This window comes from Streptomyces sp. NPDC044033, from assembly GCF_056434425.1.
Genome location: NZ_JBWKFF010000010.1, coordinates 116450 through 172594, shown reverse-complemented (window position 1 = coordinate 172594; position 56145 = coordinate 116450). Strand labels below are relative to the sequence as shown.

General features: G+C 71.4%; 54 protein-coding genes and 5 tRNA genes (1 of these 59 running past the window's edge). 15 read left to right on the top strand and 44 right to left on the bottom strand.

The genetic code is table 11. From position 1 onward, the window contains the following. A protein-coding gene (locus tag AC07AB_RS19660; protein WP_478568279.1) for a phosphopentomutase crosses the window boundary here: on the top strand, positions 1-301 show its final stretch. Its footprint begins 920 nt before the window's first position; the window shows 301 of its 1221 coding nt (coding positions 921-1221); its start codon lies beyond the left edge, outside the window; its stop codon occupies positions 299-301. Between the two features lie 158 nt (positions 302-459). Here AC07AB_RS19660 and ffh read toward each other — a convergent pair whose 3' ends face one another. The 5 genes from ffh to nsdA form a co-directional block, all read right to left on the bottom strand. After that, positions 460-2043, bottom strand: coding sequence for a signal recognition particle protein (gene ffh, locus AC07AB_RS19655; protein ID WP_478568276.1), 1584 nt, complete (start codon positions 2041-2043; stop codon positions 460-462). A gap of 133 nt (positions 2044-2176) precedes the next feature. Next, a complete protein-coding gene (locus AC07AB_RS19650; RefSeq protein ID WP_478568273.1) occupies positions 2177-4639 on the bottom strand; it encodes a [protein-PII] uridylyltransferase in 2463 nt (820 codons plus the stop codon). Between the two features lie 87 nt (positions 4640-4726). Continuing rightward, positions 4727-5065, bottom strand: a complete 339-nt coding sequence (locus AC07AB_RS19645; RefSeq protein ID WP_478568270.1) for a P-II family nitrogen regulator — start codon at positions 5063-5065, stop codon at positions 4727-4729. Continuing rightward, complete coding sequence (locus AC07AB_RS19640; RefSeq protein ID WP_478568267.1) at positions 5062-6366, bottom strand: ammonium transporter; 1305 nt, start codon at positions 6364-6366, stop codon at positions 5062-5064. The genes AC07AB_RS19645 and AC07AB_RS19640 overlap by 4 nt, the downstream gene beginning before the upstream one ends. A 506-nt stretch (positions 6367-6872) precedes the next feature. Further along, positions 6873-8366, bottom strand: coding sequence for a transcriptional repressor NsdA (gene nsdA / locus AC07AB_RS19635; protein WP_478568264.1), 1494 nt, complete (start codon positions 8364-8366; stop codon positions 6873-6875). 442 nt (positions 8367-8808) lie between these two features. On the opposite strand from nsdA, the gene AC07AB_RS19630 reads away from it, so the two are divergent. Continuing rightward, positions 8809-9504, top strand: coding sequence for a bifunctional DNA primase/polymerase (locus AC07AB_RS19630; protein WP_478568261.1), 696 nt, complete (start codon positions 8809-8811; stop codon positions 9502-9504). A 138-nt stretch (positions 9505-9642) separates the two neighbouring features. On the opposite strand, the gene ftsY is transcribed toward AC07AB_RS19630, so the two are convergent. Next, positions 9643-10869: a signal recognition particle-docking protein FtsY gene (ftsY, locus tag AC07AB_RS19625; protein WP_478568258.1), complete on the bottom strand. Its 1227-nt coding sequence runs from the start codon at positions 10867-10869 to the stop codon at positions 9643-9645. A gap of 599 nt (positions 10870-11468) precedes the next feature. Here ftsY and AC07AB_RS19620 point away from each other — a divergent pair. Next, on the top strand, positions 11469-12959 hold the full coding sequence (locus AC07AB_RS19620) for a purine-cytosine permease family protein (protein WP_478568255.1): 1491 nt from the start codon (positions 11469-11471) through the stop codon (positions 12957-12959). Positions 12960-13057: 98 nt separating this feature from the next. Beyond that, positions 13058-14050 (top strand): LLM class flavin-dependent oxidoreductase, encoded by a 993-nt coding sequence (locus tag AC07AB_RS19615; RefSeq protein ID WP_478568252.1) that lies wholly within the window; start codon positions 13058-13060, stop codon positions 14048-14050. A 188-nt stretch (positions 14051-14238) separates the two neighbouring features. Here AC07AB_RS19615 and AC07AB_RS19610 read toward each other — a convergent pair whose 3' ends face one another. The 4 genes from AC07AB_RS19610 to AC07AB_RS19595 form a co-directional block, all read right to left on the bottom strand. Beyond that, positions 14239-15720, bottom strand: coding sequence for a sugar porter family MFS transporter (locus AC07AB_RS19610; protein WP_478568250.1), 1482 nt, complete (start codon positions 15718-15720; stop codon positions 14239-14241). A 171-nt stretch (positions 15721-15891) separates the two neighbouring features. Continuing rightward, on the bottom strand, positions 15892-19539 hold the full coding sequence (smc, locus tag AC07AB_RS19605; protein ID WP_478568247.1) for a chromosome segregation protein SMC: 3648 nt from the start codon (positions 19537-19539) through the stop codon (positions 15892-15894). Between the two features lie 223 nt (positions 19540-19762). Then, the gene (locus tag AC07AB_RS19600; RefSeq protein ID WP_478568245.1) at positions 19763-19969 is read right to left on the bottom strand and encodes a hypothetical protein; all 207 of its coding nucleotides are present in this window, start codon (positions 19967-19969) and stop codon (positions 19763-19765) included. Between the two features lie 401 nt (positions 19970-20370). Then, on the bottom strand, positions 20371-20652 hold the full coding sequence (locus tag AC07AB_RS19595; RefSeq protein WP_478568242.1) for an acylphosphatase: 282 nt from the start codon (positions 20650-20652) through the stop codon (positions 20371-20373). A 148-nt stretch (positions 20653-20800) separates the two neighbouring features. Between AC07AB_RS19595 and AC07AB_RS19590 the strand changes: the two genes are divergently transcribed. After that, a complete protein-coding gene (locus AC07AB_RS19590) occupies positions 20801-21742 on the top strand; it encodes a CAP domain-containing protein (protein WP_478568240.1) in 942 nt (313 codons plus the stop codon). Positions 21743-21822: 80 nt separating this feature from the next. On the opposite strand, the gene mutM is transcribed toward AC07AB_RS19590, so the two are convergent. From mutM to AC07AB_RS19540, 10 genes are all read right to left on the bottom strand, one after another. Then, on the bottom strand, positions 21823-22704 hold the full coding sequence (gene mutM / locus AC07AB_RS19585) for a bifunctional DNA-formamidopyrimidine glycosylase/DNA-(apurinic or apyrimidinic site) lyase (RefSeq protein ID WP_478568237.1): 882 nt from the start codon (positions 22702-22704) through the stop codon (positions 21823-21825). A 119-nt stretch (positions 22705-22823) separates the two neighbouring features. Next, positions 22824-23672 (bottom strand): ribonuclease III, encoded by an 849-nt coding sequence (gene rnc / locus AC07AB_RS19580; protein WP_478568234.1) that lies wholly within the window; start codon positions 23670-23672, stop codon positions 22824-22826. 19 nt (positions 23673-23691) lie between these two features. Beyond that, a complete protein-coding gene (gene rpmF, locus AC07AB_RS19575) occupies positions 23692-23865 on the bottom strand; it encodes a 50S ribosomal protein L32 (RefSeq protein WP_009714764.1) in 174 nt (57 codons plus the stop codon). Between the two features lie 2 nt (positions 23866-23867). After that, complete coding sequence (locus AC07AB_RS19570; protein WP_478568231.1) at positions 23868-24461, bottom strand: YceD family protein; 594 nt, start codon at positions 24459-24461, stop codon at positions 23868-23870. Positions 24462-24661: 200 nt separating this feature from the next. Then, complete coding sequence (locus tag AC07AB_RS19565; protein ID WP_478568577.1) at positions 24662-25798, bottom strand: DivIVA domain-containing protein; 1137 nt, start codon at positions 25796-25798, stop codon at positions 24662-24664. Between the two features lie 99 nt (positions 25799-25897). After that, the gene (gene coaD / locus AC07AB_RS19560) at positions 25898-26377 is read right to left on the bottom strand and encodes a pantetheine-phosphate adenylyltransferase (protein WP_478568228.1); all 480 of its coding nucleotides are present in this window, start codon (positions 26375-26377) and stop codon (positions 25898-25900) included. 26 nt (positions 26378-26403) lie between these two features. Further along, on the bottom strand, positions 26404-26991 hold the full coding sequence (rsmD, locus tag AC07AB_RS19555; RefSeq protein WP_478568225.1) for a 16S rRNA (guanine(966)-N(2))-methyltransferase RsmD: 588 nt from the start codon (positions 26989-26991) through the stop codon (positions 26404-26406). A 97-nt stretch (positions 26992-27088) separates the two neighbouring features. Further along, positions 27089-27619, bottom strand: a complete 531-nt coding sequence (locus AC07AB_RS19550; protein WP_478568222.1) for a hypothetical protein — start codon at positions 27617-27619, stop codon at positions 27089-27091. A gap of 161 nt (positions 27620-27780) precedes the next feature. Beyond that, a complete protein-coding gene (gene recG / locus AC07AB_RS19545; protein WP_478568219.1) occupies positions 27781-30009 on the bottom strand; it encodes an ATP-dependent DNA helicase RecG in 2229 nt (742 codons plus the stop codon). A gap of 58 nt (positions 30010-30067) precedes the next feature. Further along, positions 30068-31786, bottom strand: coding sequence for a DAK2 domain-containing protein (locus AC07AB_RS19540; protein ID WP_478568217.1), 1719 nt, complete (start codon positions 31784-31786; stop codon positions 30068-30070). 308 nt (positions 31787-32094) lie between these two features. Here AC07AB_RS19540 and rpmB point away from each other — a divergent pair, with 308 nt between their 5' ends. Further along, positions 32095-32280, top strand: a complete 186-nt coding sequence (gene rpmB / locus AC07AB_RS19535; RefSeq protein WP_078645170.1) for a 50S ribosomal protein L28 — start codon at positions 32095-32097, stop codon at positions 32278-32280. A gap of 172 nt (positions 32281-32452) precedes the next feature. Here rpmB and thiD read toward each other — a convergent pair whose 3' ends face one another. Further along, on the bottom strand, positions 32453-33253 hold the full coding sequence (thiD, locus tag AC07AB_RS19530; protein ID WP_478568214.1) for a bifunctional hydroxymethylpyrimidine kinase/phosphomethylpyrimidine kinase: 801 nt from the start codon (positions 33251-33253) through the stop codon (positions 32453-32455). A gap of 23 nt (positions 33254-33276) precedes the next feature. Continuing rightward, a complete protein-coding gene (locus AC07AB_RS19525; protein WP_478568211.1) occupies positions 33277-34248 on the bottom strand; it encodes a thiamine-phosphate kinase in 972 nt (323 codons plus the stop codon). Between the two features lie 137 nt (positions 34249-34385). Here AC07AB_RS19525 and AC07AB_RS19520 point away from each other — a divergent pair, with 137 nt between their 5' ends. Further along, complete coding sequence (locus AC07AB_RS19520; RefSeq protein WP_030884850.1) at positions 34386-34619, top strand: Lrp/AsnC family transcriptional regulator; 234 nt, start codon at positions 34386-34388, stop codon at positions 34617-34619. A 20-nt stretch (positions 34620-34639) separates the two neighbouring features. Beyond that, positions 34640-35137, top strand: coding sequence for a DUF3515 domain-containing protein (locus AC07AB_RS19515; RefSeq protein ID WP_478568208.1), 498 nt, complete (start codon positions 34640-34642; stop codon positions 35135-35137). Positions 35138-35167: 30 nt separating this feature from the next. On the opposite strand, the gene AC07AB_RS19510 is transcribed toward AC07AB_RS19515, so the two are convergent. From AC07AB_RS19510 to AC07AB_RS19500, 3 genes are read right to left on the bottom strand one after another with little or no spacing between them, the layout of a single operon-like run. After that, the gene (locus AC07AB_RS19510; protein WP_478568205.1) at positions 35168-36322 is read right to left on the bottom strand and encodes a D-alanine--D-alanine ligase family protein; all 1155 of its coding nucleotides are present in this window, start codon (positions 36320-36322) and stop codon (positions 35168-35170) included. Positions 36323-36356: 34 nt separating this feature from the next. Next, positions 36357-37358, bottom strand: a complete 1002-nt coding sequence (locus AC07AB_RS19505; protein ID WP_478568202.1) for an NAD(P)H-dependent glycerol-3-phosphate dehydrogenase — start codon at positions 37356-37358, stop codon at positions 36357-36359. After that, positions 37355-38113: a lysophospholipid acyltransferase family protein gene (locus AC07AB_RS19500; RefSeq protein ID WP_478568199.1), complete on the bottom strand. Its 759-nt coding sequence runs from the start codon at positions 38111-38113 to the stop codon at positions 37355-37357. Before AC07AB_RS19500 ends, AC07AB_RS19505 begins: the two co-directional genes overlap by 4 nt. 170 nt (positions 38114-38283) lie before the next feature. Between AC07AB_RS19500 and cofC the strand changes: the two genes are divergently transcribed. Both cofC and AC07AB_RS19490 read left to right on the top strand, forming a co-directional pair. Next, positions 38284-38928 (top strand): 2-phospho-L-lactate guanylyltransferase, encoded by a 645-nt coding sequence (gene cofC, locus AC07AB_RS19495; RefSeq protein WP_478568574.1) that lies wholly within the window; start codon positions 38284-38286, stop codon positions 38926-38928. A 46-nt stretch (positions 38929-38974) separates the two neighbouring features. Next, positions 38975-39232, top strand: a complete 258-nt coding sequence (locus tag AC07AB_RS19490; RefSeq protein ID WP_478568196.1) for a hypothetical protein — start codon at positions 38975-38977, stop codon at positions 39230-39232. Positions 39233-39354: 122 nt separating this feature from the next. Here the strand turns inward: AC07AB_RS19490 and AC07AB_RS19485 are convergent, their stop codons facing one another. From AC07AB_RS19485 to leuC, 4 genes are all read right to left on the bottom strand, one after another. After that, complete coding sequence (locus AC07AB_RS19485) at positions 39355-40047, bottom strand: HU family DNA-binding protein (RefSeq protein ID WP_478568193.1); 693 nt, start codon at positions 40045-40047, stop codon at positions 39355-39357. A 125-nt stretch (positions 40048-40172) separates the two neighbouring features. Beyond that, positions 40173-40418: an SCO5555 family protein gene (locus tag AC07AB_RS19480; protein ID WP_478568191.1), complete on the bottom strand. Its 246-nt coding sequence runs from the start codon at positions 40416-40418 to the stop codon at positions 40173-40175. 136 nt (positions 40419-40554) lie between these two features. Further along, positions 40555-41148, bottom strand: coding sequence for a 3-isopropylmalate dehydratase small subunit (gene leuD / locus AC07AB_RS19475; RefSeq protein ID WP_478568188.1), 594 nt, complete (start codon positions 41146-41148; stop codon positions 40555-40557). Positions 41149-41153: 5 nt separating this feature from the next. Further along, positions 41154-42578: a 3-isopropylmalate dehydratase large subunit gene (leuC, locus tag AC07AB_RS19470; RefSeq protein ID WP_478568185.1), complete on the bottom strand. Its 1425-nt coding sequence runs from the start codon at positions 42576-42578 to the stop codon at positions 41154-41156. Between the two features lie 127 nt (positions 42579-42705). Between leuC and ndgR the strand changes: the two genes are divergently transcribed. Beyond that, positions 42706-43422 carry an IclR family transcriptional regulator NdgR gene (ndgR, locus tag AC07AB_RS19465; protein ID WP_478568182.1) on the top strand — a complete coding sequence of 239 codons (717 nt, stop codon included), beginning with the start codon at positions 42706-42708 and terminating at the stop codon, positions 43420-43422. Between the two features lie 144 nt (positions 43423-43566). Here ndgR and AC07AB_RS19460 read toward each other — a convergent pair whose 3' ends face one another. The 12 genes from AC07AB_RS19460 to AC07AB_RS19405 form a co-directional block, all read right to left on the bottom strand. Then, positions 43567-44535, bottom strand: a complete 969-nt coding sequence (locus AC07AB_RS19460) for an anti-sigma factor RsbA family regulatory protein (protein WP_478568179.1) — start codon at positions 44533-44535, stop codon at positions 43567-43569. Beyond that, the gene (locus AC07AB_RS19455) at positions 44525-45418 is read right to left on the bottom strand and encodes an MEDS domain-containing protein (RefSeq protein WP_478568176.1); all 894 of its coding nucleotides are present in this window, start codon (positions 45416-45418) and stop codon (positions 44525-44527) included. Before AC07AB_RS19455 ends, AC07AB_RS19460 begins: the two co-directional genes overlap by 11 nt. An 85-nt stretch (positions 45419-45503) precedes the next feature. Beyond that, positions 45504-45576, bottom strand: a tRNA-Glu gene (locus AC07AB_RS19450). A 56-nt stretch (positions 45577-45632) separates the two neighbouring features. Continuing rightward, positions 45633-45704 (bottom strand) — tRNA-Gln (locus AC07AB_RS19445). Between the two features lie 13 nt (positions 45705-45717). Further along, a tRNA-Glu gene (locus AC07AB_RS19440) sits at positions 45718-45790 on the bottom strand. 63 nt (positions 45791-45853) lie between these two features. Next, positions 45854-45926 (bottom strand) — tRNA-Glu (locus AC07AB_RS19435). 43 nt (positions 45927-45969) lie between these two features. Continuing rightward, positions 45970-46041 (bottom strand) — tRNA-Gln (locus AC07AB_RS19430). A gap of 86 nt (positions 46042-46127) precedes the next feature. After that, positions 46128-46874 (bottom strand): HAD family hydrolase, encoded by a 747-nt coding sequence (locus AC07AB_RS19425; protein ID WP_478568173.1) that lies wholly within the window; start codon positions 46872-46874, stop codon positions 46128-46130. Between the two features lie 112 nt (positions 46875-46986). Continuing rightward, positions 46987-47184 carry a DUF397 domain-containing protein gene (locus AC07AB_RS19420; protein ID WP_478568170.1) on the bottom strand — a complete coding sequence of 66 codons (198 nt, stop codon included), beginning with the start codon at positions 47182-47184 and terminating at the stop codon, positions 46987-46989. A gap of 12 nt (positions 47185-47196) precedes the next feature. Next, a complete protein-coding gene (locus tag AC07AB_RS19415; RefSeq protein WP_478568571.1) occupies positions 47197-47376 on the bottom strand; it encodes a Scr1 family TA system antitoxin-like transcriptional regulator in 180 nt (59 codons plus the stop codon). A 33-nt stretch (positions 47377-47409) separates the two neighbouring features. Next, on the bottom strand, positions 47410-47607 hold the full coding sequence (locus AC07AB_RS19410) for a DUF397 domain-containing protein (protein ID WP_478568167.1): 198 nt from the start codon (positions 47605-47607) through the stop codon (positions 47410-47412). A 10-nt stretch (positions 47608-47617) separates the two neighbouring features. Beyond that, positions 47618-48469 carry a helix-turn-helix domain-containing protein gene (locus AC07AB_RS19405; RefSeq protein WP_478568164.1) on the bottom strand — a complete coding sequence of 284 codons (852 nt, stop codon included), beginning with the start codon at positions 48467-48469 and terminating at the stop codon, positions 47618-47620. Between the two features lie 148 nt (positions 48470-48617). Here AC07AB_RS19405 and AC07AB_RS19400 point away from each other — a divergent pair, with 148 nt between their 5' ends. From AC07AB_RS19400 to AC07AB_RS19390, 3 genes are all read left to right on the top strand, one after another. Beyond that, a complete protein-coding gene (locus AC07AB_RS19400; protein ID WP_478568161.1) occupies positions 48618-48947 on the top strand; it encodes a hypothetical protein in 330 nt (109 codons plus the stop codon). Between the two features lie 142 nt (positions 48948-49089). After that, positions 49090-49416 (top strand): DUF6247 family protein, encoded by a 327-nt coding sequence (locus AC07AB_RS19395; RefSeq protein WP_478568158.1) that lies wholly within the window; start codon positions 49090-49092, stop codon positions 49414-49416. After that, the gene (locus tag AC07AB_RS19390; protein ID WP_478568155.1) at positions 49413-49634 is read left to right on the top strand and encodes a hypothetical protein; all 222 of its coding nucleotides are present in this window, start codon (positions 49413-49415) and stop codon (positions 49632-49634) included. The genes AC07AB_RS19395 and AC07AB_RS19390 overlap by 4 nt, the downstream gene beginning before the upstream one ends. Before the next feature lie 73 nt (positions 49635-49707). Here AC07AB_RS19390 and gltX read toward each other — a convergent pair whose 3' ends face one another. The 3 genes from gltX to AC07AB_RS19375 form a co-directional block, all read right to left on the bottom strand. Continuing rightward, positions 49708-51192 carry a glutamate--tRNA ligase gene (gene gltX / locus AC07AB_RS19385; RefSeq protein WP_478568152.1) on the bottom strand — a complete coding sequence of 495 codons (1485 nt, stop codon included), beginning with the start codon at positions 51190-51192 and terminating at the stop codon, positions 49708-49710. Further along, the gene (locus AC07AB_RS19380) at positions 51185-51985 is read right to left on the bottom strand and encodes a fumarylacetoacetate hydrolase family protein (RefSeq protein WP_478568149.1); all 801 of its coding nucleotides are present in this window, start codon (positions 51983-51985) and stop codon (positions 51185-51187) included. Before AC07AB_RS19380 ends, gltX begins: the two co-directional genes overlap by 8 nt. Before the next feature lie 167 nt (positions 51986-52152). After that, the gene (locus tag AC07AB_RS19375) at positions 52153-52332 is read right to left on the bottom strand and encodes a hypothetical protein (protein WP_478568146.1); all 180 of its coding nucleotides are present in this window, start codon (positions 52330-52332) and stop codon (positions 52153-52155) included. Positions 52333-52879: 547 nt separating this feature from the next. Here AC07AB_RS19375 and AC07AB_RS19370 point away from each other — a divergent pair. Then, the coding region (locus tag AC07AB_RS19370; RefSeq protein WP_478568143.1) for a nitrate- and nitrite sensing domain-containing protein at positions 52880-56145 on the top strand (3266 nt) is incomplete at its 3' end.

Genomic DNA, 56145 nt, shown 5'->3' with positions numbered 1-56145 from the left:
CGTGCTGCGCTACGGCGAGGTCCTCGAACAGCTCGACGTGGGTCTGGCCGAGCTGATCGCACTGCTCGACACCCCCGGTGACCGCCTCGTCGTCACGGGCGACCACGGCAACGACCCCACCATCGGGCACGCCTTCCACACCCGCGAGTACGTGCCGGTCCTCATCCACCGCCCCGAGGCGGCGGGCCTGGAACTCCTTCCGGACGCCCCCTCGCTCGCGGACGTGGGCGCCACCGCGGCGCTCTCCCTGGGGCTGAGCCCGTCGGGCCTGGCGAACGGGGCACCGCTACGCGCCGCGTAGCGCACGGGTGGCCGCCGCGCGGTGCACCGCTGTGCGCCGCATAGCGCACCGGCACACGGCGCACAGCCGACGGGGCCGCCACAGCGCGTCCCCCGTGCCGCTCCGGAAGGCCGGGCCGCACGGGGGACGGAAGCGTTACGGGCGCCGCGCGCCGCCGCTCACTTGTCCGACGGCGGGAGCATGTCCCGGAACTCCTTGGGGAGTTCGAACGAGCTCGCGTCCTGGCCGGCCCCCGGGATACCGAACGCGCCGCCCTGCTGACCGCCCTCGCCGCCCTGACCGCCCGCCTCGCGCCGCGCGGCGGCCGCCTGCTCCTCGGCCTTGCGCTTCATCGGGTTGCCGCTCTTGCGCTTCCCCTTGGCCTGCTTGACCTGCTTCTTCTGCCGGCCCGGGCCACCGCCCGTGCCCGGCATCCCGGGCATCCCCGGCATGCCGCCGCCCTGCGCCATCTTCGACATCATCTTGCGCGCGTCGAAGAAGCGCTCCACGAGGCTCTTGACCGCGCTCACGTCCACGCCCGAGCCGCGGGCGATACGGGCCCGGCGGGAGCCGTTGATGATGTGCGGGTCCTTCCGCTCACCGGGCGTCATCGACTTGATGATCGCGGCGGTGCGGTCCACGTCCTTCTCGTCGAGGTTGTTGATCTGGTCCTTGATCTGCCCCATCCCGGGCAGCATGCCGAGCAGCTTGGAGATGGAGCCCATCTTCCGGACCTGCTCCATCTGGGCCAGGAAGTCGTCGAGCGTGAACTCCTTGGGGCCCTTCGCCAGCTTGGCCGCCATCTGCTCGGCCTCTTGCTGGCTGAAGGTCTGCTCGGCCTTCTCGATCAGGGAGAGCATGTCGCCCATGCCGAGGATGCGGGACGCCATGCGGTCCGGGTGGAACGCGTCGAAGTCGTCCAGCTTCTCGCCGTTGGAGGCGAACATGATCTGGCGGCCGGTGACGTGCGCGATGGAGAGCGCGGCACCGCCTCGGGCGTCGCCGTCCAGCTTGGACAGGACGACGCCGTCGAAGCCGACGCCGTCGCGGAACGCCTCCGCGGTGTTGACCGCGTCCTGGCCGATCATCGCGTCGACGACGAAGAGCACCTCGTCGGGCTTGACCGCGTCACGGATGTCCGCGGCCTGCCGCATCAGCTCCTGGTCGATGCCGAGGCGGCCGGCGGTGTCGACGATGACGATGTCGTGCTGCTTGGACTTGGCGAACTCGATCGAGTCCTGGGCGACCTTGACCGGGTCGCCGACGCCGTTGCCCGGCTCCGGCGCGTAGACGGCGACACCGGCGCGCTCGGCGACGACGGAGAGCTGGTTGACGGCGTTGGGGCGCTGGAGGTCGCAGGCGACGAGCAGCGGGGCGTGGCCCTGGCCCTTGAGCCAGTGGCCGAGCTTTCCGGCGAGGGTCGTCTTGCCGGCGCCCTGGAGGCCCGCGAGCATGATCACGGTCGGCGGGGTCTTGGCGAACCGCAGACGGCGGGTCTCGCCGCCGAGGATGCCGACCAGCTCCTCGTTGACAATCTTGATGACCTGCTGCGCGGGGTTCAGCGCCTGGGAGACCTCGGCCCCGGCGGCCCGCTCCTTGACCTGCTTGATGAACGAGCGGACGACGGGCAGTGCCACGTCCGCTTCGAGCAGGGCGATGCGGATCTCCCGCGCGGTGGCGTCGATGTCCGCCTCGGACAGGCGGCCCTTGCCCCGGAGGCTCTTGAACGTCGCTGCAAGGCGGTCGGAGAGGGTATCGAACACGGTGGTCGCAGATCCTTCGGGTCGGAAGCCGTTCGCCGGTCTCGTCGAGTCGGTTCTCAGGACGAGAGCCTGACTCTTGTCAGCGGGACGAGTACGTCGCGCCCCCAAGGGTATCCGGCCCTCCGGGGTACGGTCAGCCGCCCAGTGCTCCCTGCAAGGTACGCGCCAGTTCCGCCGCCTCCACACCGCCCAGTCGGACACCTCGCGGGCCGGTCACGTAGAAGGCGTCCACCGCGTTCGCCCCCAGCGTCGAGACATGGGCGCTGCGGACCGTGACCCCGGCGTCCTCCAGCGCCCGCCCGATCCGGTGCAGCAGACCGGGAGCGTCCTGGGCGCGTACCTCGATGACCGTCGCGAGCCGCGAGCTGCCGGGCACGAGGGTCGCCGTCGGCGGTGGCGCGTGCACCTGGCGCCGCCGCTTGCCGTAGGCGGCCTCCCGCTCCGCCAGCCGGGCCGCGATGTCCAGCGTGCCCGCCAGCGCGCGCACCAGGTCGGTGCGGAGCCGGACGGCCTGCGGCAGCGAGCCGTACTCGGCGGCGACCCGCCACCTGAGCAACAGGACCTCCGCCCGGGGCGCGGACGCGCCCGCGGCCTCCGCCGGCACCTCGACGGCGCGCAGGTCCGCGGCCCGCACCGTCAGCCGGTGCAGGGCGAGCACGCCCGCCGTCGCGGGCAGTACGCCCGGCTGGTCGGGGACCGCGATGAGCAGCTCGACGCCTACGGGCTCGGCACCGCTGTCCTCGGCCTCCCGCCGCTCCCGCCGGGTGTGCAGCGCCAGGACCGGCCCGCCCGTGCGCCACGCCTCGACGGCCAGGCGCTCGTGCTCAGCCGTCGGCGCCCGCGGTTCGCTCCGCTCCGCGACCGGCTCGCCCGCCAGGACCGCCGCGACGCGCTTGACCAGGTCCGCCACGAGCGAGCCGCGCCACGCGCTCCACGCGGCGGGCCCGGTGGCCAGCGCGTCCGCCTCGGTCAGGGCGTGCAGCAGTTCCAGGGTGCTGCCGCCGCCGACCGTCTCCGCCACGGCCCGCACCGTCGCCGGGTCGTCGAGGTCGCGGCGCGTGGCCGTCTCGATCAGCAGCAGATGGTGGCGTACGAGCATGGCCAGGACGGCCGTGTCCGCCCCGTCGAAGCCCAGGCGTACGGCCACATCCCGGGCGATCGCCTCGCCCGACACCGAGTGGTCGCCGGGCCGGCCCTTTCCGATGTCGTGCAGCAGCGCGGCGACCAGCAGCAGGTCGGGGCGGCCGACGCGGCGGGTCAGCGCGGCGGCCCGTACGGCCGTCTCGACCAGATGGCGATCGACGGTCCAGCGGTGCACCGGATTGCGCTGCGGGCGGCAGCGGACCCGCTCCCAGTCCGGCAGCAGCCGGGAGATCACGCCCTCCACTTCGAGCGCCTCCCAGACCGGCACCGTCGGCTCGCCCGCGCCGAGCAGCGTGACGAGTTCCTCACGGGCCTCGGCCGGCCACGGCACGGGCATCGGGGCGGCGGTGGGCGCGCCGAACCGGCGGACCGCGTGCGGCGAGAGCGGCAGCCCGGCCTGCGCGGCAGCGGCGGCGGCCCGCAGCGGCAGCACCGGGTCCCGGTCGGGCCGCGCGGTACGGGCGAGTACGGCCTCGCCGTCCTGCTCGACGACGCCCTCGGCGAGCGGGCTGCGCTCACCCTCCACGGCGCCCCGTCCGCCCAGCAGCCCCCGCAGCCGGGGCCGCGCGGAGCGGGCGCGCAGCACCCGTTCCACCTCGCGCCAGGTCACGTCGCTCGCGTACGAGACGGCGCGCGCCGCCTCGTAGACCCGGCGCAGCAGCGTGTCCGCGTCCGGCACGCCGAGGTCCGCGGCCACCTGCCCCTGCTCCTGCAGCGCGAGCCGGTCCGTGGCCCTGCCCGTGGCGAGGTGCAGCGCGTCGCGTGTGTCCAGCAGCCGGATACGGGCCTCCTCCAGCCCCTCGCGCGGCGCGTCCGCGATCCAGGACGCGGCGACGGCCCGTAGCGCGGTCGCGTCCCGCAGCCCGCCGCGCGCCTCCTTGAGGTCGGGCTCCAGCAGGAACCGCAACTCGCCGTGGCGGCGGGCCCGTTCCGCGCACAGTTCGGAGAGTTCGGGCAGCCGTTTGGGGGCCTGGGCGCGCCAGTCGGCGTAGGCGGTGGCGCGCAGGGCGGCGGTCAGTTCCGCGTCGCCCGCGATGTGCCGGGCGTCGAGCAGCCCGAGGTGCACCTTGAGGTCGTGGGCCGCCGCCCGCCGGGCCTCGGCCGGGGTGCGCACGGAGTGGTCGAGCGCGAGGCCCATGTCCCACACCGGGTACCAGACGCGGTCGGCGAGGGCGGCGATCTCCCTCGCGTCCGCCGAACCGTCGTGCAGCAGCAGGACGTCGAGGTCGCTGCGCGGGGAGAGTTCGCCGCGCCCGTATCCGCCGACGGCGACGAGCGCGGCGGTCGGGGCCGGGCCGAGGAGCGCGCCCAGCCATTCGTCGGTGAGCGCCGCGAGCGCGGTGCGGCGCGGCGGCCCGGCCGTCGAGTCCTCATGGAGGAGTCGCAGCCGGGCCGCCGCGTAGCCGCCGGGCAGCGGGCCGCCGCCGGTGTTCGTCCGTACGCTTTCCGTCAACTCGGGCTCCCTGTCCCCGTACCGCGTTCCTGTACCGTCCTGCACCGCGCTCCGTGCGGCCTCCCCGCGACCGCCGCGGACCGCGCACTACACCGCGTCCGGGCCGCGCTCCCCGGTCCGTACCCGTACGGCCGTGTCCACGGGCACCGACCACACCTTGCCGTCGCCGATCTTGCCCGTACGCGCGGCCTTGACGATCTCTTCGATGACCAGCTCGGCGTCATCGTCCTCGACCAGCACCTCGATACGGACCTTCGGCACGAGATCGATCGTGTACTCCGCTCCTCGGTAGACCTCGGTATGGCCGCGCTGCCGGCCGTAGCCGCTCGCCTCGGTGACCGTCAGGCCCTGCACGCCGGCGGACCGGAGGGCTTCCTTGACCTCGTCGAGCCGGTAGGGCTTGACGACCGCGGTGATGAGCTTCATGCGTCCACCTTCTTGTCCCTCTTGTCCGTCGGCCCGGTGGTCGCGCCGGTACCGCCCGGCGTGGCGCCCGGTGCGCTGCCGCGGGACTGCGCGACGCCGCCCACCGCGCTGAAGTCGTAGGCGGCCTCGGCGTGGAACGCCTGGTCGACCCCGCTGGTCTCGTCGTCCTCGGCCGCCCGGAAGCCGATCACTCGGTCGACGAACTTGGCGAGGAGCCACGAGACGGCGAAGGAGTACGCCATCACCGAGAGCGCCCCGACCGCCTGCCGGCCGAGCTGGGTCGCGCCGCCGACGCCGTCGATGGCGAGGACGCCGACGAGGAGGGTGCCGATGAGGCCGCCGACCAGATGGACGCCGACCACGTCGAGCGAATCGTCGAAGCCCAGCCGGTACTTGAGGCTGACGGCCCAGGAGCAGGCGGTTCCGGCGACGACGCCGATGACGATCGCGCCCATCGGGTTCACGGCGGCGCCGGACGGAGTGATGGCGACCAGGCCCGCGACGGCCCCGGAGGCGGCGCCCAGCGTGGTGAACGCACCGTGCCGGAAGCGCTCGTAGCCGAGCCAGCCGAGCATCGCGGCGGCGGTGGCGACCTGGGTGTTCAGCGCCATGGTGGCGGCGCTGCCGTCGGCGGCCAGCGCCGAGCCCGCGTTGAAGCCGAACCAGCCGAACCACAGCAGCCCCGCGCCCAGCATCACCAGCGGCAGGCTGTGCGGCCGCATCGGGTCCTTCTTGAAGCCGATGCGCTCTCCGACGACCAGGACCGCGGCGAGGCCGCCCACGCCCGCGTTGATATGGACCGCGGTGCCGCCCGCGAAGTCGATGACCTTGAGCTGGTGGAGCCAGCCGTCCTCCTGCCACACCCAGTGCGCGATCGGGAAGTAGACGACCGTGACCCACAGGGTGATGAACAGCGACCAGGCGCTGAACTTCACCCGGTCCGCGAGCGCTCCGCTCATCAGCGCGGGGGTGATCACCGCGAACATCAGCTGGAAGAGCGCGAAGGCGAAGACGGGGATGCCGGTCTTCCCACCGGTCAGCGTCTCGGCGTCGATGCCCGAGAGGCCGATGTGGTCGAGGTTGCCGAGCAGTCCGGCGCCGCTGTCCGCGCCGAACGCGAGGGAGTAGCCGTAGAGCACCCACAGCACGGAGACGATGCCCAGCGAGATGAACGACATCATGAGCATGTTGAGGGCGCTCTTCACCCGCACCATGCCCCCGTAGAAGAAGGCCAGGCCGGGGGTCATCAGCATCACGAGCGCGGCACTGATCAGTACGAAAGCGGTATCTGCGCCATTCACTGTCGACGTCTCCTCGGGGCGGGCGGCCCGTGCGGGCAGGGGCTCGGTGGGCCGGCTGACGCCACGAGGCTGGCGCAGCGCGGTTTCCGCCGATGCGCCCGTGTGTTTCACCGCGGTGACGAAGGGCGCACGCGCGTTACGGGCGGGTGAATCGCCGAGTGGGGCCCAGGCGCGGCGCTACGGAACCGCTCGCACAGCGGACCGACCGCGGCGATCACCCGGTTGACCTGGCGTGGGGGAGCCGAGTCGGGCTGTACGGGATGGTCGCCGCGGCCGGAATTCGGGGGCCGGGCCGTCAGGCGGGCTCAGGGGCTGGGGGCGGGTCCAGGGCGGGGGTTCTCAGGCGTCAGATCTCCGGATCCGGGTCCAAGACGGGTCTGAGTCATCAGGGTTGGGGCGTCAGGTCTGTGGCATCAGGGTTCGGGCGTCAGGTCTACGGCGTCAGGTCTCAGGCATCGGGGCACCGGCTCCGGCTCCAACATCGGCATCGGCATCGGCCCAGGGCGTCAGATCGCGTGCGCGGCCTCCGTCGTGTCCGGCAGGTCGACGGTGAGTTTCTCGGTGAGGTCGATGACCTCGGCGACCTCACCGAAGTCGCGGGCCGCCGTGTCGATCGTCTTGCGGAGCCGGTTGTTCACCCGCTCCGAGCGCACCCGCTTGGCGACCTTCAGCGCCCTGCCCGCGAGGTCGGCGGACTGCTCGGGCTCGCGCTGCATCAGATGGACCGTCGACATCCCGATGAGGTTGAGCGCATACGATCGCTGATGCTCGGCGTCCTTGCCGAAGAGCTCGACGGCGCGCTGCATCCTCGGGGACGCCAGGTGCGAGTAGGTGGGGCTGCGGCCCGCCACATAGGCGAGGTCGCGGAAGGAGTGGGCGTTCTCCGCGTTCAGTTCGGCCTCGGAGAAGAAGCGGATCCAGTCGGGGTCGTCCTCGCCCGGCGCGCAGTCCTCGAAGGCGTCCTCGGCCATGTTCACGGCGCGCTTGCACTTCGCGGGCTGGCCGGCGTTCGCGTACGCGCGGGCCTCCATCGCGTACAGCATCGCGGTCGTACGGGAGGTGACCTGCTCCCGGGAGCCGTACTGCGCGAGGTGGATCAGCTCCAACGCGTCGTCCGGCCGGCCGAGATGGATCATCTGACGGCTCATGCTGGAGAGCACGTACGAGCCCAGGGGGCGGTCACCGGCCTCCTTCGCGGCGTGCAGCGCGAGGACGAAGTACTTCTGCGCGGTGGGCTGGAGCCCTATGTCGTAGCTCATCCAGCCGGCCAGCTCCGCCAGCTCGGCGGCGACCTTGAACAGCCGCTGGGAGGTGGCCTGCGGCTGCGGCTCCTGCAGCAGGTCGGTGACTTCGTGCAGCTGGCCGACGACGGCCTTGCGCCGCAGTCCGCCGCCGCACTGGGCGTCCCACTGGCGGAACATCACCGTCGTGGACTCCAGCAGCTCCAGCTCCGGCTGGGAGAGCCGGGAGGCGCGCCGGGAGCGGTCCGGAGCGGCCTCCGCGGCCGCGCGCGCGGCGTCGTGACCGGCGGGCCCGGGGACCAGCCAGCGCTGCATCGGCTCGATGAGGGCGGGACCTGCGGCGAGCGCCAGCGACGTGCCGAGGAAGCCCCGCCGCGCCAGCATCAGGTCGCTGCGCGAGAACTCGCTGATCAGGGAGACGGTCTGCGGGCCCGCCCAGGGCAGGTCGACACCGGAGACCGACGGCGACTGATGCGCGGTGCGCAGTCCGAGGTCCTCGATCCCCACGACGCAGCCGAACCGCTCGGAGAACAGCTCGGAGAGGATTTTCGGGATCGGCTCGCGCGGCTGCTCGCCGTCGAGCCAGCGGCGCACCCGGGAGGTGTCCGTACTGATGTGGTGGGCACCCAACTGGCGGGCGCCCCTGTTGACTTGGCGGGCCAGTTCGCCCTTGGACCAACCGCTGCGCAGGAACCACGAACCCAACTGCTCGTTGGGGCGCTTGTCAGCACTGCCGCTCCCACTGCCGTTGTCGCCCACTGGAAGGCCCCCATTCCGACTTTGCTGTGCGCGAACCGCCAACAGAATGCCGCCTACTGCGACTTCCTGTCCGGTGATGCACCGACCCGGCTCCATGTAAACAGCCGTTCCGACGAGGCGTCATGCCTCCGGCATACCCGCCCGGTAGGCACCTCCGGGGTTCATGCACCGAAAGTAATCCTACGATCACGGACATCGCGAGGCCGTTCCGGGAATCGCCACCATTCGCCACCCCACCGAACGGACCCCCGCGCCACTCCGCGCGATTGACTTGGCGCGGGAAGATCAGGAGCTGGCGCAGTGAGGCACGAGGGAGCGAGGCCGCCGCTTCGCACCACCGGCCGCACCACCTCGCGCCCCCCGCGGACGGGTGTCGGCAACCGTGCGTGTTCGTAAGACTCCGGGTCGTAACCATCGGCGAAGACGACCCGTTGGAGGGAGCATGGGCTTCACGATCGGCGGTATCCGGGACATGCGTTCCGGCACTCGGCGGCGCGCACGCGCGACCGGGTGTGCCATGACAGCGATGACAGTGGCGGAGTACACCGGCCTGTGGGGATGGGACGTGGCGCCCGGCGCCCGCGCCACGCGCCACGGATCCGATGGCCGTACGGACTGCTCCTGCGGAGTCGCCGACTGCCCCTCCCCCGGCGCCCATCCGCTGCACTTCGCCCCGCCGGTCGCGGCGGGAGCCACCCTCGACGAAGCGACCGCCGCCTGGGCCGAGGCCCCCGGCGCGGCGGTGCTGCTGCCGGTCGGCCGCGCCTTCGAAGTACTGGAGGTGGCGGAGCCGGCCGGGCTGCACGCGCTGGTCCGGCTGGAGCGGATGGGGCTGCCGCTCGGCCCGGTGGCCGCCACCCCCCACGGGCGCGCGCTGTTCTTCGTCGCGCCCGGCGCGGCGGCCGAACTCCCCGCGCTGCTGTACCGCATGGGCTGGGACGACGCCGGCCTCGACCTGCGCTGCCTGGGCCCCGGCGACTACGTCACCGCACCGCCCTCCGACTTCGCCGGCCTCGGTCCGATGCGCTGGCTGCGCCCGCCGACTCTGGACTCCGCGGGCTGCCCGCCCCAGGCCCGGCTCCTGGTGGGCACGCTGGCCTACGCCTGCCACCGCGCGGGGCCACGCTTCTGCGCCTGAGCCGTCCGCCGGGCCACTGAAGCACTGAAGGGGCATCGGAATCGCGGAAGGGCCCCGTCGCGGCTGTACGCGCGACGGGGCCCTTCCGTATGCGTGGATATGTGTGGCGGCGGCCGGGCGGCCGTCAGCTACCGGTCGTCACTCGCCGATCAAGGCGTCGACGAATGCCTCCGGCTCGAACGGCGCGAGGTCGTCCGCGCCCTCACCCAGGCCCACCAGCTTCACCGGCACGCCCAGTTCGCGCTGGACCGCCACGACGATGCCGCCCTTGGCGGTGCCGTCCAGCTTGGTGAGCGCGATGCCGGTGATGTCCACGACCTCCGCGAACACCCGTGCCTGCACCAGGCCGTTCTGACCGGTGGTGGCGTCGAGCACCAGCAGCACCTCGTCCACGGAGCCGTGCTTCTCCACGACCCGCTTGACCTTCCCCAGCTCGTCCATGAGCCCGGTCTTGGTGTGCAGCCGCCCGGCGGTGTCGATGAGGACGACGTCGGCGCCCTCGGCGATGCCCTCCTTCACCGCGTCGAAGGCGATCGACGCGGGGTCGCCGCCCTCGGGGCCGCGGACCGTACGGGCGCCGACGCGCTCGCCCCAGGTCTGGAGCTGATCGGCGGCGGCGGCGCGGAAGGTGTCGGCCGCGCCCAGCACGACGGACTTGCCGTCGGCGACGAGCACGCGCGCGAGCTTGCCGGTGGTGGTGGTCTTGCCGGTCCCGTTGACGCCGACGACCATGACGACGCCGGGCTTCTCCGCGCCGCTCTCGCCGACGCCGCTCTCGGTGTGGACCATACGGTCGAAGTCGGTGCCGACGAGGGTCAGCAGTTCCTCGCGCAGCAGGTCGCGCAGTTCCTGCGGGGTGCGGGTGCCGAGCACCTTCACGCGCTCGCGCAGCCGGTCGACGAGCTCCTGGGTGGGGGCGACGCCGACGTCGGCGACCAGCAGGGTCTCCTCGATCTCCTCCCAGGTGTCCTCGTCGAGGTGTTCCCGGGAGAGCAGCGTGAGCAGGCCCTTGCCCAGGGAGTTCTGGGAGCGGGAGAGCCGGGAGCGGAGCCGCACCAGGCGGCCCGCGGTGGGCTCGGGCACCTCGATCGCGGGAGCCGCGGGCTCCTCGGCGACGGGCTCCTCGGCAGCGGGGGCCGGGGCCTCGGCCGCCGGCAGGTCCACCTCCTCAATGGTCCGGCGCGGTTCCTCCCGCGCGGTATCGGCTTCCTCGCCGACCTGCGGCTCGGCGGGCGGCGTGGTGACGGACGGGCTGCTCGGCGGGGCCGGCGGCAGCTGCTTCTTCTTGCGGCTGCTGACCACGAGCCCGCTGATCGCGGCGAGCGCGACCACAGCGATGACTACAGCAAGGATGACGATTTCCATAACGGACCCAGTATCGGCCACTAAAGGTGGGGAATCACAGAAGGTGCGAACCTGTGACGGTGCGCGTACGCGCCATCACGCCCCACCTGATTCCGTCCGGCATGACGCCGCTGAGCTGTGCGTCTGGCGCGGCCGAGAGTGTTCGTGCACGTCAGCGGGGGCTACAGCCGTCCCTTCGGTCTCCCGAGTTACTCGACGAACACTCCGGATCACCAGGCACCGACGCAAGGCAGGCGGATGGTACGACCGCACGCCACCTGTTTCCTTCGAGCCTCTGATGCCTCGCCCCTGGCCGGCGGCTGGATCGGGGGCCCGGCGGGGATACCAGGACTCGACGGCCGAATACGGGCCCCACTTGTGGGAATCTCCAATTCCGCTTACGGGTGGCAGCTCACCCATGGGCGCACGGCGACCCTCGCCACCCGAGGCATCCATACCGGTCTGCCCCGGCCCGCGCCTGGGTAGAGGACCAAAGCGGCCAACCGGACGAAGTTGGAGCAAACTACGATGGTGTGGCACGATGCAACGCGCGTAGAGTCCCATCGTCCCCCCGCTGACCAGGCATCCCGCCACTGCATGAATTGCACGGAGCCCTACCTATGGACACAGCGTCCGACGCGGCCTCAGCGGCCAACGCGTCCGCCGCCGATTTCGAAGGCGCCATCGAAGTCCGCGGCATCGAGCCCGTGCCGGACCATGAGCGCCATGGAAGGGTCCGCGAGCTCTTCCCCACGTGGGTCGCCGCCAATATCAGCGTGCTGCTGCTCACCATGGGCGCGTCCCTGGTGGTCTTCAACGGGCTGAACTTCTGGCAGGTGCTGATCGTCGCCGTGTGCGCCGCCGTCGTGTCGTTCGGCATGGTGGGCGTGTTGTCGGTGTCCGGCAAGTGGGGCGGTGCGCCGGGCGCGCTGCTCTCCCGCGCCGCCTTCGGCGTCCGCGGCAACTACTTCCCGGGCGCGATCCTGTGGGTGGCCCGCTTCGGCTGGGAGACCATCAACGCGGTCACCGGCGCGTACGCCGTGCTGACCGTGCTGAACCTGCTCTTCGGCGTCAAGAGCAACACCGCGCTGATCGTCATCACCCTCTTCGTCTTCGTCGCCTGCACCTTCCTGGTGAGCGGCATGGGCCGGAAGGCGCTGAACGTCTGCAACAAGTGGTCGACGTACCTCTTCGGCGTCTTCAGCGTGCTGGTGCTGGTCTATCTGATCGCCAACATGGACTGGGGCAACGTCTTCGGCAAGCCCGCGGGCACCACGGCCATGATGATCGCGGGCGTCGGCACCATCGCCGCGGGCGGCATCAGCTGGGTGCCCACCGGCCCCGACTTCGCCCGCTACCTGCCGCACGCCGCCTCGGGCAAGAAGATCGTCGGCATCACGGTCTCGGGCGCCGGCCTGGTGATGGCGCCGATGGTGCTGATGGGCGCCGTCATGGCGGTCGCCACCCCCGATCTGGCCTCGGCCCCGGACCCCGTCTCCTTCCTCGGCGACATCCTGCCGACCTGGATCGCGGTGCCGTACCTGATCACCGCGCTGGTGGGCATGCTGCTGATCAACAGCCTGTCGATGTACTCGGCCGGGTTCACGGCGCAGACCATGGGCGTCAAGCTGCCGCGCGCCATGGCCGTGTCGATCAACGCCGTCATCTCCCTGGTCGGCGGGCTGCTACTGATGCTGGTGGCGAAGAGCTTCCTGGGCTCCTTCATCGCCTTCCTGACCCTGCTCGCGGTCTCCTTCTCCGCGTGGATCGGCGTCTACGCCGTCGACATGGCGCGCCGCCGGGGCCGCTCGCTGCGGTACGACCCGGACGCGCTCATGGACACCGGCCGCACCAGCCGCTACTGGTACCTGGGCGGCTTCTGCTGGCAGGCGATGACGGCATGGTTCGTCGCGCTGGTCGCGGGCCTGTGCTTCACCAAGGTCGACTGGTTCACCGGCCCGCTGGCCACCACCTGGATCGGGCAGCACGGGCTCGGCTGGGCGACGACGATCGTGATCGCCGCGGTGCTCTCGCTGGCCCTGCCGAAGCCCCGGGAGGGCGCGGCGGAGTCCGGCCAGGAGCCCGCGGCCCGCACTGAGGTCCCGGCCTGAGCCGATCCGACGAACGGGCGCCCACAGGCGCTCTGTTCAATTGATCAGCTCTCGACTAGCGTCCCCTTCTGCCACCCACGGCGAAGGGGACGTCTGCCATGCCCACCACGGTCGTTCGGTTCAACCTCGTCGATCCCGCGGCCACCCCGCAGAGCCTGTCCGACCGCTACCGCGCCGCCGTCGACATGGCCGTGTACGCCGATGAGCACGGCATCACCACCGTGCAGACCGAGGAGCACCACGGCACGGACAACGGCTGGATGCCCTCGCCGCTCACCTTCGCGGGCGCGGTGCTCGGCGCCACCCGCCGGATCTCCGTGACGCTCTGCGCGATCATCACCCCGCTGTACGACCCGCTGCGGCTCGCCGAGGACATAGCCGTTCTGGACCTGTTGAGCGGGGGCCGGCTGGTGACGGTCGCCGGGATCGGCTACCGCCCCGAGGAGTACGCGGCGCACGGCCGCGCCTGGGACCACCGGGGCAGGCTCCAGGACGACGCGCTGGAGACGCTGCTCGCGGCGTGGACCGGCGAGCCCTTCGCGTACCGGGGCCGCACCGTCCGGGTGACCCCGCGTCCGTACACGCAGCCGCATCCGCTGCTGCTGGTCGGCGGCAGTTCGCGGCCTGCGGCGCGGCGGGCGGCCCGGCTCGGGCTGCCGCTGTTCCCGAGCGCGCACCTGCCGGAGCTGGAGGCGTACTACAAGGACCGGTGCACGGAGTACGGGACCGAGGGCTGGGTGCTGATGCCGGCCGCCGAGACTCCGCTGCTGCACATCGCCGAGGACGTGGACCGGGCGTGGGCGGAGCACGGCGCGCATCTGCTGCACGAGGCCCGTACGTACGCGTCCTGGCGGTCGCCGGACATCCGCTCGGCCGTGCGGTCCGCCGCGGAGGACGTCGAGGGGCTGCGCCGCGAGGGCGTCTACCGGATCGTCACACCCGAGGAGTGCGTGGCTCTGGCACGGGAGCGCGGCGGCGCCGACGGGACGGGGCTGGTGCTGCACCCGCTGTGCGGCGGCATGCCGGTCGAGGAGGGCTGGCGGAGCCTGCGGCTGTTCGCGGAACAGGTACTGCCCCAGCTCAAGGACTGAGCCACGGAACGGGTACCGCTCCAGGTCAGAGGCTGAGCCACGGGACAGGTACCGCCCCACGTCAGAGGCTGAGCCACAGGACAGGCATCGCTCCACGTCCGGGACCGAGCCCTGGAACGGGCACTGTCCCGGCTCAAGAGTGAGCCGGGACAGCCACCAGGTGTGAGGAGACGGGCAGGGCGGGGTGGTCAGCCCATCTCCTCCAACGCCTTGCCCTTGGTCTCCTTCACGAACTTGAGCACGAAGGGGATCGAGAGCAGGGCGAAGATCATGTAGATGATGTAGGTCGCCGAGAGGTTCCAGTCCGACAGGCTCGGGAAGCTCGCGGTGATAGCCCAGTTGGCGATCCACTGGGCGGAGGCGGCCACGCCCAGCGCGGCGGCGCGGATGCGGTTCGGGAACATCTCGCCGAGGAAGACCCAGACGACCACGCCCCAGGAGAGGGCGAAGAAGAGCACGAAGCAGTGGGCCGCGATGAGGGCGACGACGCCCTCCGTGTTGGGCAGGGTGCCGCCCGAGGTCTTGGCCGAGAAGGCCCATGCCTCCAGGGCGAGGGCGACCGCCATGCCCGCCGAGCCGATCAGCGCGAGCGGGCGGCGGCCGATCCGGTCGACGAAGATCATCGCGATCACGGTGCCGATGATGTTGATGATCGACGTGGTGAAGGAGTAGAAGAACGAGGCGCTCGGGTCGATGCCCACCGACTGCCACAGCGTCGCCGAGTAGTAGAACGCGACGTTGATGCCGACGAGTTGCTGGAAGACGGAGAGACCGATGCCGATCCAGACGATCGGCAGGAAGCCGGCCCGGCTGCCCAGCAGGTCCTTGAAGGTCGACTTGTGCTCGCTGCGCATGGCGTGCTTGATCTCGGCGACGCGCGTGTCGAGGTCGATGTCGCCGCCCTCGACGTCGGCGAGCACGGCCTTGGCCTTGTCGGTCTTGCCCACGGAGATCAGGAAGCGCGGCGACTCGGGGATGGCGAAGGACAGCAGCCCGTACAGGATGGCCGGTACGACCATCACGCCCAGCATGACCTGCCATGCCTCCAGGCCGATGACCTTGCCGCGCTGATCGCCGTCGGCGAGGTTGAGGATGCCCCAGTTGACCAGCTGTGAGATCGCGATGCCGATGACGATCGCGGCCTGCTGGAAGGAGCCGAGGCGGCCGCGGTAGGCGGGCGGCGAGACCTCGGCGATGTAGGCCGGGCCGATGACCGATGCCATGCCGATCGCGATGCCGCCGAGTACCCGCCAGAAGGCCAGGTCCAGCAGGGCGAAGGGGAGCGCCGAGCCGACCGCGCTGATGGTGAAGAGCGCAGCGGAGATCTGCATCACGCGGATCCGGCCGATGCGGTCCGCGATCCGGCCCGCGGTGGCCGCGCCGATCGCGCAGCCGATCAGCGCGATGGCGATGACCTGGGCCAGCGCGCCGGAGCCGATGTCGTACTTGCCGCGAATGCCCTCGACGGCGCCGTTGATCACGGAACTGTCGTAGCCGAAGAGGAAGCCGCCCATCGCCGCTGCCGCGGTGATGAAGATGACATGGCCGAGATGGTCCGGCTGGGCCCCGCGACCCTCCGGAACCTGCGCCTTCGCGGTGCTGGTCAACGTGAACTCCTGTGGCCCGGCCGCGTTGCCGGGCGTAGGGGGCTGGCCCTCCCAGTGGGGCATAACTTCCGAGAAGCCACCACTTGAAGGTATAAGCAACGTTGCAGACCCTATGCCTTCAAGTTTCGAAGTCAATAGGTCGTGACCAAGAAGTTCTCCCAAGCTTTATCCAGTACGAGCTTCAAGACTTGAAGTCTTGTAGGGGTCAGACCCCAGGCAGGGGGTACACAGCGGTCAGTGCAGCCGCTGGCTGATGACCTTGGACACGCCGTCGCCCTGCATGGACACGCCGTACAGCGCGTCCGCGACCTCCATCGTCCGCTTCTGATGCGTGATCACGATGAGCTGCGAGCTCTCCTGGAGCTCCGCCATGATCCCGATCAGCCGCTGGAGGTTGGTGTCGTCCAGGGCCGCCTCGACCTCGTCCATCACATAGAACGGGCTCGGCCGCGCCTTGAAGATCGACACCAGCAGCGCCACCGCCGTCAGCGACCGCTCGCCGCCGGACAGCAGCGACAGCCGCTTGACCTTCTTGCCCGGCGGGCGCGCCTCCACGTCCACACCGGTGCTGAGCATGTCGTCCGGGTCGGTCAGCACCAGCCTCCCCTCCCCGCCCGGGAACAACCGCGCGAAAACGCCCTCGAACTCCCGAGCCGTGTCCCGGTACGCCTCGGTGAAGACCTGCTCCACGCGCACATCGACCTCCTTGATCACTTGAAGGAGGTCGGTCCGGGTCTTCTTCAAGTCTTCAAGCTGCTCGCTCAGGAAGTTGTGCCTCTCCTCCAGAGCCGCAAACTCCTCCAGTGCGAGCGGATTCACCTTGCCCAGTTGCTGATACGCCCGTTCGGCGGCCTTCAGCCGCTTCTCCTGCTCGGCCCGCGCATAGGGCACCGGCTGGTTGCGCGGGTGCTCCGGGTCCTCGGGAAGCTCCTCGCCGTCGGCCGCAGGCGAGGGCGGTACGGGCTGGTCGGGGCCGTACTCGCCGACCAGGGCGGCGGGTTCGACGCCCATCTCCTCCAGAGCCTTCGCCTCCAACTGCTCGATGCGCAGCCGCTTCTCCGCGCCCAGCACCTCGCCGCGGTGCACCGAGTCCGTCAGCTTGTCCAGCTCGGAGCTGAGTTCGCGCCCCCGGTTGCGCTCCACGATCAATTCCTGCTCGTGCCCGGCCTTCGCGTGCTCGGCGGCCCGCCGCTCCTCGTCGGCCCGTACCAGCGACACCTCGACATGCGCCAGCAGCTGACGGGCGCCGGCCGCGACGGCCGCCGCCACCGCCGCCTCGTGCCGCAGCCGCGCCCGGCGCTGCTCCGCGCGCGCCCGCGCCTCACGCTCGGCGCGCGCTCCCCGGTCCAGCGCGTCCGCCCGCCCCGCGAGCCCCTTCACGCGCTCCTCGTGCGTACGGACCTGAAGCCGGGCCTCCATCTCGGTCTGCCGGGCGTTGGCCCCGTCGGCGGCGAGCCGGTCCCGTACGGAGGTGTCCGGCTCCTCGGCGCCCCCGTCCCCGGACGCGACGGCCTCCTCGGCCACGGCCAGCCGCTCGGCCAGCTCCTCGGCCTCGGCCTGCGCCCCGGCCAGCGCCTCCTCGGCCTTCGCCGTGGACGCCGCCAGCCGCTCGGCCTCCCCCGCGGCCGCCCGCGCCTGCCCGCCGAGCCGCCCGAGCGCCTGCGCGACATGCGACTTCTCGCGGTCCGCGGCGCTGCGCCGGGCGCCCAGCTCCTCGGCCCGCGCCCCCCAGCGCGCCCGCCGCTCGCCCGCCGCCCGCTCCGCGGCGGCCGACTCCTCGCACCGTACGGCCAGCTCCGCGAGGCGCCCGGCGGCCTCGTCCACCGACGCCTGCACCTCCAGCAGGCTCGGCGCACCGGCCGACCCGCCCTGCGCGAAGTGCGCCGCGAGCACATCGCCGTCACCGGTCACGGCCGTCAGCCCGGGCCGGGCCGCGATCAGCTTCTCGGCGTCGTCGAGCGAGCCCACCACGACGACGTCCCGCAGCAGCCGCCGCACGGCGGGCAGCAGACCGTCGGGGGCCCCGACGAGCCGGGCGACGGGCACCGGCCCCGCGGCCCCGGGCTCGGCGACGGCACCCGTACCGGCGAACTCCCCGGGCACCGGGTTCGTACTCCCCAGGTCGGCGCCGTCGTACAGAGCCGTCTCCGCAGGCCCCTCCGGCCCGCCGCCCACGACCAGCGCCGCGCGGCCCGCGTCCTGCTCGCGCAACAGGCGCAACGCTTCGGCGGCGGTGTCCGGGCCGTGCACGGCGAGCGCGTCGGCGGCGGCGCCCAGGGCCGCGGCGACGGGGATCTCGAAGCCGGGGGCCACCGTCAGCAGTTCGGCGGCGGGTCCGAGGAGGCCGGTCAGACGGTCGCCGGCGGCGAGGAGCGCGCCCGTGCCGTCCTTGCGGCGCAGGCCCAGCGCCAGCGCCTCGTGCCGGGCGGCGGTCGCGGCGCGGTCCCGCTCCGCCGCCACCGCCGCCCCGCGCGCCTCGGTCAGCGCCGTCTCGGCGTCCGCCAGCTCGCGCTTGGCGCGCTCGTGCTCGTCGGCCAGCTCCGCGTCGCCCGCCTCCAGCCCGCCGACCTCGGCCGCCCGCTGCTCGTACTCCTCCTCGGCCGCGGCGGCGCGTTCCCGCGCCTCGTCCCGGGCCGCCGCCATCCGGTCGATCTCGGCCCGCGCCGAACCGGCCCGGCCGCGGGCCGCGTTGACCTGGCCGTGCAGCCGGGCGAGCCCCTCGCGGCGGTCGGCGATGGCGCGCGCGACGTCCCGCAGCCGCCGTTCCTCCTGCGCCAGCCGGTTCTCCAGCTCGGCGCGGTGCTCCATCGTGTCGTCCAGGGCCCGGCTCGCCGCCTCCAGCGCGGCCTCCAGCTCCGCCTCCGTCTCGCGGATCCGGGCCGCCTCGCGCTCCATGTCCTCGGGGTCGCGTCCGTGCCGCTCCTCACCGGGGGCGGCGGTCGCGCTCTTGACCCGGGCGTCGGCCAGCCCGACCGTCCCGCGGACCCGCTCGGCGAGCTGCGACAGCTCGTGCCAGGTCTGCTGTGCCCGCTGGAGCCGCGGCGTGAGCGTGCGCACCCGCTCCTCCAGCGCCGCCTCACGCCGCAGCGCGGCCCGCAGATCGGCGTCGGCGGCGTCCTTGCGCGCCTTGAGCGCCGCCTCGTCCTCGATCTCGGCGCGCAGCCCCTCGCGCAAGGTCACGAGGTCATCGGCGAGCAGCCTCAGCCGGGTATCGCGCAGATCGGCCTGGATGACGGCCGCCCGGCGTGCGACGGCGGCCTGCCGCCCGAGCGGTTTGAGCTGCCTGCGCAACTCATCGGTCAGATCCTGTACGCGCGAGAGATTGGCCTGCATCGCGTCCAGTTTCCGCAGCGCCTTCTCCTTGCGCTTGCGGTGCTTGAGAACTCCGGACGCCTCCTCGATGAAGGCGCGCCGCCCCATCGGGTCGGCGTGCAGAACGGAGTCCAGCTGCCCCTGGCCGACGATGACATGCATTTCGCGGCCGATACCGGAGTCGAAGAGCAGTTCCTGGATGTCGAGCAGCCGGCACGTATCGCCATTGAGCTGGTATTCGCTGCCGCCATTGCGGAACATGATCCGCGTGATGGTGACTTCCGTGTAGTCGATGGGCAGCGCGCCGTCGGAGTTGTCGATGGTCAGCGACACCTCCGCGCGGCCGAGCGGCGGCCGGCCGGTGGTCCCGGCGAAGATGACGTCTTCCATCTTTCCGCCGCGCAGCGACTTGGCCCCTTGTTCGCCCATGACCCAGGAAAGGGCGTCCACGACATTGGACTTGCCGGAGCCGTTGGGACCTACGACGCACGTGATACCCGGCTCGAAGCGGAGCGTCGTAGCCGAGGCGAAGGATTTGAAACCTCGGAGGGTCAGGGACTTGAGATGCACGCCGTGGGACTCTACCGGCCGCCCAGCGCCGAGCCCGGCCCCGGCGCGGGCCTGGGGTGCCTCGCTTGTTTTTCGGTTTCACCGGTTATGGTGCAGGGCACATCTGACGGTAAGGAGGCGACGGCCGACAGCCGGAAAAAACGAAGGGACGCCGAAGCGTCCCTTGCGGATTCTCAAGCGGCTTACATTGCAGCCCGACCAGCCCTGGGGTAAGGGTTAGAGGTCAGGCCAGCGCAGGCTCCGCCTGCGGTACGTCGATGCTGTCCAGCAGCGAGCTGCCGTGGTTCGCGGCGGCGTACAGCGCGTCGTTTTCGGCCTGAATCCGGATGAGCTCGGATTCGAGGTCCTGGACACGCTGCTGAAGCCGTCGCATCTCGGAGAGAACTCGGGGGTCGGAGCCGCCGACGTAACCGAGAAGCGCCTTTGCCATGATGGATGGTCCTCCACACTGAGTGACCGACCGAAGCGGTGTGGGTCGTGAGGGATTCGCACCCGCGGTGTCTGCCATCACTACTGTGTTCAATGCCAAACAGCTAAGGTGCGCGGGGCTTCCAGCGTCTCACCAAAAAGTTTGACGGTCAACACGATCACGCCCCGTATCAGGGGGCAACCCAGGGGCGCGCGGCGGCTCAATGCGCGGCGCTTACTCTTCCCGGGCCCGCTGGGGGCATGGAGATCATCCGTGGAACGCAGCCTTGCACGGGAGGTCGCGCTTGGCAACCACCAGGTCATTTCCGCCCTTCGCATATGCCCGGGACGCTCTGACCACGCCTGCGGTCGGTATTCGCCGGGCTCTCGGACAGCCCCCCGTCCGTACGCGCTCTCGCACGGTCAGCGGATCTCGAAACCCTCGTATCCACCGCGCGGTGTGTCCCAGATCTCCGTCACACCGTCGACTCGTCCGGGCGTGTCCCCGGTGCACAGCCAGTCGAGCAGTTGATCGCACCCCGTTCGCGGGCCTTCGGCGACGACCTGTACCCGGCCGTCGGAGAGATTCGAGGCGAATCCGGTGAGGTCCCCGATACGGAGTGCGTTGGCGCGAGTGAACCACCGGAAGCCGACCTCTTGCACATGGCCACGGACCCAAGCGGTCAGACGGACATTCTCGTTCATGTGTGCACGCTAACCGGCCAATTGCTCGCGGAGCACTTCGGCCCCGATGACCATGGCGTACAGTCGCCGCTCGATACGACCTACCCACCCGTACGAGTGACGCATGTCGATGCCTGGCAGCGCGCAGCGCACGTAAGGAAGGCAGCACATGGGCCGCCATGGACGCCCCGCCCCGCCATCAGCGGCGACGGCTCCCTCGTCAGCCACCGAGCCGGCCGCCGGACGGCACCGCGAGAGCGGCCGCGGCCGGGCCCGAGCCAAGGCTCCGGTACGGACCGGGCTGCTGGGCGCGTCCGCCGCGATGGCGATCGGCGCGGTCGCCGTGACCTCCGGCCTGCTACCGGGCGGCGACACCTTCGGCTTCGGCGGGCATGACGGTCCGAGCGGCGACGTACGCGCGGACGGCTCGCCTGACATCCGCTCCCAGGGCTCCGAGTCGGCGTCCCCGGCGGGCCGCGGCCCGACGCCCGCGAGCCGTGGCGGAGAGCGCGCGCACGCACCGTCGCTGACGCCGTCGACGCCGCCCGCCTCGCCGTCCGCCCGCCCCTCCCCCTCCCGGACCGCGGAGAGCACCGGAAAGGGAGCCGGGGCCGAACCGCGCCGGGACCACGCCGCCACGGACCGCGCCGCGGCGCCGCCCCGTACCAGCGACGCGGCGCCCGCCCCGGCCACGCCCGGGAAATCCACGAGCGCTCCATCCGACTCCGGCCCCGTGGCCTCGACCCGGAGCCAGGTCCTCGCCCTGGTCAACCAGGAGCGGGCGAAGGCCGGGTGCAGCCCGGTCACCGCGAGCGAGCCGCTCGACGCGCTCGCCGGCGCCTTCAGCGACGACATGGCCGAACGTGGCTTCTTCGCCCACTCCGACCCGGACGGCAAGAGCCCCTGGGACCGGGCCGCGAAGCGCGGCATCAAGAACCTGGGCGGCGAGAACATAGCGCGCGGCCAGACGGACGCGAAGGCCGTCATGGACACCTGGATGCACAGCCCGGGACACAAGGCGAACATCCTCAACTGCGACTACAAGAAGCTGGGCGTCGGCGTGCACTTCGGCCCCGGCGGACCGTGGTGGACCCAGGACTTCGGCTTCTGACGGGCTGAGTCTTCTGACAGACGGGTCCGAGAAGCGGATTCCGAGGGCGGGCGCGCCGGGCACACCGGCCGGCGCGCCGTTCAGAGCCCGGTGACCGCCGGACGCGGCGGGCGCTGGCAGCGCGGGCAGAAGTAGCTGGAGCGGTTCATCCAGGGGCGGCGGCGTATGGCGGTGCCGCAGCGGCGGCAGGGCTCGTCCTCTCGCCCGTACGCGTCCAGGGAGCGGTCGAAGTAGCCCGATTCGCCGTTCACATTGACGTAGAGGCTGTCGAAGCTGGTGCCGCCCACCGCGAGGGCCGCGTTCATCACCTCGCGCACGTGGCCGAGGAGTTCCGCGCTGCGCGGGCGGGTCAGGGTCGCGGTGGGGCGTTCGTAGTGCAGGCGTGAGCGCCACAGCGCCTCGTCGGCGTAGATGTTGCCCACGCCGCTGATCAGCGACTGGTCGAGCAGGGCGCGCTTGACGGTCGTACGGCGGCGGCGCAGCGCGGCGTGGAAGGCGGCCTCGTCGAAGGCGGGGTCCAGCGGGTCGCGGGCGATGTGCGCGATGACGTCCGGGAGACCGTCCGGATCGCCGGGGACGGTGTCGTGCAGGGAGAGCCCGCCGAAGGTGCGCTGGTCGACGAAGCGCAGTTCGGTCCCGTCCGCGTCGGCGAAGCGGACCCGGACGCGCAGGTGCTTCTCGTCCGCGGCGTCGTGCGGCTGGACGAGGAGTTGGCCGCTCATGCCGAGGTGCGCGAGTACGGAGAGCGCGTCGGCGCTCTCCATCGGCAGCCAGAGGTATTTGCCGCGGCGGCGCGGCTCGCCGATGCGGTGGCCGGTCAGCCGGGCGGCGAAGTCGACGGGGCCGGCGACGTGGCGGCGGATGGCGCGCGGGTGCAGCACCTCGACGGAGCCGACGGTACGGCCGCGGACCCACCGGTCCAGCCCGCGCCGGACGACCTCGACCTCGGGCAGCTCGGGCACGCTCTCTCCTCAACGGACGGAAGTGGACGACCCGCGCAGTAGTGCGGGATGCGACTCCGCCCACCCTTCCCCGGTGGGGACGGGTGGGCGGTCGGCCTTCCGCCGCACGCGCGGAAGGTCTAGGCGGGCAGGCCGCCTTCCGCGGCGGACGGTGCGTCGTCGGCGGACCCACCGTTCGTCGCGTCGGCGGAGGCGGCGGATTCCTTGGCGGCGTCCGCGGCACGGGCCTCGGACGCTTCCTGGATCGCGCGCCAGGCGGCCTCGGCCGCCTGCTGCTCCGCTTCCTTCTTGCTGCGGCCGGTGCCGGTGCCGTACGCGACACCACCGACGCGAGCAGCAGCCGTGAAGACCTTCTCGTGGTCGGGGCCGGTCTCGGAGACGAGGTACTCGGGGACTCCGAGCCCTTCCGTCGCCGTGAGCTCCTGGAGGCTGGTCTTCCAGTCCAGGCCGGCACCGAGGTTCGAGGAGCGGGCGATCAACGGGTCGAAGAGCCGGTGCACCAGCTCGCCGGCGGCGTCGAGGCCCTGGTCGAGATAGACCGCGCCGATGACGGCCTCAAGGGTGTCGGCGAGGATCGACGCCTTGTCCCTGCCGCCCGTTCCTTCTTCACCGCGGCCGAGCCGGATGAAGGCGCCGAGATCGAGGCCACGGCTGACCTCGGCGAGCGCGCGTGAGTTGACCACCGCGGCCCGCAGCTTGGCCAGCTGGCCTTCTGGGAGGTCGGGGTGGATGCGGTACAGCGTGTCGGTGACCACCAGTCCGAGCACCGAATCCCCGAGGAATTCGAGCCGTTCGTTGGTGGGCAGGCCGCCGTTCTCGTACGCGAAGGAGCGGTGCGTCAGTGCACGCACCAGAAGGGCGGACTCCAGGTGATACCCGAGCCGCCCTTCCAGAAACGTGTGGGACGAGGCTGTGTCCGCCGACGTCTTTTTCGAGGAGGTGTTCCTCGACGAATCAGCGTCTGACATGGAGCCTGTCACCCGCCGTTCAGACCTCTAGGACCTGGCGGCGGTTGTAGGTGCCGCAGCTCGGGCACGCGATGTGCTGCTGCTTCGGCTCGTGGCAGCGCTCGCACGCCACCAGGGTGGGGACCGCAGCCTTCCACTGCGACCGGCGGTGGCGCGTGTTGCTGCGCGACATCTTCCGCTTCGGAACAGCCACGGCTACTTCTCCTGAGGTTCATCCCCGCTGGTGCGGGGGGCGTCGTCCTTCTCGCCGTCCTGGGTGGACCCGGCGAGTCCCTGCAAAGCCGCCCAACGGATGTCGACGGCCTCATGGTGGTGGTCCGGGTCGTCCGCCAGCCGCGCCCCGCACTCGGAGCACAGACCGGGGCAGTCTTCCCGGCACACCGGCTGCAGCGGCAGTGCGAGCACCACCGCGTCGCGCAGCACGGTTTCGAGGTCGAACATGTCGTCCTCGATGAAGAGAGTGTCCTCATCTTCCTCGGCGTCGTCGCCGGTGTCCGCGGTGCGGCTCCGGACGTCGGCGTCGGGGTAGGAGAACATCTCCTGGAAGTCCGCTTCGAGCTTTCGCTCCAGCGGCTCCAGACACCTTACGCACTCCCCTGTCAGCGGTGCACGGGCGGTGCCTGTGACAAGCACCCCTTCCATGACCGACTCCAGTCGGAGGTTCAGCTCCACGGTCGCGCCCTCCGCCACCCGGATGACCTCGACACCGAGGTCGGCTGGGGCGGCGATGGTGCGGGAGACCCGCTTCAACGCACCGGGACGCCGACCCAGCTCGCGTGTGTCGAACACGAGAGGGGCACGGTGGTCGAGGTGGGCGTTCAGGGCTTCCTGCTTTCTACGCTGCGGTGACGGCCGCCCGGTGCGGATGTGCTGGGGGCAGCCGTGATCGCGGACGTACACGCGACCGAAGAGCCAGGATACTGGACCTGCCGCTGTACACCCAATCCGCTCCCCGAGGCCCGCCGACGGCGGCCGGGGAGGGCGCGAGGCTAGCGGCCCTGCTCGTACGCGCGCAGCTGGTCGAGGTTGATCATGCTCGTGTCGAAGAGGCTGGTCTCGTCGAGGGCCGCGGCCTGCTGCTGGCCCTCATGGGGCTGCTGGGGCTGCTGATGCTGGAGGTGCGGATCGGCGGCGTACCCGGTGTTCGGGTCGTACGCCTGCTGCCCCTGCCAGCCGTAGGCGTCCTGCTGCTGGTAGCCGCCCTGCACCGCGTACGGGTCCTGCTGCACGTACTGCTGCTGATAGCCGTACGCGTCCTGCTGCTGGTATCCCGCGGTCGCGCCGTAATAGTCGGGCTGCGCCTGGGCGTGGTCCTGATGCTGGACCTCCTGGACCTGCGGCTGCGGGGGCCCTGCCGGGGCCGCCGGCACATCGGCGCGGCCGGCCTGCTCCTGCGGGAGGGCGAGCCCGGCTAGGAAGTCCGCGTCGCTGGTGTGGAGCCCGGCGCCGTAGCCGTCCTGGGCGTCCGCGAGCGCGCCCAGCTCGTCCGTGGGGCGCACGCCGAGCAGCGTCTGCCGGCCGCGCCCGACGGCCTCCAGGGTCTTGGCGAGCACGGCCGACACCGCGCCCAGCTTCGTGTCCACGTACTCGTCGGCGCGGTGGCGCAGGGTCTGCGGGTCCGCGCTGCGCTCGGGGCCCTCGTCGAGTTGGCCGTCCCCGTCCACGAAGCCGTCGGGGCCCCCGTCGCGGCCCAGCAGCTTGTCCCGGCCCCGGTCGACGGAGCCGATGGTCTTGGTCAGGACGACCTCGAAGTTGGCGAGCTTGCTGTCGACGTAGTCGTCGGCCTCGGCCCGGATCTCCTCGGCCTCCCGGCGGGCCTCCGAGAGGATGCGGTCGGCCTCGTCCTGGGACTGCCGGGCGACCTCGGTGTCGGAGATCAGCGAGCCGCGCTGGGCGTGCGCGGTCTCGATGATCCGCTCGGCCTCCTGGCGGGCGTCCTCGACGAGCTGCTCCCGGCCGCCGATCAGCTCCTGCGCCTGGGCGAGCGAGCCGGGCAGCGCGGCCCGGACCTCCTCCAGCTGGGCGAGCAGCTCGGCCCGGTTGATCACGCACGAGGCCGACATGGGCATGGACCGGGCGCCGCCGACGGTCGCGACGATGTCGTCGAGCTTCTTCTGCACGTCCACCTGAGTGCTCGCCACTTTCTACGGCCGAAGGGTCGGGACGGGACCGACTGTACGGCCAGTGGGCCCCGGCCCGACACCTGCTGACATCTCGTCAGTCCGTCAGCGCTTCGCGAGCCGTTCGGTGAGGGCCTCCAGCACCAGCGGCGGCACCAGGTGCGCGACGTCGCCGCCCCAGGCCGCGACCTCCTTCACCAGGCTGGAGGAGAGGAAGCTGTAGGTGGGATTGGTGGGGACGAACAGCGTCTCCACGCCCGACAGCCCGTTGTTCATCTGGGCCATCTGGAGTTCGTAGTCGAAGTCGCTGACGGCCCGCAGCCCCTTGACGATGGCGGGGATGTCGCGCTCCTTGCAGAAGTCGACGAGCAGGCCGTGGAAGGACTCCACCTCCACGTTGCCGTACTCGGCGGTGACCTGGCGGAGCAGGTCGATCCGCTCGTCGACCGTGAACAGCCCCTGCTTGGACTGGTTGATCATCACGGCGACATGGACGACGTCGTACAGCCTGGAAGCGCGGGCGATGATGTCGAGGTGTCCATTGGTGACGGGGTCGAAGGACCCCGGACAGACTGCGCGGCGCAAGAGTGGTTCCTCGCTCTCCGATCCGGTCATGACGCGGCTGTGCGACATGAGGCGGCGCGACCGTACCAAAGCGTTCCCTCGCCGTAACGACGGGCCCTGAGCCCCTCGAAATCCTCCGGCCACCGGAATTCGCCGCCTCTGGTGCTGCGCTCCACGGTGACGAGCGCCTCACCCGCGAGCCAGCCCTGGGCCAGGAGTGTGAGGAGTATCTCCCGGAGCTCGTCGTCCCCCACCGCGTACGGCGGATCGAGGAAGACGACGTCGTACGGGCCTCCCGGCGGCGGTGGCGCGGCGGCGATCTGCTCGGCCCGGCCCGCGCGGACCTCGGCCCCGGGCAGGCCGAGGGCGCGGACGTTCTCCCGGATGGTGCGGGCCGCGCGGGGGTCGGCCTCGACGAGCAGGACGTGCCCCGCTCCCCGGGACAGCGCTTCCAGGCCGACCGCGCCGGAGCCGCCGTACAGGTCCAGGACCCGCGCCCCGGCCAGCGGCCCGTCCAGCGCCTCCCAGGTGGAGAAGAGGCCCTCGCGCGCCCGGTCGGAGGTGGGGCGGGTGCCGCCGCCGGGCGGCACCGCGAGGCGCCGCCCTCCGGCCGCACCGGCGATAACGCGGGTCATGGTGGTGGCTCACCCTTCCGTTCGACGTGCACAAGCTGCCCGCTCATTATTGGCGCCACCGCCGGATGCGGCCCGCCCGGCCCGGCCGGGACCGGCGTCAGGCGCCGCCGGGTGCGTCGCCGGGGGCCTCGCTCGCCCCCAGGAGCGCCGGGGAGACGTAGCGCGACCAGGAGAGGCAGCCGTCGGGCGGGCAGTACTCGGGGCGGCGCGGGTCGTGGCCGAGCTCGCGGAGCTTCGTGCGCACCGAGTCCGGCGTACGTCCGAAGCGGGCGGCTATCCGGGCTATGGTCTCGCCGCCGTGGAAGCGGTGCGCGAGGTCCTCCTCGTGCTGGGGCACCCAGGGGGCTCCGTGTCCGGGGAACAGCTCGCGCAGCACGTCCCGGTCCGGGATCGGCTCGGCGACGTCGGCGACGAGCGCGAGGGCGCGCAGCGCGCGGTTGAGCGCGATGCGCAGCGGCGGCACTTCGGTCATCGGCAGCGTCAGGGCGCCGGAGGCCAGCAGCGCCTCCGGGGCGTCCTCGTGCCAGCCGGCGAGGGTCAGGGTGACGGTGGCGTCGTCGTCGCTGGCGAGCTCGATCCGGAAGATCTTGTCGCCGAGCGGCAGCTCGTTGATATGGCGGAACGACATGAAAGCAGCCCCCAATGGCCCAACTCAGCCGATCCTGGAGCGGATCGGTTCGGACTATGTCCATTCTCTCAGGGGGGTCTGACATTTCCTCCGGTCGCTCGGCGCCCTCCTCGCCTTCGCTCCCCCGGGCACGCGGGCCCGTCATCCCTCGTCAGCCCTTGTCAGCCCTTGTCCAGGTAGCGCTCCCGCTCGTCGTCGAGGAGCGCGTCCAACGCGGTGCGCAGCGCCGGGAATCCGTCGAGTTCCGGGTCGGCGCCGACGACGGCGACGGCCTCCTCGCGAGCCGCCGCGATGACCTCCTCGTCGTCGATGACGGTGAGCATCCGCAGCGACGAACGGACGCCGGACTGCGCCTGCCCGAGCACGTCACCCTCGCGCCGCTGCTCCAGGTCGATCCGGGACAGCTCGAAGCCGTCGAGGGTGGCCGCGACGGCGTTGAGCCGGCCGCGCGCCGGGCTCGCCTCGGACGCCTCGCTCACCAGCAGGCAGAGCCCCGGCGCGGAGCCGCGGCCCACCCGGCCGCGCAGCTGGTGGAGTTGGGAGACGCCGAACCGGTCCGCGTCCATGATCACCATGACCGTGGCGTTGGGGACGTTGACGCCGACCTCGATGACGGTCGTCGCCACGAGCACGTCCACCTCGCCCGCGGCGAAGCGGCGCATCACGTCGTCCTTCGCGTCCGGCTGCATCCGCCCGTGCAGCACCTCCACGCGCAGCCCGCTGAGCGCTCCCGCGGCCAACTGCCCGGCGATGTCGAGGACGGCGAGCGGCGGCCGGCGCTCGCCGTCCGGCCCGTCGTCCTCCGCCGCTTCTTCCTTCTTCGCCGCTGCCTTCTTCTTCGGCTCCTCCTGCTCGTCGCCGATGCGCGGGCAGACCACGTACGCCTGGTGGCCGCCCTCGGCCTCCTCGCGCACCCGCTCCCAGGTGCGCGCCAGGAAGTGCGGCTTGTCCTTGGCCGGCACCACATGGCTGGCGATCGGCGAGCGACCGGCTGGGAGCTGGTCGAGCACGGACGTCTCCAGGTCGCCGAAGACGGTCATGGCGACGGTCCTCGGGATGGGCGTCGCCGTCATCACCAGCAGGTGCGGCGGCTGGCTGCCCTTGGAGCGCAGCGCGTCCCGCTGCTCGACGCCGAACCGGTGCTGTTCGTCCACCACGACCAGCCCGAGGTCGTGGAACCGCACCTTGTCCTCGATCAGCGCGTGCGTGCCGATGACGATCCCGGCCTCGCCGGTCACCAGGTCCAGCAGCGCCTGGCGCCTGGCCGGCATCCCCATGGAGCCGGTGAGCAGCACCACCTTGGTCCCCTGATCGGCCCCGCCGAGCATGCCGCCCTCGGCGAGTCCCCCCATCATCTCCGTGATGGACCGGTGGTGCTGCTGCGCGAGCACCTCGGTCGGCGCGAGCATCGCGGCCTGCCCGCCCGCGTCCACGACCCCGAGCATCGCGCGCAGGGCGACCATCGTCTTCCCGGAACCGACCTCCCCCTGGAGGAGCCGGTGCATGGGGTGGTCGGTGGCGAGGTCGTCGAAGACCTCTGCGGAGACCTTGCGCTGGCCTTCGGTGAGGGTGAAGGGGAGCCGGGCGTCGAAGGCGTCGAGCAGGCCGTCCCGCACGGGCCGCCGCGGTACGGCCGGGAGCTGGGCGTCGGCGTGCCGCCGCCGGGCCAGGGCGACTTGGAGGACGAACGCCTCGTCCCACTTGAGCCGGTCCCGGGCGGAGGCGATGTCCGCCTTGGTGCGCGGGCGGTGGACCTTGCGGAAGGCGTCGGGCAGCTCGGCCAGGGCGCGGTTCTCGCGCAGCGCCGCCGGGAGCGGGTCGGCGATGTGCTCCCAGTCCTCCGCCTCGAAGAGGTCCAGGAGGGTGGAGACGGCCTTGGTGAGCTTCCACGCCTGGAACTGCTTGCACGCCGGGTAGATCGGCACCATCTGGCCGGCGAAGGACTCGGCGGCCTCGTTGCCGCTCTCCCGGTCCAGGAGTTCGTAGTCGGGGTGCAGGAGCTGGCGGGTGCGGTTGAAGACGGAGACCTTGCCCGCGAACATGCCCCGGCGCCCCGGCAGCAGTTCCTTCTCGCGCGCGTACGCGCCTCTGCCGAAGAAGACGAGGGTCAGCGATCCGCTGCCATCCGTCACCACGACCTCCAGGCGGACGCCCTTGCCGTGGTTGAAGGTCTTCATGGCCGCCTTGGCGACCTGCGCGACGACCGTGACGTGCTCGTCGAGCGGCAGGTCGGCGAGGCGGGTCAGCTCGCCCCGCTCCGCGTACCGCCGCGGGTAGTGGTGCAGCAGGTCGCCGACCGTGTGCAGGTCGAGGTGTTCGGCCATCACCTTGGCGGTGTTGCCGCCGAGGATCTTCTTCAGTGGTTCATCGAGCGCGGGCACGCGGTCCATTGCACACCATGGGTGTGACAGCGCCGCGCCACCACCGCCGGAGCCGCCGCGAGCGGCACTATTCGATGCCGATGAGCAGCGGCGCGGACTGCTGCTCGCCGCGGTAGACGACGGTGTCGACGGCGAGGTGGCCATCGCGTACGTACCGCTCCAGGCGGTCCGCGACGGCGTTCGGCACCCCCGCGCCGAGCACCAGGGTGACCATTTCGCCGCCCGCGGCCAGCATCCGGTCCAGGACGGCCTCGGCGGTGGCCGCCAGTTCGGCGCCGATCACCGCGACATCGCCGTCGATCAGGCCGAGCACGTCACCGGCCTGGCACACGCCGGCCATGGTCCAGGACTGCCGTTCGGCGACGGCGAGTTCCGCGTAGCGGGTGGCTCCGGCGGCGGACGTCATGGCGACGACGTCCTCGTCGAAGCGGCGGGCGGGCTCGTGCACGGCGAGCGCGGCGATGCCCTGCACGGCGGACCGGGTGGGGATCAGGGCGACCCGTACGCCCTCGGTGCGGGCCTGTTCGGCGGCAGCGGCGGCGGTGTGCCGCAGGTCGGCGGCGTTGGGGAGGAGCACGACCTCGCGCGCGTGCGCGCGCCGGATCGCGTCGACGAGTTCGCCGCTGGCGGGCGGCTCCCCCGGCCGGGTCGCCACCACGGTCGCCCCGGCCTCCGCGCAGAGCCCGGCCAGCCCCTCGCCGGGCACCACGGCGACGACGGCCCGCGGGGCGCGCGGCCGGCGCTCCGCCGCCTCGGCGGGCTCCTCGCGGCGCCCGGCGGCGCGCGCCTGTACGGCGTCCGCCCCGAAGTGCGTGATGCGGATGCGGTACGGCCGTCCCGCCTGGATGCCCGCCTCGACGGCCGCGCCCGCGTCGTCCACGTGGACGTGGACGTTCCACAGCCCGTCGCCGCCGACGACGACCAGGGAGTCGCCCAGGGCGTCGAGCCGTGTCCGCAGCGCCGTGACGGCGTCGTCGTCCGCCTCCAGGAGGTAGATCACCTCGAAGGCGGGCCCGTCCTCGGCCGGGTGCGGGCCGCCGTTCGGGCAGTCGCACGCCCCCCGCGCGCCCGCTGCCGCCGGTATGCCGGCCGCGGCCGTACGGGCGTCCGGGAGGCCCCCTGCCAGGGTCTGTACGAGGGCCCCCAGCACCGCGACCAGCCCGCGGCCGCCCGCGTCGACGACGCCGGCGCGGCGGAGGTCGGCGAGTTGGTCCGGGGTCGCGTCGAGCGCGGTGCGCGCCCCCAGGTAGGCGGCGCGCGCCACGTCGGCGCCGCCCCCCTCGGCCTTCCCGGCGGCGTCGGCGGCGGCCGCGGCGACGGTGAGCACGGTGCCCTCGACGGGGTGCGCGACGGCGGTGTACGCGGAGTCGGCGGCCTGCCGGAGCGCGCGCCGGAGCACGTCGGCCCCGTCGCGCGTCCCGGCCGCCCGTACGCCCCCCGGGCCGACGCCGTCAGGGCCGTCCTGCGACAGCACCTGCGCCATGCCCCGCAGCAGCTGCGCCAGGATCGTGCCGGAGTTGCCGCGCGCCCCGATGAGGGCGCCGTGCGCCATGGCCCGTACGGCGTCGGCCAGGGTGGGTACGGCCTCGGTGGCGGCATGGCCGTCGAAGGCGGCGTCGACGGCGCGGGCGGCGGATTCGACGGTGAGGTACAGATTGGTGCCGGTGTCCCCGTCGGCGACCGGATAGACGTTGATCGCGTCGATCTCCTCACGGGCCCGGCCGAGCTCGTCCAGCGCCAGAGCGCACCAGGTGCGTACCGCGGCGGCGTCCAGCGTGTGCGGCACCTGCGTCCTCCTCCTAGATCCACCCGGGTCCGCCGTGCCGGGCCCGATACGCCCCGGCTCGCCACGTCCGCGCCGCCCGCGGGCCACGGGCACAGGTCGGCAGGCTAGTGCCGGGGCGACGGGTCGCCCGGGGCGGGGGCCAGGGCCGTCATGGTAGTTTCGTTGTACGGGAGCGGTCGTTGTATGCTGCTCCGGTTGCCTGATGAGAATCAGGCCATTCCCCCTGGTACCACCGGTCATCGACGCTTTGTCGATCCCGGAGTGCCGGGAATTCACCGTAAGTGCATCTGAAGTCTTTGGAGTGACCCGTGGCTGCCAACTGCGACGTCTGCGGCAAGGGGCCGGGCTTCGGCAACGCTATTTCGCACTCGCACCGCCGTACCCCCCGCCGTTGGAACCCCAACATCCAGCGGGTGCGTGCAGTGGTCGGGAGCACGCCGAAGCGGCTCAACGTCTGCACCTCGTGCATCAAGGCCGGCAAGGTCTCGCGCTAGCGAGCGGTCCTCCCCGCACCAGCGGGGGTGAGCCGGTCTCGCACCGACGGTTACGTCGTGGCGCAGCCCCCTCCGGTTGCCTGAAAGGCCGGTCCGTCCCGTACGGACCGGCCTTTCGCATGCCCGCGGCCGACCGGTCGCCCCGTACGCCCGCGGGCGGGCGAGAGGCCGCTCAGCGGGTGCGCCACCCGTGGTCCACCGGGCCGATGCCGCCGCCCAGCGGGAAGCCGGCCGCTATCGCCCCGGTGACGTACTCCTTCGCCTCGGCCACCGCCGCCGGGACCGCGCGCCCCTTGGCCAGCTCGGCGGCGATGGCGCTGGCGAGCGTGCAGCCGGTGCCGTGGGTGTGCCGGTTGTCGAGCCGTTCGGATCGCAGCCAGTGCTCCTCGGCGCCGTCCGTGAGCAGGTCCACGGCGTCGCCCGCGAGGTGCCCGCCCTTGATGAGCGCCCAGGTGGGCCCGTAGCCGAGCACCGCGTCCGCCGCCCGCCGCAGATCGTCCTCGGCCGCCACCCGTACGCCCGTGAGCTGCGCCACCTCGTCCAGGTTGGGGGTGGCCACGGTCGCCAGCGGCAGCAGCTTCGTACGGACGGCGTCGAGCGCGGTGACGGCGAGCAGCGCGTCGCCGTGCTTGGAGATGCCCACCGGGTCGACGACCACGGGGGCGTCGACGCCGGCGAGCAGGTCGGCGACGGTCTCGACCAGCTCCGCCGAGGCGAGCATGCCGGTCTTGACGGCCTGCGCGCCGATGTCGTCGACGACGCTGCGGAACTGGGCCCGTACGGCCTCGGCGGGCAGCGGCCACGCGCCCTGCACCCCGCGCGAGTTCTGCGCCGTGACGGCGGTGAGCACGCTCATGCCGTGCACGCCGAGCGCGAGCATCGTCTTGAGGTCGGCCTGGATGCCGGCACCGCCGCCGGAGTCCGATCCGGCGACGGTGAGCACGCGTGGCGGTGTGGAGGTCTCGCTTGGCATACCGGCGAATCTACTCGTCGGTGCTACTCGTCCGTCTCCAGGTCCCCGAAGTGGTCCCAGCCGCCGACCTTGTCCCAGGGCGCGCCGTCCACGGTCACCTGCGGCAGCGCGGACGGGTGGAGCACCTCGCCGATCACCTGCCAGCGCGCGGGCAGCTTCACGTCCGGCGGGAAGGTCGCCACGATCGCGTGGTCCTCTCCCCCGCCGAGCACCCAGTGCAGCGGGTCGACGCCGACGGCCTGCCCGATGTCGTGCATCTGGCTGGGCACGTCGATCGCGGCCGTGTGCAGGTCGATCCGGACCTTGCTGGACTCGGCGATGTGCCCGAGGTCGGCGATGAGGCCGTCGCTGACGTCGGTCATGGCGGTGGCGCCGAGCCCGGCGGCCGCGGGGCCCGCGTGGTACGGCGGTTCGGGCCTGCGGTGCGCCTCGACGAAGGCGCGCGGGGAGCGGAAGCCGCGGGAGAGCACCGCGTGCCCGGCAGCGGACCAGCCGAGCCAGCCGGTGACGGCGACCACGTCGCCGGGCTGGGCGCCGGAACGGGTGACGGGTTCGTGGTTGCGCAGGTCGCCCAGGGCGGTGATGGCCACGGTGATCGTCTCGCCGCGCACCACGTCGCCGCCGACCACGGCCGCGCCGGCGACCTGGCATTCGTCGCGGATGCCGTCCATCAGCTCGGTCGGCCAGGTGGCGGAGAGTTCGGCGGGGACGACGAGGCCGAGCAGGACGGCGGTGGGCACCGCGCCCATCGCGGCGATGTCCGCGAGGTTCTGCGCGGCGGCCTTACGGCCGACGTCGTAGGCGGTGGACCAGTCGCGGCGGAAGTGCCGTCCCTCCAGCAGCAGGTCCGTACTGGCCACTACGCGCCGGTCGGGGGCCGCCACCACCGCCGCGTCGTCTCCCGGTCCGAGCCGTACCGCCGGGGTGGTGGTGAGCCGCGAAGTGAGCTCTCTGATGAGCCCGAACTCCCCCAACTCGCCCACGGTGCCCTTCATCCAGTTGCCCCTTCGCACTCGTGCTCCGCTGATCCCCGCGCCGCGCAGGCCGCGCGGGTCTCCCCGCGCCGTGCGGCGACGCGGTACCGTGGCGTCTCTTCTCCCCACATGATCCTCGTCGCCGCCCAGGAGGTTCCGTGGTACAGGCGTACATCCTGATCCAGACCGAGGTCGGCAAAGCGTCGACCGTGGCCGAAGTCATCGCGAAGATCGCAGGCGTGATACAGGCCGAGGACGTGACCGGTCCGTATGACGTGATCGTCCGCGCCCAGGCCGAGACCGTGGACGAACTCGGCCGCATGGTGGTCGCCAGGATCCAGCAAGTGGATGGCATCACCCGCACACTGACCTGCCCGGTGGTCCATATCTAGTCCCCCCGTATGCTCGGCCGGTGAGATTTTCCATCCGCCCGCGCGCCTGGCTGCCCGTCGTCGCCGTACTGACCGCTGCCGGCTGCTCGTTCACCGGCGACACCGCGGAGGTGAGCGCCCCCTCGCCGTCGGCGGCGGAGGCCGGGTACTGCCGGGCGTTGCACGCGAAGCTCCCCGATGCCGTGAACGGAATGAAGCGGCGGACGACGGTGCCTGCCTCGGATTACACCGCGGCCTGGGGCGATCCGGCCATCGAACTGCGCTGCGGGGGGCCGCGGCCCAAGATCCTCACGCCCGGCAACGAACACTACAACCCCAGCGCGGACGCCATGGAACTCAACGGCGTCGCATGGCTGCCCGAGCGGCTCAAGGACGGGGGCGTCCGCGCCACCACGACGCTGCGCAAGGCGTCCGTCGAGGTCGTCATCCCGCGGAAGTACACGGGCGAAGCCGGTGACGTGAGCGCGCTCACCGACTTCGCCGACGCCGTGCGGCGGACCGTGCCGACGGGGATCTGACAGCGCTCGGCGCGGCCGCGGCCCCGTGGTTCAGCGCAGCCCCGTGGTGCGGCGCAGCGCGGCCTGTACGAGCAGGTCCACCAGCTCCGGGTAGCTGACGCCGCTCTCCTGCCACATCCGCGGGTACATCGAGATGGGCGTGAAACCGGGCAGCGTGTTGATCTCGTTGATCACGAACTCGCCGTCCTCGCCGAGGAAGAAGTCCGCGCGCACCAGGCCCTCGCAGGACGCCGCGTCGAAGGCCCGTACGGCCAGTTCCCGGACCCGCTCGGTCTGCTCGGCGGTGAGCGGCGCGGGCACCAGACCGGGAGAGGAGTCGATGTACTTCGCCTCGAAATCGTAGAAGTCGTGGCTGGAGACCGGCGGGATCTCGGCGGGCACGCTCGCGCGCGGCCCGTCCTCGAACTCCAGCACCCCGCACTCGATCTCGCGGCCCCGCAGCAGCGCCTCCACGATGATCTTCGGGTCGTGGCGGCGGGCCTCCTCGATGGCCTCGTCGAGGCCCTCGAAGCCGTCGACCTTGGTGATGCCCATGGAGGAGCCGCCGCGGGCGGGCTTGATGAACAGCGGCCAGCCGTGGTCGCCGGCGAAGTCCGCGATCTTCCGGCGGGCGGCGTCGCGGTCCTTCTCCCACTCGCGCGGCCGGATCACCTCGTAGGGACCGACGGCCAGCCCGAAGGAGGTGAAGACGCGCTTCATGTACTCCTTGTCCTGCCCGACGGCGGACGCGAGGACGCCGGAGCCGACATAGGGCACCCCGGCGAGCTCCAGCAGCCCCTGGAGGGTGCCGTCCTCGCCGTACGGGCCGTGCAGCACGGGGAAGACGACGTCGACGTCGCCCAGCGCCTTGGGCACGGCGCCCGGTTCGGTGTAGACGATCTCGCGCGAGGTCGGGTCGGCGGACAGCACCACGGCGCCGTCCTGGGACTCGGCGAGCTGCTCGACGGACGGCAGCCGCCGGTCGGTGATCGCCATCCGCTCGGGGTCGTCGGCGGTCAGCGCCCAACGGCCGTCCGTGGTGATGCCGATCGGCAGCACGTCGTACTTGGTGCGGTCGATGGCGCGCAGCACGGCGCCGGCGGTGACGACGGAGATCGCGTGCTCGGAGCTGCGCCCGCCGAAGACGACGGCGACGCGCGGTTTCCGGCTCTGCGCAGGGCTCTGGGGAGGGTTGTCGCTGCTCATATCGCGTCGAGACTACCTGTTGACAGACCGCGCGTCAGTGCCGCTCCGCCTTGGCGGATCGGGACATCAGCTCCTTGAGCGCGACGAGCGGCGGCTTGCCCTCGTGGACGATGCCGACGACCGTTTCGGTGATCGGCATGTCGACATCGTGGCGGCGGCCCAGATCCAGCACCGACTCGCAGGACTTGACGCCCTCCGCGGTCTGCTTGGTGACCGCGATGGTCTCCTCCAGCGTCATGCCGCGGCCGAGGTTGGTGCCGAAGGTGTGGTTGCGGGAGAGCGGCGAGGAGCAGGTGGCGACGAGGTCGCCCATGCCCGCGAGGCCGGCGAAGGTGTGCGCGTCGGCGCCCATCGCCAGCCCCAGCCGGGTGGTTTCGGCCAGTCCGCGGGTGATGAGGGACGCCTTGGCGTTGTCGCCGAGGCCCATGCCGTCGGCGATGCCCACGGCGAGGGCGATGACGTTCTTGACCGCGCCGCCGAGCTCGCAGCCGACCACGTCCGTGTTGGTGTACGGGCGGAAGTACGGGGTGTGGCAGGCGGCCTGGAGCCGCTGGGCGACCGACTCGTCGGGGCAGGCGACGACGGCGGCGGCGGGCTGCCGGGCGGCGATCTCCTTGGCGAGGTTGGGGCCGGTGAGCACCGCGACCCGCTCCGGGGCGGCCTTGCCGACCTCCGCGATGACCTCGCTCATCCGCTTGGCGGTGCCGAGCTCCACGCCCTTCATCAGCGAGACGAGGACGGTGTCGGGGGCCAGCAGCGGGGACCACTGGGAGAGGTTCTCGCGCAGCGTCTGGGAGGGCACGGCGAGGACGGTGAACTCCGCGTCGCGGGCGGCGGCCGCGGGGTCGGTGGTGGCCCGTACGGCGTCGGGGAGCCGGACACCGGGGAGGTAGTCGGGGTTGCTGCGGCCGGTGTTGACGGCCTCGACGAGGTCGGCGCGGCGGCCCCACATCGTCACTTCGCAGCCCGCGTCGGCGAGCACCATCGCGAAGGCGGTGCCCCAGGATCCGGTGCCGTATACGGCGCAGCGCGTCACTCGTCGTTCTCCTTGGCGTGCAGGGCCTTGCGGCGGGCTTCGGCGCGCGCCTGCTTGTGGTCGTACGGCTCCGCGGGCACGGGCTCCTGGCGGAGCTCGGCGAGGAGTTCGGTGATGGCGGCCATGATGGTGTCGGTGGCCCGGCGGAGCACCTCGGCGGTCGGGTCCTGCCCGTAGTACTCGGAGAGGTCGACGGGCGGGCCGGCCAGCACCTTGAGCGTCTTGCGGGGGAAGAGCCGGAGCTTCTTCTCCTTGGCGTACGGCGGCATGGCCGCGTGGGCGCCCCATTGCGCCACGGGGATGACGGGCGCCTTGGTCAGCAGCGCGACGCGGGCGGCCCCGGTCTTGCCCTGCATGGGCCACAGGTCGGGGTCGCGGGTCAGCGTGCCCTCGGGGTAGAAGGCCACGCATTCGCCGCTCTCGATGGCCTGGACGGCGGCGCGGAAGGCGACGGCGGCGTCGGTCGACTGGCGGTAGACCGGAATCTGGCCGGTGCCGCGCAGCAGCGTTCCCACGAAGGTCGTCTTGAAGAGTCCGGACTTGGCGAGGAAGCGCGGTACGCGGCCGGTGTTGTACTGGAAGTGCGCATAGGACAGCGGGTCCAGATACGAGTTGTGGTTGACCGCGGTGATAAATCCGCCGTCCGCGGGAATGTGCTCCATTCCGCGCCAGTCCCGCTTGAACAGAACCACAAGCGGCGGTTTCGCCAACACCGCCGTAAAGCGGTACCAGAAGCCGATTCTGTGGCGGGACACTCGGACACCCTTCTCTTTGGACCTGGGATGGATCGGGTCTGCTGCGATCCCGGGGGCCGCACAAGTGTCGCCCCAGGTACCCGGTCTGTCGAGAACACGGTAACCCCGCGCCCTCCGGGCGACTGCGGCAGCAGGTGACAATGAGGGCGATGCGAAGAGACGGAGCGGGTGTGGTCTGGACCGTTGTGGTGCCGCTGAAATCCTTGGCGCAGGCCAAAAGCCGCCTCTCCGGGGCCGCTGGAGCAAGGGGGGACGGCCTGCGGCCCGCTCTCGCGCTCGCGTTCGCCCTCGACACGGTGGCGGCCGCGCTGGCGGCGCGGCCGGTGGCCGGTGTGGTGGTCGTCACGGATGATCAGCTGGCCGGACAGCGGCTGGCGGACCTCGGCGCGCGGATCGTACCGGAGCCACCGGGCGGCGGCCTGAACGCGGCGCTCGCCCACGGCGCGGACGCCGTACGGGCATGGGCCCCGGAATCCGGGGTCGTGACGCTCAACGCGGATCTCCCCGCTTTGCGGCCGGATGAGCTGACCCGGGTACTGAACGCGGCCGCCGCTTTTCCGCGCGCTTTTCTCGCCGATGCCGCGGGAATCGGCACAACGCTGCTCTCGGCCGCTCCCGGAGTGATGCTGGCACCGGCTTTCGAAGGTCTCTCCCGGGCGCGGCACCGGGCGTCCGGAGCTGCCGAGATCCTGCTCGACGGAGTCGATTCGGTACGTCAGGACGTGGATACGCCGCAGGATTTGCGGGCCGCGCTGGCGCTGGGCGCGGGGGCCCGTACCACCGAGGCCGCGGCGGGCCTGCTGATAGCCGATTAGGGCGTGCGGGCGCGCTCTGTCGGACCCGGGCTCTAAGCTTTGTCCTATGCAGGCGACCGCGTACACATACGACTTCGAGACCCGCAGCGGGAGCGTTCTCCTGGACGACGGCACGCCGCTGCCGTTCGACGCGGCGGCGTTCGACGCGGGAGGGCTGCGGCTGCTGCGTCCGGGGCAGCGGGTGCGGATCGAGATCGCGCCCCCGGAAGAGGGTCGGGACCCGGAAGAGGCCCCGGAAAAGGGCTCCGAAAAGGCCCCGGCCGCCGAGCGCCGGGTGACGTTGGTGACCCTCCAGACCTTCTGAACCCTCTGAGCCGTTCGGCCGGGCGTTCCCGGGCGCTTTCGGGCGTGTCGAGCGCACGCCGCGGGCCGGTCTCCCCGGAGGGAGCCCGGCCCGGCGCGGGACGCTCTTTGCTGTCGCCGCCCTTACTTCTTCTTGGCAGTGGCCTTCTTGGCGGTGGTCTTGCGCGCGGTGGTCTTGCGCGCCGGGGCCTTGGTGGCCGTGGCCTTCTTGGCGGGCGCCGTCTTCTTCGCGGTCGCCTTCTTGACCGTCGCCGCCTTCTTCGCCGGCGTGGCCTTCTTGGCGGCGGCCTTGGTGGCCGTGGCCTTCTTGGCGGGCGCCGCCTTCTTCGCGGTGGTGGCCTTGGTCGCCGCCTTCTTGGCGGTCGCCGTGGTCTTCTTCGCGGGCGTCGCGGTGGTCTTCTTCGCGGTGGTCTTCTTCGCCGTCGCCTTCTTGGCGGTGGCCTTCTTGGCCGCGGCCTTGGCGGTCGTGCGGGTGGAAGATCCGCCCGAGAGGCTGCCCTTGGGGGCCTTCTTGACGGCCACGTCGTTCTTCGGGAGCTTCTTCGAGCCGCTCACCAGGTCCTTGAAGCCCTGACCCGCGCGGAAGCGGGGGACGGAGGTCTTCTTGACCCGCACCCGCTCACCCGTCTGCGGGTTGCGGGCGTAACGGGCCGGGCGGTCGACCTTCTCGAACGAGCCGAAGCCGGTGACCGAGACCCGGTCACCGGAGACAACTGCACGGACGATCGCGTCGAGTACCGCGTCGACAGCGTCTGCGGCCTGCTGACGGCCGCCTACCTTGTCGGCAATCGCTTCAACGAGCTGCGCCTTGTTCACGTCTTCCCCTTCGGAGACATTGCTGGAACGAATGCGTTCCAGCCTTTTCGCACGTTAGGCAGATATATACCGCAAATCAAACACGAAACGGTCTAATCACCCTTGTGCCGCAACGAACTCGACCATCACGGAGTTCCGTCGGTGTCGCGTTCTGGGGGGAAACGGCCCTCGTCGAGGTCGTTCATCAACCGGTCCAGACGCTTTGCCGCGCCTGAGAGATCGTGCTTCGCCGCAGCCGTGATGGCCAGCAGCTTCCGGGACAGCGCCATCCGTACGCCCTCCGGGACTTGCAGTGTGCGCACCCTTGTGTGCGCTTCCTTTAGTTGGTCGGCAACGAGCCCGTAGAGCTTGAGTTGGCTGTCGCGTTCCATGCACCGATTGTGCCATCTGAGGCGAGTTGTCGCTTCACGGGGCCTCAACAAACCGATGCGCCCCCTGTCCGAAGACAGGGGGCGCATCATGTCAAACACCAGACGAACAGCGGAAATCGGGGTCTTGGCAGGAGCCTCAGACGAGGGTCGTGGAGGGCTTGAAAACGGGCCGCTTCCCTTCATACGCCGCGATTTCGGCGTCCTGCCGGAGGGTCAGGCTGATGTCGTCCAGCCCTTCCAGCAGCCTCCAACGTGCGTTCTCGTCAAGCGCAAAATCAGCCGTGATGCCTTCGGCCCTCACCTGGCGGGTGACGAGGTCCACGGTGACCTCCGCCGTGGGGTCCTCCTCGGTGAGCTTCCACAGCTTCTCGACCGTCTCCTGCGGGAGCACGACGGTCAGCAGACCGTTCTTCAGCGAGTTGCCGCGGAAGATGTCGGCGAAGCGGGCGGAGACGACCGCCTGGAAGCCGTAGTTCTGGAGCGCCCATACGGCGTGTTCGCGGGAGGAGCCGGTGCCGAAGTCGGATCCGGCCACCAGAACCGAGGCGCCCGCCCGCTCGGGCCGGTTGAGCACGAACTCCGGGTCCTTGCGCCACGCCTCGAAGAGCCCGTCCTCGAAGCCGTCCCGGGTGACCTTCTTCAGCCAGTGCGCGGGAATGATCTGGTCGGTGTCCACGTTGCTGCGGCGCAGCGGCACGGCCCGGCCGGTGTGCGTGGTGAAAGCTTCCATGGCGCTCAGGCCTCCACGAGAGTCGGGGCGTCGGACAGGTCCGCGGGCGAGGCCAGATGGCCGAGCACCGCGGTGGCGGCGGCGACCTGCGGGGAGACCAGATGGGTGCGTCCGCCCTTGCCCTGCCTGCCCTCGAAGTTGCGGTTGGAGGTGGACGCGGAGCGCTCGCCGGGGGCGAGCTGGTCCGGGTTCATGCCCAGGCACATCGAGCACCCGGCGTGCCGCCATTCGGCCCCGGCCGCGGTGAACACCTTGTCCAGCCCCTCCGCCACGGCCTCCAGCGAGACCCGTACGGAGCCCGGCACGACCAGCATGCGGACGCCGTCGGCGACCCGGCGGCCGTCCATGACGGCGGCCGCGGCGCGCAGGTCCTCGATCCGGCCGTTGGTGCATGAACCTACGAAGACGGTGTCCACGGTGATGTCGCGCAGCGCCTGACCCGCCGTCAACCCCATGTATTCCAGGGCCTTTTCGGCGGCGAACCGCTCCGAAGCGTCTTCGTACGAACCGGGGTCGGGGACCCGGGCCGACAGCGGCGCGCCCTGGCCGGGGTTGGTCCCCCAGGTGACGAACGGCGCGAGTTCGGCGGCGTCGATGACCACCTCGTGGTCGAAGACCGCGTCGTCGTCCGTGCGCAGCGTCCTCCAGTATTCGACCGCCGCGTCCCAGTCGGCGCCCCGCGGGGCGTGCGCCCGGCCCTTCAGGTAGTCGAAGGTGGTCGCGTCCGGGGCGATCATGCCGGCCCGGGCGCCCGCCTCGATCGACATGTTGCAGATGGTCATCCGGGACTCCATCGAGAGCTTCTCGATGGCCGGGCCGCGGTACTCGATGACGTAGCCCTGGCCGCCGCCCGTGCCGATGCGGGCGATGACGGCGAGGATCAGGTCCTTGGCGGTGACGTCGTCGGCCAGCTCGCCCTCGACGGTGATCGCCATGGTCCTGAAGGGCGCCAGCGGCAGCGTCTGGGTGGCCAGCACATGCTCGACCTGGCTGGTGCCGATGCCGAACGCGAGCGCGCCGAACGCGCCGTGCGTGGAGGTGTGGCTGTCGCCGCAGACCACGGTGGTGCCGGGCTGAGTGAGGCCGAGCTGGGGGCCCACCACATGGACCACGCCCTGCTCGACGTCGCCGAGCGGGTGCAGCCGCACGCCGAACTCCGCGCAGTTCTTGCGCAGCGTCTCCAACTGGGCGCGGGAGACGGGGTCCGCGATCGGCTTGTCGATGTCGAGCGTGGGGGTGTTGTGGTCCTCTGTCGCGATGGTGAGGTCCAGGCGGCGGACCGTGCGGCCGGCCTTGCGGAGGCCGTCGAACGCCTGCGGGCTGGTCACCTCGTGCAGCAGGTGGAGATCGATGAAGAGGAGGTCGGGCTCGCCCTCGGCGCGCGTGACGACGTGGTCGTCCCATACCTTCTCCGCCAGTGTCCGTCCCATCGCTGTCCCTCCGGCCGGCGTCGCTGCCGACCCAACTCGTATGTCTGCGGGGTGGTGCCGTTCAGGTTGGCGCTTCTCGGAGAAAATTGAACTTGCGTTTCACAGTGTGAGACGCGAGTATCGTTTCATGGACAACTCTAGCGGCGTCGGCGTTCTCGACAAGGCGGCTCTGGTATTGAGCGCTCTGGAGTCGGGCCCGGCCACTCTTGCCGGACTGGTCGCGGCCACCGGGCTCGCGCGCCCCACGGCGCACCGCCTCGCGGTGGCCCTTGAGCACCACCGGATGGTGGCCAGGGACATGCAGGGCCGGTTCATCCTCGGCCCGCGGCTGAGCGAACTCTCCGCGGCGGCGGGCGAGGACCGGTTGCTGGCCACGGCCGGTCCGGTCCTCACCCACCTGCGGGACGTGACGGGCGAGAGCGCCCAGCTCTACCGCCGGCAGGGCGAGATGCGGATCTGCGTGGCGGCCGCGGAGCGGCTCTCGGGGCTGCGGGACACGGTGCCGGTCGGCTCGACGCTGCCGATGAAGGCGGGCTCGGCGGCCCAGGTGCTCATGGCCTGGGAGGAGCCCGAGCGGCTCCACCGCGGGCTCCAGGGCGCGCGCTTCACGGCGACCGCGCTCTCGGGCGTACGCCGCCGGGGCTGGGCCCAGTCCATCGGCGAGCGCGAGCCGGGCGTCGCGTCGGTCTCCGCGCCCGTCCGGGGCCCGTCCAACCGCGTGGTCGCCGCCGTCTCGGTGTCCGGCCCCATCGAGCGCCTGACCCGCCACCCGGGCCGGATGCACGCCCAGGCCGTCATCGACGCGGCGGCGCGGCTCAGCGAGGCACTTCGCCGCACGGGGTGAGGGGACGGCGGTCCGTACCGCGGCCGCGTGCCCGTACGGGTTGCGCGGCCCGCTCGGTACGTACCGTACGTACGCCCAGCGCCGCCCGTACGCCCCGCGCCGTACATACGCCCCGCGCCGCCCCTACGACCCGCGCCGCCGCCGTCACAGACGCTCGGCGTCGCGCGGGCCCGCGATGTGCAGGGCGATGCGCGCCCACGGGCCGTCGCCGCGGATCTCCATGTACTCGCACAGGCTGCGCGCGAGCCAGAGGCCGTCCGCGGCGTCCGGGGCGGCGCCGGGCGGGTGGAAGCCGGCGAAGACCGGCGGCGGCCCGCCGCCCGCCGCGCGCCGGAGCAGTTCGCAGGCCAGGACGCCCGGTTCCGCCCATATCCGGACCGAGACGCGGGCCCCCGGGGCGGCCAGCAGATAGCTAGCCGCCTCGTGGACGGAGAGTTCGGCGAGCGAGAGCCGGGGGCCGGACAGCCCGGCCGCCGCGGCGCGTTCGCGCGCGAAGCGGCGGACGGCGGAGGCGTCGGCGGTCGGGCCGAGCCCCACCGCGCCGGCCGGCGGGGACGGCAGATCGGGCGCGACGGCCACCGCGTACTCGTCGGGCGCGGCGTAATCGGCGCACGGCAGCAGCCGCGCGCCGTCCACCAGCCCCGGATGGGTGGCCCGGGCGGCCGTCGCCACCCGGTCCGGCACGGCCCGCGTGTCGTACGGGCAGATCATCCACACCGGCAGGTCGGCCAGCAGCACATTGAGCCCGGCCTCCATCCGCTGCCACTCGGCGACCTGGTAGGCGGACTTCCCGCTCCACACGGGCTCGGCGATCATCCGCATCCGGCGGCCCGGCACCGCGCGGCGCGCGTGGTACCGCAGGAAGGCGGAGACCCGCTCCACCGGGCGGCGGCCGAAGAAGGCGGTCTCGGCGGTGTCCAGCGCGTACGCCCGCCCGCCGAGCGCGGCCCGCAGCGCGGTGATGTTGGCGGCCGTGGTCGCGGCCAGCACCGGCTCCCCCACCGCCAGCCCCCGCTCGGCGAACGGTACCGCCATCGCCAGGAATTCGTCGTCCGAGCCGTAGAGGCAGGCGTGGTGGGCGAAGCCGTCGGACGCGGGGAGGTCAGTAGGCATGGGCCGCCGCCAGCCGCAGGCCGGGGGTGCGGTCCCAGCCGATGAGCGTGATGACCTGGAGCAGGTGCGGCAGCAGCCCCGTCAGCTCCACGCTGTAGTGGCGCGCGGCGCGGGCGCGGGCGAACGCCATCAGCAGCCGCAGCCCTTCGAGGTCGAGGAACTCCACCCGCGACATCTCCAGCCGGACGTCGCCCCGCACGGCGGCGATCGTCTGCAGGGCTTCCCTGACGTGCCGGTGCGCGGCGGCGTCCACCACACCCTCGATGCGCAGCCCCGGCGGACGGTACGTACGCACGACGACCAACTCGGCGGTCTGTACGAGGGGATCCACTTCGACGCTCCAGGGGTGGGCCGACTCGACGGCGTCCGCGGCCTCTTCGTCGCAGCGGCTCAGGTCGTACTGGCACACGGTGAGCATGTCCCTGGTCCGGAACTCCTCGGCCAGCAGCGCCTCGTAGCGCAGCAGCCGCCCGCGGTCGTACGCCTCGTAGGGCGCGCCGCCCGGGTCGCCCGCGATGCGCAGCGTGCGGTAGCCCTGGGAACGGGCGCGGTCGCAGGCGGCGCGCAGCCGGACAAGTGTCGCGTCGGGGTCCAAGAGGCCGTCGCCAAGACAGAGTTGGGTGATGTCGACGATCTCGACCTGACCGTTGGCGCCCATCGCGGCCTCCGCGATCTGGTGACGCCTCATCAGTTCGCTGGCGCTGTACGGCCCGTCGCTGCCGGCCAGATAGAGGATCTTGTGGGCGGCCCGCAACCCGCCGACCAGGAAGCCCCGCAGGACGGAGACCCGCTCCTCCTCCGAGGCGAAGAGCAGGCAGGCGTGGTCGCCCGGGCGCAGCTTTCCCACCGGAACCTTGCGACGCGCACCGTCGGCTTGGGCCATGCCTGGATTATCGAGCCCGGCACACGCGCAGCGGAAGGTGCGCATGGAAAAGCCCCCCGCTTACGCGGAGGGCGTCTCAATTGCGTACCCCCGACCGGATTCGAACCGGCGCTACCGCCTTGAGAGGGCGGCGTGCTAGGCCGCTACACAACGGGGGCTAGCGTACAGACTCGCGTCTGCGTGTTTTCAGATGTCCGATTTCGACGATCCGAAGCTGGGCTACCAGGACTCGAACCTAGACTAAGGGAACCAGAAACCCTCGTGCTGCCAATTACACCATAGCCCATGGTATAGACCAGTACCCCCGACCGGATTCGAACCGGCGCTACCGCCTTGAGAGGGCGGCGTGCTAGGCCGCTACACAACGGGGGCCCTAGCGATCCTTGCGTCGTCGCATCCGGGAGCGACCCGGAGGCGACGGAGAGAAAGGATCTGTACCCCCGACCGGATTCGAACCGGCGCTACCGCCTTGAGAGGGCGGCGTGCTAGGCCGCTACACAACGGGGGCTCGCACTGCAGAATACAAGAGACCCCGTAATGATGATCTCTTGCTGGGCTACCAGGACTCGAACCTAGACTAAGGGAACCAGAAACCCTCGTGCTGCCAATTACACCATAGCCCACCAAAACACAACCCCTTGAAGGGCCTTGCTTGGCTTGCGCTGTCCGCTCCGGCCTCTCGGCCCGCTCGGGCGGCGCAGGAAGAACATTACCCGATCGGCGTCGACGCTCCAAAACGGGTATCGCCCCGCAGCAGACAGGAGAGCTGGTCGAGGCCGGTGATCCGATGCACCCCGGTCACCCCCGCCGGCAGCCCGCCGGGGGCATCGCCGGGAACACCACCGCGATCCAGCCAGATGCCGGTGAGCCCGGCGTCCCGTGCCCCGCACGCATCGATGTCGATCTTGTCCCCGACGTGCGCGACCTCGCCGGGCGGCAGCCCGAGCGCCTCGCACGCCGCGCGGAACGCGCCGGCCTCCGGCTTGCTGACACCCAGCTCGGCGGCGCAGACCAGCACCTCGAACCGTTCGCGCACCCCGAGCACGCGCAGTTTGCGGTCTTGATTGAAGGCGCTGGAATTCGACAGCACCCCGTGCCGATATCCGGGGGTGAGCCCGTCGATCGCGGGAACGGCGTCCGGAAACAGCGCCCAGGCGGCCTCGTAATGCCGCATATAACGCGCGAACCACGCATCCGCCTCGGCATCACTGGCCCCCTCCCCCAGAAACGACCGCACCCGCCCCCTGCGCTGCCCCTGAAAATCCACTTCCCTGGCCGCGAACCGCGCCCAGTGAAACTCCGTGACCTCCCGCCACCGCCCGAGCGCCACCTCCTCCGCCACACCCGCACCCAGCAGCCCCTCAGCCCGCAGATGCTCCAGCGCTCCGGTGCGGTCGGCCGTGGCGTAGTCGAAGATGGTGTCGTCGATATCCCAGAGAACAGCGCGGATCGGCATACGGCCGACGCTACCGATGACTGGACGGCTTGGGGGGGGCGGCGCCCGCGTCAGTGCGGCCATCCCCCACTTCGGGGCTTCCCTGGCGCCATCCTCGGCAAGGTGACCCCGGTTACCGGGGCGGACTGCCCAGCCGGTCACCCTTGATCGCGGCGAGCAGCCCTCGCAGACCACCCAGCGCTATGGACAGGACCGCATCGGGAGCGTCGCTCTCCCGGAGACGGACCGTGCCGTCCGGAGCGGCTGCGACATTGACGCAGTTGGCTCCCTGATTGCTGTAGGAAGACTTCTGCCAGCCAAAGCTGTTCATCTCGGCTCCTCGTTAGGTGTTCCGCACGGCTCGTCGGATGAAGTCGCGACTCCTACCGCTGGAGAGAGCGCACGCCTCCATACGGTCCAGAACACACCGGTACCTGGCCAGCCGCGCTTCGGCATCCAGGAGATCGCACCCGTGATCGGAGTCCAGAAGAACGGTGTCCGACTGCGGACCCGCCCCACGCATACTCACAGGTCATCCTCGGCAAGGTGACGCCAATTACCGGGGCGGACTGCCCAGCCGGTCGCCCTTGATCGCGGCGAAAAGCCCTCGCAGACCAACCGAGGCCATGGACAGGACCACATCGGGGGCGTCGCTCTCCCGGAGACAGACCGTTCCGTCCGGAGCCGCCGCGATATTGACGCAGTTGGCTCCCTCTGTGCTGTACGAGGACTTCTGCCAGGCATAGGTGATCACTTTCGCCCCCTCAGAGCTCCTTGGCCACGCGATGTATGAAGTCACGGCTCTTGCCTGCGGGGAGAGCACATGACTCCATCCGTTCAAGGACCGACCGATAGCGCCCCAACTGCGCCTCGGCGTCCAGAAACTCACATCCGTGATCGGAGTCCAGAAGGACTGTGTCCAGCTGCCGAACCGGCCCCCACGCATAGCTGATCGGCTGACCCGAAGCGGGGAAATCCACCTGGTCAAAGGGCACAACGAGGACTTTGATGTTCTCGCGTTCACTCATCTCGACCAAGTGTCGGAGCTGATCACGCATGATCTCGGGCGTACCGGCGCGCATACGCAAGGCGGCCTCGTGCACGATCGCCACATACGACATCAGCGGTTGACCGAAGAGGACCGCCTGACGCTTGACGCGGAACGACACTCGGTGCTCGATCTCGTGTGGGCGCAGCGCCGGAACGCTCTGGCGGAATGCGGCACGGGCGTGATCGACGGTCTGAATCAGCCCCGGCATGGTCACCACCACACCCACGTTCAGCGAAGCGGCACCTGCCTCAAGCTCAGCAACCTCCACCAAAGCGGCCGGCAGTAGCTCGCGATACTCGTCCCACCAGCTGCGACTGCGGCGCCCGGTCATGGCTGCCAGGGCCTCGACCAAGGCGTTGTCATCACAGCTGTAGGCGCTTGCCAACGCTCGTACACGGTCGGCACTGACCCCATGCCTTCCGGCCTCGATCATGCTCATGCGGGCCTGTTGTACGCCGATGTGTGCGGCTCCCGCCGTCGAGCTCAAACCGGCTCGTTCGCGCAGTTTGCGCAGCTCGACCCCCAGGCGACGCTGTCGCTGCGTGGGCGGACCGATGGCTGCCACAACTTCTCCCTTCTGCGCTCGCACAGAGAACTCACGTGTCCCCCACACGAGCGAACTGCGTATAACTTCCCCAAGTTAAAGCATAGATCTATACGTTTCTGCGTATCGTTCTAACACAGTAACTCCCGTGACAGAGAGGAGACTTGCCATGCCCACCGTATCCTCACGCCCGCCCCTCCCCGATCCCCCCGACGGCTTCGACCAGGAGATCCACGCCCTGGTAACCGCCACCGCTCCCCGCCTCTTCGCCGTGGTCGAGGAGTACGCCGCCGCAGACGGCGAGCGTGACGCCCATGTCGCCGCCTGGGGGCTCGCGTACGAGGACGGAAGTGCAGACGTCACCGCTGCGGGCGCCGGGTTCCGGATGTCCGTACGGAGGCCCGAACGCGCCGCCCAGCTGATCTCCCTGCGACCGGGCAGTGTGGGCAGTCTCGTGTGGCCGGCTCTCGTCACGGATGTGGATGGTCGCGTTGAGTGAGCGACCGGGCAAGCGCGGTCACGGGTGCTCACCGGTCGGCCCGCGCTCGTCGCAACGCGCGTCCCGGATGCGATCGGTGGCCGCACCCCTCTACGGTGGGCACGCTCGTCCCCCCGTCCCTCACCCACCGGAGGTCGCCGACATGACCCGCGAAGTCGACCCGGGCTCCTGCGAGAGAACTCCGGAAGCCATCCGTACGGCGCTCCAGCGGCGACCCGACTGGTTGCAGGGGTTCGAGCAGGAGTGTCTCAGTGCGGCCGCTGACTTCGACCAGGCGGCGCTGGACGATGTCCTGGACAGGTGGTTTCCCTTTGCCTGCGCCTGCGCCACTCCCGGGTATCTGGACCATGTGGAACAGACCGTCAAGCGTATGGCGGAGGGGGACACCGAGGGCATGGTCTTCCGGGACGCGGAGGGCGACGCCTACGACGCCGACAACAACCCCATCGACGCGGGGAGGTGTCCGTGAGTGCGTATGCGATCAGGTACGCGGATCGGGCGGCTCGGCGCAAGACGGTCCTGGCCACCCCGCAGCGGGCCTCGCTGGATGAGTTGGAGAAGCGACTCAGCCGCAATTCATTCAACCCGCTCGCGATGAACAATCGGGACAACAGTTGGTCAGCCACCTTCAAAGGCGGCTTCATCCCTTACGTCGTGATCAACGTCATCGGCCTGGTGGCCCTCTGACCCTGACACCCCATACGCGTACGGGCCCGGAAACCGGTGTGCGGCTTCCGGGCCCGTACCTATGGGCGTGAGGTCAGGCCGTCAGCTTGGCCAGCGCCGCGTCGATGCGCGGCAGCGTGCGGTCGCGGCCGAGGATCTGGAGGGACTCGAAGAGGGGGAGGCCGACGGTGCGGCCGGTGACCGCTACGCGGACCGGCGCCTGGGCCTTGCCGAGCTTGAGGCCATGCTCCTCGCCGGCGGCCAGGACGGCCTCCTTGAGCGCGTCCGCGCTGCTCCAGTCGGCGTCGGCGAGCTTGGCGCGGGCCGTGCGCAGCAGGGCGTCGGAGCCTTCCTTCATCGCCTTGTTCCAGGACGCCTCGTCCTCGGCGGGGGCGTCCCGGAAGAGGAAGTCGACGTTGGCGGTGATGTCGGACAGGACCGTGACCCGCGTCTGCGCGTACGGGGCGATGGCCTCCCAGGCGGCCTGGTCGAAGTCCTCGGGCGCCCAGTTGGCGTGCGGGGCCTCCAGCCACGGGGCGCAGGCCGCGGCGAAGGCCGCCGGGTCCAGCTGCCGGATGTGGTCGGCGTTGATCGCCTCGGCCTTCTTGAGGTCGAAGCGGGCCGGATTGGCGTTGACGTCCTCGATCTCGAACTTCGCGACCATCTCCTCGATCGAGAAGACGTCCTGGTCGGCGGAGAAGGACCAGCCGAGCAGCGAGAGGTAGTTGAGCAGCCCCTCCGGCAGGAAGCCGCGCTCGCGGTAGAGATTCAGGGACGCCTGCGGGTCGCGCTTGGAGAGCTTCTTGTTGCCCTCGCCCATCACGTACGGGAGGTGCCCGAACTCCGGCGTCGTCTTCGCGATGCCCAGCTCGGTCAGCGCCTTGTAGAGCGCGACCTGGCGCGGGGTCGAGGACAGCAGGTCCTCGCCGCGCAGCACGTGCGTGATCTCCATCAGCGCGTCGTCGACCGGGTTGACGAGGGTGTAGAGGGGTGCGCCGTTGGCCCGTACGATCCCGTAGTCCGGCACGTTCTCCGGGGTGAAGGTCAGCTCGCCGCGGACCAGGTCCGTGAAGGTGATCGTCTCGTCCGGCATCCGGAAGCGGACGATGTGGCTGCGGCCCTCGGCCTCGTACGCGGCCTTCTGCTCGGCGCTCAGCTCGCGGCACGTGCCGTCGTAGCCGGACGGCTTGCCGGCGGCGCGGGCCGCCTCGCGGCGCGCGTCGAGCTCCTCGGTGGTGCAGTAGCAGTCGTAGGCGTGGCCGGCGTCCTTGAGCCGCTGCGCGACGTCGCGGTAGATGTCCATCCGCTGCGACTGCCGGTACGGCTCGTGGGGGCCGCCGACCTCGGGGCCCTCGTCCCAGTCGAAGCCCAGCCAGCGCATCGCGCCGAGCAGCTGCTCGTACGACTCCTCGGAGTCGCGGGCCGCGTCGGTGTCCTCGATGCGGAAGACCAGGGTGCCCTGGTGGTGGCGCGCGAACGCCCAGTTGAAGAGGGCGGTGCGGACCAGGCCCACGTGGGGGTTGCCGGTCGGCGAGGGGCAGAAACGAACACGCACGGAAGAGGGGGTTGCGCTAACCACGCTTGATCACCTTATTGGTGAGAGTGCCGATGCCTTCGATGGTGACGGCGACCTCGTCGCCGACGCCGATGGGTCCGACACCCGCCGGGGTGCCGGTGAGGACGACGTCGCCGGGGAGCAGTGTCATCGCCTCGGTGATGTTCACGATCAGGTCCTCGATGGAGTGGATCATCTCGCCCGTGCGGCCCAGCTGGCGCTGTTCGCCGTTGACGGTGCACATGATCCCGAGGTCCGTCGGATCCAGCTCGGTCTCCACCCACGGACCCAGCGGGCAGGAGGTGTCGAAGCCCTTGGCCCGGGCCCACTGCTTCTCGCGCTTCTGGACATCACGCGCGGTGATGTCGTTGGCGCAGGTGTAGCCGAGGATGACGTCCTTGACGCGCTCCCGCGGCACCTCGCGGCACATGCGGCCGATGACGACGGCCAGCTCGGCCTCGTGGTGCACCTCCTCGGAGAAGGAGGGGTACGCGATGGGGTCGCCGGGGCCGATCACCGAGGTGGACGGCTTGAAGAAGGCGAAGGGCTCGTCGGGGACGGCGTTGCCCAGCTCGGCCGCGTGCTCGGAGTAGTTGCGGCCGAACGCGACGACCTTGTTGGGGAGTACGGGCGGCAGCAGCCGGACCTTGCTCAGCGGGACCTTGTGACCGGAGCGTTCGAACTCGGCGAAGGGGTGTCCCTTGATGATGTCGAGGACCGGGCCGCCTTCGGCGGTCCCAGCCTTGGCTTCTTCGACATCTCCTTCTACGACGCCGAAGGCGACGTTGCCGTCGATGGAGAACCTGGCGATGCGCACGGGAAGCCGCTACCCCTTCACTTTCACTGCGTTGAATCCGCTGGCCGGAGACTGATGGTCCAGGCTAACGCGGGGCGCGGCGGGGGTTCGGCCACTTCTCGGCGGAGGGGCGCTGGTGTCCGTCCCGGCCGCGGCGCCGGTCCGTCTTCCGCCGTCGGTTCCCGCCGTCAGTTCTCGGGCGCGTTCATCAGCGTGGTGCGGCGCGGGTTGGCCGTCTGCGCGGGCAGCTCGGCGGAGTGCTCCGGCGCTTCCGCCGCCGGCGTCAGCAGCTCCTCGGCGTCCTTCAGGTGCGCGAGGGTGGTGCGGCGCGGATTGGCTATGTTCCGGAAAATCATCGTCTTCTTCACTCGGGGCCGCCTCGCGTTTGTCGTTTCCGTTGCCTGTGTAAACGACAAGGCTAGGCACCCCTATCCCCACTGATCCGCGAGGAAAGTCACGTCGGGCATGTGAGTTTCCTCACGAGGTCTATGACAAAAGCCCCATAAGCGACAGCTCTTCCATCGCCACGAAACGGACATTGCACCACCGAACCAGACGTTCCGCTCTCGATCACCGCTACCGGGACACGCACGACCCGCGAGCGACTCGTACCCATAAGTCCGAAATCACGGACGCGACTTTGCACATCTCGTGACATGGCCCGCACATAGCGTTACTCACATCGCCCTCACGACTGCCGCTCTTGTTGGAGATCCTGCACTGTGCTGGAATTCCACGGACCGCCGTACGAATCATCCGGCGCGCGATGGGCGCAGAACAGCGCCGACAGCGGCGGTCGGAATGAGGGGTAGCGCGCCGGAACTCACGACCGCCATGGGGGCCGCGCGGTCCCCCACGACTCGACACCGTTCCGCCGCTCGCGGAGGGACGCCTGGTCCAGAGGTTGCGACGCTAGTGCAGGGACGTTTCAAGAGAGATGGCAACGCCGCGGCGGAGCCGGAGCCACGCGGTTCGACCGACCGCGGAGCTGCCGGTGCGGCTGCCGACGCGTCGAGTGGCGGCGAGCAGCCGGAGCGGCCGAAGGCGAAGAAGCCGACCGGCCCCGGCCCGCGCGTTGCCCTGCGCAACTGGCGCATCAGTACCCGACTGGTCTCCCTGCTGGCCCTCCCCGTGGTCGCCGCGACGACCCTGGGCGCGCTGCGTATCCAGGACTCGCTGGAGAAGATCGACCAGCTCGACCACATGAAGCTGCTCACCGAGATGACGCAGCAGGCCACCCGGCTCGCCGGCGCGCTCCAGCAGGAGCGGGACAAGTCGGCGGGCCCGCTGACCAACGGGGAGAAGAAGGACGACCAGGGGGTCATCGACCCCCGGCAGCAGACCGACCGCGCGGTCGCGGCGTTCAAGCACGCCACGGGCACCATCAAGCCCGAAGACCCGTCGATGGTCGGCGTCCGGAACACGATCGTCGAGATCTCCAAGCAGCTCGGCAAGATCAAGGAGATCCGCGGGTACGCGTACGACGACAAGGAGTACATCTCCCGGACCGTCGGCAACTACGACACGCTGATCACCTCCCTGCTGTCGCTCTCCCAGGACATGGCGCAGGCGACCAGCAACCCCGAGATGATCACCAGCACGCGTGCGCTCGCCACCTTCTCCTCCGCCAAGGAGTACGCGTCCATCCAGCGCGCCGTGATCAGCGCCGCGCTCGCCAACCCCAAGGGCCCGCACCTCTCCGAGAACGACCGCCAGTACGGCGAGTCGGCGCTGGGCAGCGAGGACGAGGCGCTCACCCGCTTCACCGCGATCCGCGCCAGCGACTCCCGTGAGCTGATGCGGGCGATCAACGGCGGCCAGACCGAGATCACCTCCGCGAGGACCAACGCGGAGCGGTGGCTCGGCAAGAAGGACGGCGTCAAGTCCGAGAAGACGTCGTACCAGGACTGGTACGACCAGGACAGCGTCCGGCTCGAAGAGATGTCCAAGATCGAGCAGACGCTGCTGACGCAGATGGACCAGAAGGCGCGCGAGCTGCGCGCCGACGCCCAGCAGGACGCGATCCTCAACAGTGCGCTGATCGTGCTGGTGCTGGGCATCTCACTGGTCGGCGCGTTCGTCGTGGCGCGCTCCATGGTGCGCTCGCTGCGCCGGCTCCAGGACACCGCGCAGACGGTCGCCCAGGAGCGGCTGCCCGAGCTGGTCAAGCAGCTCTCCGAGATCGACCCGCAGGACGTGGACACCTCCGTCGAGTCCGTCGGCGTGCACAGCCGGGACGAGATCGGCAAGGTGGCCGCGGCCTTCGACGACGTGCACCGCGAGGCCGTCCGCCTCGCCTCCGAGCAGGCCATGCTGCGCGGCAACGTCAACGCGATGTTCACCAACCTCTCGCGCCGCAGCCAGGGCCTCATCCAGCGTCAGCTCTCGCTCATCTCCGAGCTGGAGAGCCGCGAGGCCGACCCGGACCAGCTCTCCTCGCTCTTCAAGCTGGACCACCTCGCGACCCGTATGCGCCGGAACGGCGAAAACCTCCTCGTCCTCGCGGGCGAGGAGCCGGGCCGCCGCTGGACCCGGCCCGTCCCCCTCGTCGACGTGCTGCGCGCCGCCGCGTCCGAGGTGGAGCAGTACGAGCGCATCGAACTCAGCGGGGTGCCGCCGACCGAGGTCGCGGGCCGGGTCGTCAACGACCTCGTGCACCTCCTCGCCGAGCTGCTGGAGAACGCGACGTCGTTCTCGTCCCCGCAGACCAAGGTCAAGGTCACCGGTCACGCGCTGCCCGACGGGCGGGTGCTCGTCGAGATCCACGACACGGGCATCGGGCTCTCCCCCGAAGACCTCGCCGCGATCAACGAGCGGCTCGCCAGCCCGCCGACGGTGGACGTGTCCGTCTCCCGGCGCATGGGCCTCTTCGTGGTCGGCCGCCTCTCCCTGCGCCACGGCATCCGCATCCAGCTGCGCCCCTCCGACTCGGGCGGCACCACCGCGCTGGTCATGCTGCCGGTCGACGTCGCCCAGGGCGGCAAGAAGCCCGTACCGAGCAACGCGCCCGGCGCGTCCACCCCCGGCATCGGCGGCAACGCCGCCCCCGGCCTCGTCGACTCCGCGCCGCCCCGCCGTCAGGTCCCGGGCCCGGGACCGCGTCCGGCGCTGCCGGGCAAGGGCGGACCGGTCGGCCAAGGCGGCCAACCGGGCAGGCCCGGTCAGCCCGGTCAGGGCGGTCAGCCCGGTCAGGGTGCCGGCCCCGGCGACCAGCCCGTCCGTCCCAGCACCACCGAGAGCGGTCTGCCGACCCGCCCCGTCGGCGCGGGCCTCGCCCCGGCCGCGCCCCCGTCGGGCGGTGCCAGCCTCTTCGACAACGGCGCCCCGCGCGCCACCGGCGTGGACCGTACGAGCACCCGTCCCGACGGCCGCCCGGCGATACAGCCGCGTGGCAAGGGACCGGGCCCCTCCGTCGCCCCGCCGACCGGCGCACCCGCCTCGGGCGACCGCGCCCGCCGGCCGCAGCTCCCGCCCCGCGGCCCCGCGGGCGAGCTGCCCGGCGGCCCCTCCGAGGACCTCGCCGGCCGCGGCCCCCGGCAGCCCGCCACGAGCTGGGGCAGCGACAGCGGCCAGCGCTCCGGCGCGGCCCCCATGGACGACTGGCCTCTCACCGAGGACGGCTCCCCGCGCGGTGGGCAGGACAGCCCGCGCGGCCATGAGGACGTGGACTCCCCGTCCGCTTTCGCCCGCCCGGGCAACCGCGCTCCGGGCGGCACCGACGGCGCGGGCGCGCCGTTGGCAGGCCGCGGCGGCCCCGGCGACACGGGCGAGTTCACCCGTCCCGGGCGCGGTGGGCCGGGCGACACCGGCCAGTTCGCACAGCCGAACCAGGGCGGACCCGGTGACACCGGCCAGTTCCCGCAGCCGAACCAGGGCGGACGCGGCGACACGGGCCAGTTCGCACAGCCGGGCCAGGGCGGACGCGGCGACACGGGCCAGTTCCCGCAGCCGGGCCAGCCCGCGAACGGTCCCGGCGACACCTCGCAGTTCCCGCGCATCGGCGGCCCCGGCGACACCGGCGAGTACGCACAGCCCAACCAGGGCGCGCGCAACGACACGGGCGAGTTCGCACAGCCCGGCCGTGACGGACGCGGCGACACGGGCCAGTTCCCGCAGCCGGGCCAGCCCGCGAACGGTCCCGGCGACACCTCGCAGTTCCCGCGCATCGGCGGCCCCGGCGG

Bases quoted from the DNA above. Each gene is read 5' to 3' on its own strand.
- thiD (WP_478568214.1), bottom strand. From the start codon at position 33,253: ATGCCAAGCGAGACCTCCACACCGCCACGCGTGCTCACCGTCGCCGGA.
- AC07AB_RS19645 (WP_478568270.1), bottom strand. From the start codon at position 5,065: ATGAAGCTCATCACCGCGGTCGTCAAGCCCTACCGGCTCGACGAGGTC.
- AC07AB_RS19550 (WP_478568222.1), bottom strand. From the start codon at position 27,619: ATGTCGTTCCGCCATATCAACGAGCTGCCGCTCGGCGACAAGATCTTC.
- AC07AB_RS19490 (WP_478568196.1), top strand. From the start codon at position 38,975: ATGCAGGCGACCGCGTACACATACGACTTCGAGACCCGCAGCGGGAGC.
- AC07AB_RS19600 (WP_478568245.1), bottom strand. From the start codon at position 19,969: ATGGCAAAGGCGCTTCTCGGTTACGTCGGCGGCTCCGACCCCCGAGTT.
- recG (WP_478568219.1), bottom strand. From the start codon at position 30,009: ATGGACCGCGTGCCCGCGCTCGATGAACCACTGAAGAAGATCCTCGGC.
- AC07AB_RS19460 (WP_478568179.1), bottom strand. From the start codon at position 44,535: ATGCCTACTGACCTCCCCGCGTCCGACGGCTTCGCCCACCACGCCTGC.
- AC07AB_RS19620 (WP_478568255.1), top strand. From the start codon at position 11,469: ATGGACACAGCGTCCGACGCGGCCTCAGCGGCCAACGCGTCCGCCGCC.
- rnc (WP_478568234.1), bottom strand. From the start codon at position 23,672: ATGTCAGACGCTGATTCGTCGAGGAACACCTCCTCGAAAAAGACGTCG.
- AC07AB_RS19610 (WP_478568250.1), bottom strand. From the start codon at position 15,720: ATGCCCCACTGGGAGGGCCAGCCCCCTACGCCCGGCAACGCGGCCGGG.
- AC07AB_RS19425 (WP_478568173.1), bottom strand. From the start codon at position 46,874: ATGCCGATCCGCGCTGTTCTCTGGGATATCGACGACACCATCTTCGAC.
- ndgR (WP_478568182.1), top strand. From the start codon at position 42,706: ATGGACAACTCTAGCGGCGTCGGCGTTCTCGACAAGGCGGCTCTGGTA.
- AC07AB_RS19630 (WP_478568261.1), top strand. From the start codon at position 8,809: ATGGGCTTCACGATCGGCGGTATCCGGGACATGCGTTCCGGCACTCGG.
- AC07AB_RS19420 (WP_478568170.1), bottom strand. From the start codon at position 47,184: ATGAACAGCTTTGGCTGGCAGAAGTCTTCCTACAGCAATCAGGGAGCC.
- leuD (WP_478568188.1), bottom strand. From the start codon at position 41,148: ATGGAAGCTTTCACCACGCACACCGGCCGGGCCGTGCCGCTGCGCCGC.
- AC07AB_RS19615 (WP_478568252.1), top strand. From the start codon at position 13,058: ATGCCCACCACGGTCGTTCGGTTCAACCTCGTCGATCCCGCGGCCACC.
- AC07AB_RS19395 (WP_478568158.1), top strand. From the start codon at position 49,090: ATGACCCGCGAAGTCGACCCGGGCTCCTGCGAGAGAACTCCGGAAGCC.
- rsmD (WP_478568225.1), bottom strand. From the start codon at position 26,991: ATGACCCGCGTTATCGCCGGTGCGGCCGGAGGGCGGCGCCTCGCGGTG.
- AC07AB_RS19480 (WP_478568191.1), bottom strand. From the start codon at position 40,418: ATGGAACGCGACAGCCAACTCAAGCTCTACGGGCTCGTTGCCGACCAA.
- AC07AB_RS19595 (WP_478568242.1), bottom strand. From the start codon at position 20,652: ATGAACGAGAATGTCCGTCTGACCGCTTGGGTCCGTGGCCATGTGCAA.
- AC07AB_RS19590 (WP_478568240.1), top strand. From the start codon at position 20,801: ATGGGCCGCCATGGACGCCCCGCCCCGCCATCAGCGGCGACGGCTCCC.
- AC07AB_RS19415 (WP_478568571.1), bottom strand. From the start codon at position 47,376: ATGCGTGGGGCGGGTCCGCAGTCGGACACCGTTCTTCTGGACTCCGAT.
- AC07AB_RS19525 (WP_478568211.1), bottom strand. From the start codon at position 34,248: ATGAAGGGCACCGTGGGCGAGTTGGGGGAGTTCGGGCTCATCAGAGAG.
- ftsY (WP_478568258.1), bottom strand. From the start codon at position 10,869: ATGGAAATCGTCATCCTTGCTGTAGTCATCGCTGTGGTCGCGCTCGCC.
- AC07AB_RS19510 (WP_478568205.1), bottom strand. From the start codon at position 36,322: ATGAGCAGCGACAACCCTCCCCAGAGCCCTGCGCAGAGCCGGAAACCG.
- AC07AB_RS19455 (WP_478568176.1), bottom strand. From the start codon at position 45,418: ATGGCCCAAGCCGACGGTGCGCGTCGCAAGGTTCCGGTGGGAAAGCTG.
- leuC (WP_478568185.1), bottom strand. From the start codon at position 42,578: ATGGGACGGACACTGGCGGAGAAGGTATGGGACGACCACGTCGTCACG.
- AC07AB_RS19400 (WP_478568161.1), top strand. From the start codon at position 48,618: ATGCCCACCGTATCCTCACGCCCGCCCCTCCCCGATCCCCCCGACGGC.